Source organism: Candidatus Moraniibacteriota bacterium (genome assembly GCA_016699795.1).
Taxonomy (GTDB): domain Bacteria; phylum Patescibacteriota; class Minisyncoccia; order Moranbacterales.
Window position 1 is genome coordinate 748,513 of the sequence record CP065011.1, and the last position, 57,671, is coordinate 806,183.

A 57,671-nucleotide genomic window follows, 5' to 3' on the forward strand; every position below is an offset into this window, starting at 1 on the left:
GCGAGGAGGAGTCTTCGAGTGAAGTGGCAATCCAGAAATTCGGATGGACCGCCACGTCGAGGACTCCTCGCGGAATCGGAGATCCAGCATTTCACAAAAAACACAAAATATTCTATACTAAAAAAAGAAAAGAGAGATTTCCATCAAAGGCGAGATGAAACAATCCATTGATCCGTCTTTGCGAGTGTAGCGAAGCAATCCAGGAATTTCGGATGGACCGCCACGGCTGAGTACAGCCTCGCGGAATCGAAGATCCAGTATTTCACAAAAAACACAAAACATCCTATACTAAAAAAAGAAAAAAGATTATTTCACAAACAAAAAAAAGAACATTTATTATACAATAAAATAGTATGATGTTTACGAAAAAAAATACTCCCCCCAAACTACAAAGAACTCTTGATGGAATACGAAAAGAAAAAAACAATACTTATTCTATAAAAGAAAAAAAAGAAATCTCTCTTTCTTCTTTTTTTTCTTTCCTCTCCAAAAAAAGAAAACTCACTTCTACTTTCCTCTTAACCATTCTTATCTTAGGAGGAGTCTCTTTTTTCTTTTCAAAAAATATAAAAGGAGCAACGTATGGATGGATTCAAAGTAGTTGGATAGGAGGAGTAACAGTAAATACTGCTACACATACCAATAATCAAGAAAACTGGACGGAGTATGCTTCCAAAGATTCTAATATTCAAGCAGATGCAAGTGGTGTAACGATTACGGGGACGAATAATAGTTGGGTAGAGACGAGTGATGCGGACTTTAACGATGGATCATTTGCCCAAACCTATACAACGGGAAATGCTATTTATACCCAAAAACCTTTTGGTGCTACTTGCACTACGAATGCACAATGCTCTAATGGAGGGGATGAGGGAACTACTGGGGGACTCTGCTCAGGAGGAATATGTACCGATCCCTGGCAGACAGGACCATGTGCTGGTATCTATGTTCATGCCTACAATGCATCGGGAACGTATATGTGGAAAACAACACAAACTAACTGTGATACTCCTCAGTGCGGACTCAATGGAGGACAAAATGATGATAATCTCGTCGCCGATAATTCCGTAGATTTCTCACTGTACCCTGCGCGAAATGCATGTAAGAATATGGGAGAAGGAGGAAGGCTTCCTACTCTTTTAGAGTTTCAGTGTATTTATACCAACCGAGCTGTTTATGATGACTATGGTGGACTTTCGACTTATCATTGGTTAAACACAGAAAATTCTACTACGTACGCACACTATTTTGACAGTACTGTTGCTCGTGGAGGAGTTTATCATAAGACGAACAGCTATTCCGTCAGGTGTGTTCGTGGACAATGATCCCCTCTCTTTTTTTCGACCGACAAACTTTCTTCCCTTCGTCTTTTCGACCGACGAGTCTTCGAGGAGTGGAGATTTGGTCCGCCTTTAGCGAAAAACTCTCAGGATTTTTTTCTTTTTCCCCGTGAAGACGGGGATCCAGTATTAAAGGAGTACAGAAGAGAAATTTCTCCACTCGTTCGCGCTGCTCACTCGGTCGAAAAGACGGAAATCCGAGTCATTGCGATCCCGCCGTGGCGGGAGAAGCAATCCAGGAATTCGGATGGACCGCCACGCTTTCTCGAAGACTCGAAATCTCGCGGAGACGGAAAATGCGTCATTGCGAGGAGCGAGTCCGCGAAGTGACGAAGCAATCCAGAGTTAATTTCTGGACCGCTTCGCAGAGCCTCGCGGAGACGGAGTTGAAGATATGTAAAGATGACAAAAAACTTTGGAAATATTCTTTTTTCTATGGTATGCTGTATCTTGTATGAATAGAGTAAAACAAAAGAAACAGAGAACCTTCTTTTGGATGTATGCGATCGTTTTTTCTTTCGCTTGTTTTGGTATGTTCTCGGGTGAAGTGAGGGCGTATACTATCAAAACATCGTACACTTCTTCCGTACAAGAATACCCCGCCTCCACGCGATTTGGCACACTCACCTGGACCGATACCTTTACAGGAAATAATCCTGCAACATTGGGTTCCAATACCACTATAGAAGTTCGTGGAGGTAACATCCTCGTACCTGATGGATCATGGACTGCGTGGGTAAATATTTCCAAAGGAGGAAGTCTTTCTCCTATCGATTGGAATCGTTGGGTACAGTATCGAATAAACTTTGACTATGAAGATCCCAATGCCGTCCCCGGAGTTTCCGACGTAACGATTTCTACGTATTCGGGAATGCTTACGTCTTCTATTTATGATACAAAAAATTTTACCACGAGAGTGAAATCGCTTTCTTGGGATGAGGTACTTCCCGGTGGAGGCGCAAATGCTATTTTTCAGATTCGTACTTCACCCAACAATGTGACATGGAGTCCATGGTGCGGACCAGATAATGGCACGTCAGGAACATGTAATAGTTCCGCATGGTTTGGAGATTCTTCGGGTGCGGAGAATGTAGAAACATTGTTTAGTGGAGTGGATGTATCGGGAATTCAACGAAATCGATATATTCAGTGTCGTTTGGCTCTTTTTTCCGATGGAGCGAATATCCCGAGCGTTTCTCGTATCTTGGTAGATTATGAAAATGATGAGATGCTTCCTCCTTCTTGGTTAGGAACAGAGAAACTCTATAGGGGATCTGTCAAAGACACCGGAGGACCTTCTCGTTTTTCCTCTCTTTCTTTTACGGCGATTCCTTCAGGAAATGCTACGATAAAAATGTTTCTTCGAGCAGGAAACGTACCAACTCCTGATAATTCATGGAGTGAATTTGTAGAAGTCTCTAATGGAGGATCAGCAGATTCTATCTCGGGCAATCGCTATGTTCAATACGAAGCGAGAATGACAACAACCACTCCTGAAGAAGTTCCCGGAATCTCTGACGTTACTCTCGCTTACTCCCAATACCCCGTAGGCTCCTATCTTCTCACCTCTTCCCCCTACAACTCCACCGATACTGCGAACCTCCTCTCTAAAATAGAATGGAATGAAACCATTCCTCCTCAAACAAATATACGTTTCCAACTCCGAACCGCACCAGATCTAACAGGATCTCCTGATTGGAACAATGGTTCCAAATGGTGTGGACCTACAGATTGCGCCCTCACAACAAATAGCAATGACTTTGCTTCGAGTTTTTACGAAACAACACCACAAGGAGAATCTACCAATCCCATACATCTAGAAGGAAACAATGATCAATGGTTACAGTATGCTACCTGGCTTTCTAATGAAAACACCGGAGCCACTCCAACACTTTCTCAAGTAACGCTTACCTATCTGGTAAACGCTTCTCCTATGATTCAAAATGTAACTGCTACTCCCAATACAGATAAAACAGTAGATATCACCTACGAAGTCAAAGATCCTGATACAACTACAGGAACCAATACTCCAGGATTTATTACTCCGAGCTTTTCCTATTGGGATGGAGATTCATGGGAAAGCATTGCTTCTAATACTCTAGCTCCCGAAGATGTACAAAACAAAGCAGTGAATCAAGATTCGTACACAACACACACAGCTACCTGGACTCCTTCACTTTCTCACTCAAATCTCTATCTTTCTGGATCAGCCAAGATTCGTGTCACTATAGGGGACAATGAAGGAGCAAATAATACAGCAAATGCAGAATCCAATACCTTTACATTGGATACAAAGATTCCAGAGAACCCTTCTCTTTCTATAGACGCATCCACTCAAGATCTTCTTGATACCAACACCACATCACTCCTTACTCTTTCTGTATCTGAAGACTCTCAACGATTCATGAAAGTTTCTCTTTTTCCTGATCTCTCTGATACTGATTGGGAACCCCATACTCTTAACAAAACTATCAAACTCCAAAGTGATCCTGATACCGTCTACGCACAATTCAAAGATCAATACGGAAATGAAACACAAATCATTGCTACTGAGAGTATAGAGACTCCTTCTCATATCATGACACAAGATACTTCTAATCTTTATCTTACTCCTCCTGAATATCGAGTCTTTCTTAGTTTCAAACCATCAGAAATCTCTTCTCAAGAATTCTCTCGTTATGAACTCTTCAGAAAAGAAGAAGGGGGTTCTTATGGTACTGACCCTCATGATATACGAACAGTTCCTCAAGAAAACTTTCTTACTGATTCAGGAGGAGGTGTTGATCCTAATACTCTCTATACGTATAAAGTACGAACCAAAGATACACTCGGAAATATTTCTTTCTTTTCTCAAGAAGTAACTGCCAAAGCAAATGGCATCCAAGATGCAGGAGAGGGTGGTGGTGGAGTTGATGATAGTTCTCCTTCTATTGCCAACGTAACCGTAGAATCTAAAGACACCACAACCGTAACTATCACATGGGAAACAGATGAACTCTCTGACTCTCGTGTAGAATATGCAACCACTCCCAACACCTATACCAAACAAACAGGAGTCTCTACCTATGCTGACACCCAAGCACAATCAGGACTTCATAGAGTCACTCTTACCAACCTCACACCAAACACTCCCTACTTCTTTAGAGTTGCCTCTACTGATCCTCAAGGCAATACCGGAGTCAATGACAATAATGGCAATGGATATGAAGTCACAACGAATCCTGGACCTTCTATCAGTGGTGTAGCGGTATCAAGTGCTTCTAACACACAAGCAACCATATTCTGGAATACGAATGTCCCTGCAGACTCTGTACTCCATTACAGTGAAAACAAGAATGGATCTCTTATCGATCCTATCACTCTCTCCGGATCAAGTGTTCTTACAAAAAATCATCAAGTAACCTTAGATGCTCTTACTCAAGGAACCACCTACTATTTCTACGTTACCTCCACCGACTCACAAGGAAACATTGCCAATGACAATAATGGAGGAAACTATTTTCAATTCTCTACAACACTCGACGAAACACCTCCTACCATAACGAATCTTCAAACATCTCTTATCTCAAATGACAAAGCAGTTATTACAGCAAACACAGATGAAGAAGCATCCTTCCTCCTTCAGTACAGAAAAAAAGGAAGCCTTACCTTCACACAAACAGAACAAGGAACAACATACGATAGATCTCACTACAGGGTACTCGATACTCTTACTCCTGATACAGAGTATGAATATCAAGTGAGTGTTAAAGATATCAATCAAAACGAATCACAGAGTGATATACAAACAATGAAAACAACCTTAGATCCAGAATACAATCATGCACCTCTTTCAAAGATTCATACTATCAGTGATCCTCCTAAAGTACTCACTGATCAAAAAGCAGTCATAACCTTCCAGACGGATCAAGCAGCAAACTGCATCCTTGAATATGGAACCCAATCAAGAAACTACCAAGAAGTTCCTCAAACAGAAGCGACAGGAATCTATGACACACTCCATTCCCTGCATCTTGGAGGACTCATCTTTAACACAACCTACTTCTACAAACTTCTTTGTGAAGATAATCTTGGAACCCTCATAGAGAGTGAAGAAAAAAGCTTCACAACAAAACTCAAACAAGTAGACAGTGGAAGTGAACAAGCAGAATCTACTCCTCCCTCTATCTCAGGAGTCAAAGTCAAAGACATTACAGGAGAGAGTGCAGTCGTCAGTTGGGAGACGGATGAAGTGGGGAATAGTTTGGTTCAGTTTGGGAGTACGAAGGAGATGGAGAGTTTAGCAGGAGATAGTGCTAGCAGTAAAAATCTCCAAAACTACACCACCTCCCACTCCGTAACTCTGCGAGGTCTCATCCCATCTACCAAATACTACTACTCCGCCCTCTCTCTCGACACCGCCGGAAACATAGGCACCTCCTCCCAACAAACCTTCCAAACGCAATCTCCTTCTTCCATCTCTTCCATTAAAGCTTCTTCCAAACAAATAGGGGAAACAACTATCACATGGAAAACTTCCACTCCCACTACCTCTATTGTTGAATATGGAAACACAGAAAACTATGGACAAACAAGAAAAAGTGAAGAACTCAAAAAAGATCATGAAATTATCATAAACAATCTTTTAGAAAACTCTACCTACCACTTCCGAGTAAAAGGAGAAGATGAATCAAAAAATCTCTTCTCTTCTTCCGACTCTACCTTTGAACCAAAGTCTCCACCACAAATCAAAGAAATCAAGATAGAAGTTCTTTCAGACAGAGAAGCAAAAGTAAACTTCCTTACTGATACTCTTACCGACTCTCTTGTAACCTACAAAAACAAAAACAAAGAAGAAGATCAAAAGAGTGAAGGAAATCCCTCCCTCCTCCAAACTCACTCCCTCACCCTCAAAGAACTCACTCCTGGAGAAAACTACGTTCTTACTGTACGAGTCAGAGATGATATGGGAAATGAAACTCTCTCTGATGAGATAGAATTCACTATGCAAAAAGATGAAACTTCTCCTACAGTAGAAAGAGTCTCTACCGACTCCGCTCTTTCACAAAACGGAAAAGTACAAATGATTATTAACTGGCAAACAGATGAAGATGCTTCTTCCTCCCTCATCTACAAAGAAGGAAGAGCAGGAGAAGAAAAAACAGTGAATGTAAGTTCTTCCCCAACAAAGAATCACATCATTGTACTCACCTCTTGGAAACCAGGAACTCTCTACTCTTACAAAGTCATAGTAAAAGATCTGAGTGGGAATGAAACCATAACCAAAGACTACATCACCCTTACACCACAAACAAAAGAATCTGTTGTAGAACTCATCATAAAGAACTTCAAAGAAATCTTTGCTTGGACGGGAGGGTAGGAGGGGGAGACTTGGTCCGCCTTTGGCGGAAAACTTTCTGAACTCATATTCATAAAAAAGAGGGATCGTTAAAACAATCGTGACTGGTTTTCTCTCACATTAAAACTATTAAGATGTATTTCTCGAGGTGACGGAGGGGAAAGTTTCTTCTCAAAAAACAAATAATATCCTATACTGAAGAATACTAGCCATGTAAAAAACAAATAAAAAAACATGCTACAAGATAAAGTAATAAAAAATATGAAAAAATTTAATAAACAAATTCCTGTTTTTTTAATAACAAGTATTATTCTTCTTGGAACAGTATTGTTTATTCGAAATAATTTAAATATTTTTCACACTTCTTGGGAAATTTCTGCAGAACCTTCTTCTGTAGATGCAAAAATAGAATCAACAACTGCAGGATCAAGTCCTATTTTATTAAATGCTGGGATGGAGCAACAACAATCAACTCAAAATAAACCACTTTACTGGGAAGGAGGATCTCAAATAGGTTTAAGAAATATACAGTTTCACTCGATGAAGGGTGGGAAGGATAGTCATAGTGGCGACTATTATGCTCGATTGGAAATGCCTGCAAATCAAAGTGGCTCTGTTTGGATTTATCAATCAGGAAGGAATATAGACGTTTCTGGTTTTAGTCAAATAACCTATTCCACATATGTTCGTTATAGTCGTCTTAAAAAAGTTTCTTTAGAAATAAAAGAATTTAATTCTTCGAATTTAGAAATTGCAAGACAAACAAGTGTACCATTGGGAAATAATGAATGGAAATGGAACAAAGGAAAACAAACATTTACTCTTAACTCTGCAACTAAAAGAGTTACATTTGCTGTTGTGGCAGAACTCATGAATATACCGGGATCTAATATGGCTTATTTGGATGTGGACGATGCTTTTATAGAAACTTCTAGGACACCACGTAATGGGCCAAGTATGGGAGTTCATTCTGCTATAGAATATCCCACATCTTCCGCAATTATTTCAGAGATGGCGAATATGGATACTTTATTAGGGGCTGATATGGATCGATTCGGTTTAAACTGGTCACTTGTAGAAAAAACAAAAGGCTCTTATTCTTGGGATCGATATGATACCATCATTAACACACTTTATAATAAAGAAATAAAACCACTTGTTATTATTACCACTTCTCCAATGTGGATAAATAAATGTCCTAGTGACTTTTCTTCTCAAAATAGATGCTTAAATTATGTTCCTCAGAATGAAGGAGATTTTGAAAAGTGGGTTTCTGAATATGAAAAATTTGTACGAATGGCGGTTTCTCGCTATAAAAATAAAGTAAAGCATTGGGAAATAGGAAATGAAGTTAATATCCAACAATTTTGGGAACCTGCTCCGAATATAAAACAATTTGCTAAGTTTTCCTATAGAATACATAAAGCCATCCTTGCAATAGATCCGAATGCTTCAGTTGCTATAGGGGGTCTTACTATTCTTAATCATGCCTATGCATCTCCTCAAATAGCGGGAAAAGATTTTATAGCGGGGCTTTATAGAGAATGGAAACTGATCGATCCTACGTTTAAGCCTTCTATTTTTAGTATTCATCCCTATCCATTTGGCGGTGAAGCATTAACACCTCAGGCAGGAACTTCTAATAAAAATTCATTTCTTGATGTAGAAACTATTCATAACACACTCAATACACATGGAACAGGAAATGAACGTATTTGGATAACAGAATTTGGTTGGAGATCTTGTAAAGATATTTCTGGATCAACTAAATGTAATGAGCCATATACATTACAACAACAAAGCACGTATTTACAACAAGGAATGGATTATCTTTTGCGCAATTGGTCTTATGTTGATATCGTCACGTGGTTTTGGCTTTATGATAGACCAGATTCAAAAAATCTTTATGGATTTGGACTTATAAACAAAGATAAACAAATAACAAGTACGGGTAATGTATATAAACAGTATTCTCAATAATACCTTTTACATTTTATGAGTAATAATGTTAATAATAAAGTTTTAGATCATCATATTGATTGATATTTATGTAAAATTGAATCAGAAGTTTTATTCGATATTTTTATTTGCATCCTCTTCCTCGTTTCGTGTATAATAAGATGGATAATTTATAATAAAAAGAAAATTATGTTAGTAGAAAATAAAGTAGCTCTTATCACAGGAGCGGGGCAGGGTATTGGTCGGGGTATTGCATTGACTCTTGCAAAAGAAGGTGCGCATATTATCGTGTCCGATATCAATTTTGAAAATGCCCAAAAAGTAGCTGAGGAAGCGAGAGGCTTCGGTTCAGAAGTTGAAGTTGTGGGATGTGATGTTTCCAACAAAGAAAGTGTTTCGGAAATGTTTCGAAAAGTCGATGAAAAATTTGGACGACTTGATATTCTCGTAAATAATGCTGGTATTTTCCCTTTTTCTCCTTTAATAGATATGGAAGAATCACAATGGGATAAAGTAATGGAAGTGAATGTAAAGAGTTTGTATTATTGTACACGAGAAGCTTTGAAAAGACTTCCTGAAGGAGGACGAATTATAACTGTATCTTCCATAGCTTCCATAATTGGATTTGAAGGACTTACTCATTATTGTGCTTCTAAGGGTGCTGTAAACGGATTTACACATGCATTGTCATTAGAATTAGCACCTAAAGGAATTACGGTTAACGCTGTTGCTCCAGGAGCTATCAGTACCCCAGGTGCAGATTCTGGCGTTGATGAAGAAACAACAAATCAATTCTTGAAAACAATTCCTATGGGAAGAAAAGGACAGCCTGAAGACATTGCGAATGCAGTAACATTTCTTGCTTCTGATCGCGCATCCTATATTACAGGACAAGTTATTGTTGTTGATGGTGGTTGGACAATTCGATAGAAATTTTTTCTTAAAAAATAAAAAAAGAGTTGTTTTCGAACAGCTCTTTTTTATAAGAAAGAAATTTCAGGAAAAGAACATTTTTTTGTAAGATTTATTGATATGAAAATAGCTATAGGAACACTTCGAAAACCGAAAATTGATGGAGTAAAAAAAGCCGTAGAAACATGTCCTTATTTTGATTCTTTTAGAGATTCTATACAGTATGTTTCAATGGAAACACCCTCTGATATTTCTCACATGCCTATCTCAATAGAACAGATTATGTTGGGAGCAAATAATCGAGCTAGGAATCTTTTGCAGTCCGTTCCAGGCGCTGATTATTTTGTGGGTATTGAAGGTGGAACGGAGAGATTTGGAGAAAAATCGTATGTATTTGGATGTGTTTTTATTCTTAATAATAAAGGAGAGGGTCATTATGGTTTTTCTCCTATGGTGGAAGTACCTTCGATTATCGATGATATGATTTATAAAGAGGGAAAAGAGTTAGGACCTATTATGAAGGAGCTTTCTGGAGGAAAAGATGTTCGATCAGAAAATGGGAGTATGGGAATGTGGACAGATAATATGCTTGTGAGACGTGATGAATTCGTGCTCGCTTTTTATTCTGCAATTGCACCTTTTTTTAATGAATATTATTTAAAAAAATGAAAATTTTTGTAAAGGTTAAAGCAGGTGCAAGAACGGATTTTGTAGAAAGAAAAGATGAAACACATTTTTTTGTTTTGGTTAAAGCGCAGCCAGAACATGGAAAGGCAAATGTTCGTGTAGAGAAACTACTAGCAAAGTTTTTAGATATTTCCCGATCTCGCATTTCTCTTCGTTCGGGAATAGCGAGTAAGCAAAAGGTGTTTGATATTGATATGAAATAAGACGCAAGAATTTTCTTGCGTCTTTAGGGGAGGGTTACTTTTGAGGGTAACTATTTTTGATTTGCGTATACCACAAAATCCCTTGAGTATTCGAGATATTTTTTCAGAAAACGGTTTTGGGTATTTATTTCTGTATAATAAGATTTATTTTTATAGGGTTGTTAGTATGTCTAATTATTTTTTATTCAATTTGAGGAAGATGTGTTTAAATTTTCTTTAAAAAAGAACCTATGTTATTATAGGGAAATAATAAAATATTTTTTATGGCATACGGAAAAATAATACCCGGACTTATTTTAGAAGGAGAGCCTGCTCCTTACGGAGTGATTAATGAGCGTGCTGTCAGAGCAGGGGCAGGACTTATGTTCGCTATTGGATTTTTTACTCTCATGACCATGTATTTTGAAAGGAACCTCCTCTTAGCTTTCTGGGTTATTTTGGTTTTTTGGATTGACTTTATTTTGAAAGTTTTTATTGGTCCAGAAATATCTCTTTTTGGAAGAATTGGAAAATTACTGGTGAAAAATCAAAGACCAGAATATGTGGGTGCAATTCAAAAACGGTTTGCATGGAGTATTGGTCTTGTAATGTCGAGTGCAGTACTGGGTTTTATCAGTTACCAATTATTTTTTGCAACTCAATGTACGCAGACTGTTGTGGGATCTGGTTCAAATTGTATTATTCCCATGATTTTATGTGGAATTTGTTTGATATTTATGTGGCTTGAATCGGCTGTTGGTTTTTGTGTGGGATGTGTTATTTATCAATGGTTGGTAAAAAGGGGTGTTATAAAACAGAAAGAATTTTCACCAGTCTGTCCTGGCGGTGTCTGTAGTGTGGAAAAATAAATTTTTATGTCTTCTTTTTAAATTAAAAAATAAAGTACGTATGAAAACAAAAAAACAAAAAAATCTTTTTTCCATAGCCATTATTTTTTCTGTGATTTCTATAGTTTTTCTTTCAGGGAAAATACTTTCGATTCAGAAAAACCCTTATCTTTCTTCTTTGAAAGAAGATTTTTTTTACGGAGTTGATGCTAAGTCAGAACAGGGAGAAGGGGTGGGGCAATTAATAAGTAATTATGGACAGGAGAAGAAAATTACAGAGACACCTTCGATAACAAGTACTACCACTCAAACTCCGAGCGCTATTCAAATGCAAGAGAATGTACCTAATCAAGAAAAAGATGAAATTAAAAACGACAAAGATGTGCCTATATGTGTTTATGTGTATTCAAGCTGGAGTGTTTGTAGCTCGGAAAATATCCAGACAAGAAAGGTTATCACTAAAGAACCTAAAAATTGTTTAGAAAAGAACAAACCCGAAGTGCTCAAGAAATGTGTTTATAAAAAAGAAGATACCCAAATAAATTCTCAGATTGAAACAATAAATCAAAATAGAGAAGAGGTTACTGTTCAAGAAAAACTTCCTCAATGTGGTTACTTATATTCGGATTGGGGTGTATGCAAGTCGGATGGGAAACGATACCGAACGGTTTTGTCTAGAACTCCAAATAAATGTAAGGAATACAAACCTCCCGTCCTTAAAGAAACTTGTGAAAAACAGAAGGACACCATTTCTTTGAATGAAGAAAAAGTAAAAAATAAAGAAGAAACGAATAAGCAAGAAGAAAATAATGTTGAAAATAGAAAAGTTTCTTTTGTTGGTCTAAAAAATAACATCGCTATATCTGGTCCTTATGAAATTAAATCTCAAATTCAAGATGCTTTGAAGGTGGAATACTACTTAGAACAATCCCCATCAGGAATGAATTACTATCTCGGAGCTGCTTATCTTTCTATAGAAGGATATTGGGTCTATGGTTTTGATTCCTCTCGCTTTCCAAATGGAAAATTTTCTTTGTATGCCAAAGTGCAAGATGTTTCAGGAGAATATAAGGGTGAGGGAATTTTGGTTTTAATTGATAATGTTTTATCTCAACCAAAAACCGTTGAACCAAAAGCTATTGAATCAAATGCAGTTATTCAAAATTCTGATAATACAATGAAAGAAAATTTTAATGGAGCTACAACGCAGGATTGGCAGTTAAGTTATTTTGGATCTTTGTATTGCTTGGAACAATCGGACTGCGCTGCGAATGCTGATCCTGATAAAGATAGCTTGAAGAATGCTGAGGAATTTCGTTATGGGACGGATCCGAATAATCCAGATACTGATAAAGATAGTTTTTTGGATGGAGATGAAATACGAAATGGATTCAATCCTTTAAAATCTTCTCCAGGAGATAAACGAGATAAAATTGCCTTTCAGAGTCCTAAGGTAGAAGGTGAAGTGCATGAAGAAGCCTATCAAGTAAATAATGTTAAGAAAACTGTTGATCAAACAGGGTCAAATGTTCTTCTTATAGAAGGAAAAGGGCTTCCAAATAGTTTTGTGACGGTGTATGTATTTAGTGAAATCCCCGTTGTTTTGACGGTAGAAACAGATAAAGATGGGAATTGGTCATATATTCTCGACAAAGATTTAGAGGATGGAGAACATCAAGTTTATGTTGCTGTAACGAATAATTTGGGAAAGATAACTGCAAAAAGCAACCCACTTGTCTTTATAAAGACAGCGCAAGCATTGGAAATTGTAAATGATAAGCAGATTTCAGAAAATGTTGAATCACCCACGAAGAGTAGATTTTTTGAAGATACTTTTTTTCTTTTCGTTGCTATTTTTACTGGTGTTGTGTTGGCTGTTTTGGGAATTGGTTTTTTTCACTTGAGAAATATTCGAAATTATAGTGGGGATTGAGTGTATTCTTATGAAAAAGATCTTCTATAAAGCATTGGAGTTTATTCGAGAAAATCCGAAGGTTCTTCCATCTTTTTTTCTTGTAGTTGCGATTCCATTGGTTATTTTCATACATTCAAGGATGATAATTTCGAGTTTTGAAAAAAACATTGACACAATCATTCAAGCAGAAGCTGTTTTGGTGGAAAATATTATTACGTATTGGATAGGGGAAAAAATTGAGAATGAAGAAGAGCTTCAATCTCTTATAAAAGATATCGTTGAAAAAAACGAAAGAGTGGCATCTCTTTCAATACTAAAATCTTCAGATGGGGGTCAGAAGTTTTATGTTTTTTCTTCTGATAAAGAAGAATTGATCGGGTCTGAGAATTCGGGTATTCAAAATTTGTTGGCATGGAATACGCCCGAAGGAATAGCTACATTGGGCTTTGATGAAAATGGTCGTTACTGGAATGTGGTAAAGAGTATTCACACCATTCATAATGAGAAAATCGGATTGATTTCGATGAATTTTTCTCTTCGAGAAAGCGATCTTTTGATCGAAAAAACTTTAAATAATTCTTTTTGGATTCTTGTTGCTACTATAGGAATCGTCTTACTTCTTATGGCAAATCAGATAAGACTTTTTCAATATGTTTTTCTGGCCCAAAAACTTCGTGAAATCGATCGAATGAAAGACATGTTTATTTCTATGGCAAGTCATGAATTGCGTTCACCTCTTACTGCGATCAAAGGAAATATTGAATTTTTAAAAGAAAAACAAGAAGAAACTTTGGCAGATAAAGAAAGTCGATATTTTTTGGAGAATATTAATATCTCTGTGAATCGATTGGATGATTTGGTGGATGACATGTTGGATGTTTCACGAATTGAAGGAAATCGCATCCCTATAAAATTAGTTTTGATGGAGCCAAAAGATATTATTGAGAGTTCTTTGAGAGAAATGCAACCTTACGCAACGAAAAAAGGACTTGATTTATCTTTAACTTCTTATGAGGCTGGAAATATTTTTGTTGATTCTGATAGGCTCAAACAAATTTTGGTAAACTTGGTCGGAAATGCTATCAAATATACAGAAACGGGTAGTGTAAAAGTTTCTACGAAAATAAAAAATAAGGAATATTTGATAATGGTTGCAGATACGGGCTTCGGAATTTCCTCCGAAGATCAAAAAAAGCTTTTTCTTAAATTTTCCCGTATTCAAAATGGGAAAACGCAGGGAATAAAAGGAACGGGGCTTGGTTTGTGGATTACACAAGAACTTGCTCAAAAAATGAATGCTCATATTTCTTTAGAAAGTATAGAAGGTGTGGGATCTCATTTCTCTATTTGTTTTCCTTTGAAAAGAGGGTAATTTTTTTGTAGATGAAAGAAAGGGTTTGTTTCTTGCGTAATAAAGATTGAGTTTCTTGAAACGAAGGTTATATTTCACAGAGGTTTACAAAAATTTTCGAAAATTTTTTGGTATGTTTGATTCTCAGCTCTGTATAGGGATAAATGATGAGGATTTAGTTTCTCGTTCTCTTTTAAATCGAGATTTTTTCGGTTGTCTTGTGAAGCGATATGAGGCCCCACTTCTTCGGTATATTCATCGTATTACGAATGTTTCTTCTGAAGAGGCTCATGATCTTTTGCAAGAAAGTTTCATTAAGGCTTATAGCAATCTTAATGGTTTTGATGTAACACTCTCTTTTTCTTCATGGATGTATCGAATTGTTTATCATCAGGTTATAAGTGCTTATAGAAAAAAATCAATTCGTCCTGAGGGGCATCTTTTGGATATTGATGATGAAATTCTTGGGAGGATAAAAACGGAAGAAAATATTCTGAAAGATATAGAAAGAAAGGATATTTCTCGACTTGTACAAGAGGCTATTGAAAGTTTGGATGAAAAATATCGAGAAGTAATAGTTCTTTATTATTTAGAAGAAAAAAATTATCAAGAAATTTCAGATATTCTTGAAAAGCCACCAGGAACTATTGCGACATTGTTGAATCGAGCGAAAAAAAAGCTTCGAGAGCTTTTATATAAGAAATATTGATCTATGAAAGAAGAATTTTCTCAAAGTGTTTTAGAAAAAATTGAACAAAGAGGCATAGCACCAAAACCGCGATGGCGTTTTATTTTTCATGATGTTTTATTGTGGTTTTTCTGGGCAATCGCGCTTTTATTTGGAAGTATAACATTTTCTGTTATCGCCTTTATTTCTATAAATAATAGTTGGATACTGGAGCGTTTTCTTAGATTTTCCCAAGTAAGTATCCTTGTAGAAATTATTCCCTTTCTTTGGATACTTGCCTTTGTTTTGTTTTTTGGAATTTCTTATTGGAATGCGATAAAAACTAAACATGGATATCGCTTTCATATGAAAATTGTTTTGGGAAATATTTTTCTTTCTTTTCTTTTTGGAATGATGCTTTATTTTTTTGGAATGGGACATTCTGTAGAAAAATTTGTAGGAAAGCATATTCCTCCTTATAGGCCGTTTGAAGAACGTCAAGAAATGATGTGGACACGACCTCATGAGGGGTTTCTTGGAGGTATTATTCTTTCTATTGAAAAAGAGAACGATTTTATTCTTCGTGATTCTTCGTCACGCATTTGGTTAATAAAAAATAATTCTGGAAATAGAGAATTTGTTTTGATTGGAAATCGTGTTCATGTCTTGGGGGAAGAAGATTTAAGAGAAGGCGAATATATTTTTATTGCCGAAAGTATATTTCCAGGGAAAGTTCGAGGAAGTCATTTTCAATTTTTTCAGTATCCTTCAGGAGCACCTAAAAGGGGATGTTGTCACGAAATACTTCCTTAAAAGATAAGTTGTTGAATTTTTCTCACAGGTTTCAAATTTTACTTCGCATTGATGAAAATTTCATCACGAAAGGTTTTTGGTAAAGGTTTTCCTAAATAAAAAATAGAGAATTGCAAAAATTAAATTCTATTCAAATGTGCTTTGAAGCTAAAGGGGACACGTTTAAATCCGGTTGACAAAAAATATTTCTTTTGGAAGTGTGTCGTTTTCTGTGCTACACTAATAACTTGCACAAAAGAAGAGAAAACTATGTCTTTTGATTTTGAGAAAAAAAAGAAGAGTAAGAAAAAGAAGTTTTTTTTCGTTGTTTTGTTTTCTTTCTCTCTTTTTGTTTCTTGGAAATTATTAATAGGATCGACAAAAAATGATAATCCTATAGAAAGTACCCATGCACGAAAAGTTTTGGGTGTAGAAGATTTTTTGGAAACTTCCCCACAAGAAAAGGAAAAATCCTATGTAGAATATATGGTTTCTGAAGGGGATATTCCAGCTGATGTTTTCTTCTCTCAAGCAAAGTGGGATGCAAATGATATCGCAAACCTTCTGGATTCTTCCAAGGATATTTATGATTTTACTAATCTTAAAATTGGGCGGAAATTACGTTTTTTCTTTCTCGATGGGGAAAAAGCGACGCGTATGGAATATGATCGCGATACGGAGAGAAGTATTATCTGCGATCGGGAAGAAAAAAAATTCTCTGTTCGTGAAGAAGTTATTTCTTATGCAATAGAAAAAGAAAAGACGGAAATTACTATCGATTCATTTTTTTATGCAGACGCACTTGAATCTGGTTTGACGGAGTCAACAATTTTAGATTTGGCGGATGTCTTTGCTTATGCTATAGATTTTTCAACTGAAATACAGCAGGGGGATTATTCTGAGATTGTGTATGAAAAAAGATATAAAGATGGAGAAAGGGGTCCTGACGGAAGGGTTCTTGTTGCAAGTTTTGAAAATAGTGGAAAAAAACATTTTGCTTATTATTTCGAACATGAAGGAAAATCTGGTTATTATGATGAGGAGGGGCGAGAAATTGTGCGACAATTTTTGAAAGCACCTTTAAATTTTCGTAGAATCACTTCTGGTTTTACGGGAGCACGATTACATCCTATAACAAGGACAGTTTCTGCTCATTATCAAATTGATTATTCTGCAAGCGTAGGAACTCCTGTGGTTTCTACTGCAAGAGGAACGCTAATAAGTGCCACTTGGGAAGGTGGATGGGGAAATATGGTTCGCATCCGGCATGATAATGGATACACGACACATTATGCTCATTTGAGCGCCTTTGCTAAAGGTGTGAAATCGGGAGGGAGTATTTCTCAAGGTCAAGTTATTGGCTATGTCGGTTCGACGGGATGGTCCACAGGTCCACATCTTGATTATGGAATGAAGCTTAATGGTGCGCCTATAAATCCTCTCAAAATAGATCAACCAAAAGGACCTCTTTTGGAAGGGGAGCTTCTTGAAAAATTTTGGGAACAAAAATCTCAATATGATCAATTATTAAATTGATATATTTATACTTTCATTCCATATCCCTTGGAAAATAGATGGGCAAGAATTTGCCAAAGAGCGGCAATAAGTCCAATCATAACAAAAGAACTAAGATAGGGATCGGTTGTGGCAATTCCAAACATAGAAAATCGAAGACCATCGATCATATAATAGAGAGGATTAAAAAGAAGAATTTTTTGCCAATAAGAAGGAAGCATCTCAATAGAATAAAAAATCCCCCCAGTAAAACTTAAAGGCATCACAATAAGAAGTGGAAAGAGGGAGAGTTGTTCGAAGTTTTTTGCCCAAATACCAACAAGAACTCCGAGAAGTGAAAAAATGAAAGCTGAAAGAAAAGAGAAAAAGAGAGCGAGAAAAGGATGTATAACAGAAATATCAACGAAGAATAATGCGGAAAAGTAAATAAGAAATCCTATAAAAAGAGCTCGAACGGTACCACCAAGAGCAAATCCTAGAATAATCTCTTTGTAGGTTATGGGGGTAGTAAGCATATCAATAATAGTTCCTGAGAATCGAGGGAAATAAATTCCACTTGATGAAGCGCTGAGAGCATTGGTTACTAATGCCATCATAATAAGTCCTGGAACGATGTACTGACCATATTCTAGGGAATTTTTCATGGAAAGACTTGTTCCTACAGTAGCTCCAAAAACAATAAAATAAAGGAAAGTGGAGAGAGTAGGGGAAATAATGGTCTGAAGAATGACCTGGCGAGTTCTTTGAACTTCTCTATAAAAAATAGCTCCGAGTGCAATAAAATTAAGATATACCATAGAGCCTTATTTCTTTTGGATGAGTTGCATAAATATTTCTTCTAAGGAGCTCGTCTTTGTATCAATGTCACGAACTCGTATATCAAGACTTTTGAGCTCATTAAGAAGAGAGAGAGGAGAATCATTTTCTTTGGTAACGAAAAATCTCAATGTTAGACCTTCATGTATCAATTCGAACTTATGATGTTCGAGTGTTTTAGGAATAGAAAGGAGTGGTGTTTGAAGATGGAGATCGATTCGTTTTTTTCCGAGTTTCTTGAGAAAAGAGGCGGTTTCTCCTACAGCTATTATTTTTCCATTGTCTATAATACCGATTCTATCAGCCATTTCTTCAGCTTCTTTGAGGTAGTGAGTGGTAAGAATTATAGTGGTTCCTTGCTCTTTAAGTTTTTGAATTTCTTGATACATTTCGTGACGAAGCTCTACATCAACTCCGGCAGTAGGTTCGTCAAGAAAAAGTATCTGAGGTTCATTCATAAGCGCTTTCGCTATAAGTACACGACGCTTCATTCCTCCTGAAAGGTTTTTAACTTTTTCTGTTCGCTTGTCCCAAAGAGAAAGTGATGTGAGTGTTTTTTGAATAAGAGGAAGATTTTTTGGCTTTCCATAAAGACCTCTTTGGAAAATAAGTGTCTCCAAAACAGTAGAAAAAATATCAAGAGTAAGTTCTTGAGGAACAACTCCTATATATTGCTTAGCTTTTTGACTTTCATGATCAATATTGTGATCAAATACAGAAATAAATCCAGAAGTTTTTTTGACATAGCCAGTAATACATCCAATAAGTGTTGTTTTGCCAGCACCATTGGGACCAAGAAGTGCAAAAAGTTCACCCTGTTTGATATCGAGAGAGATATCATTGAGGGCATACATTCCTTTGGAATAAGATTTGGTGAGATTTTTTATTGAAATAGCAATATCCATAGCCAAAAAGCTATCACGGTATGAAATATTTGTCGAGAGGGATTTACTTAAAAGAAGAAAAAATAAATCTTTTCAAGAAAGAAAGAAGGGTGTAAAGTGATAGTATAAAGTGTATTATTTATTGGGAAGAATGGAGATTAAAAAATGATAAAGAAGGACTTTAATTCTTGGAGGTTAAAAATAAAATAGATGAAGAAATTTGTGTATTTGTATTGGTAAAATGAAGTAAAAAGTAGAATATAGTAAATTAATTTACATTGTGTATGGATATTGAATGTATTAAAAAATGGTCAAAATCACATAGAATCATAGTGGCTTCCATTATTTTTGTTCTTGTTGTTGTTTTTGTTTTGATAGTAAATAAAAAGAGTAATTTAGGAACATTCTCTTCATACGAACAAGGGCTTTCAGGAAGTACCTATGAAAACGTAGCAGGACAAAGAAAAAATTCTCTTCCTATGGGAGTATCTCCAGAAAATACTTCTTTTGAAAGTTCTCTCGTTTCGGATCAATCTTCCTTGGATGTTCCGGTTTCGCAAAATGAAATCATGATGGGTGTTGAAAAAGAAACCGAACAGCAAAAAATTATCAAAGAAGGAGATCTTACTTTAAAAATAAAAAATGTAGATATTACTTTGGAGGAAATCCGAGGAGTTGTGGAATATCACAAAGGAATTATTTTTGGTACTCAAATAAATAGAGATTCTCAGGGATTGAGAAGGGGTGTGATAACGGTAAAAGTTCCAGTTGATGCTTTTGATGGAGCAATGATTGGTATAAAAGAAAAAGCCTTACTCGTGTTGTATGAGAATACTACGGGACAAGACATAACAGATCAATACGTAGATCTTCAAGCAAGACTCAAAAACAAACAAGCAGAAGAAACTGCCTTTATAAAAATAATGGCAGATGTAAAAGACTCAGATAGTATTATAAAAGTAACCAAAGAACTTTCTCGTGTTCGTGGAGAAATCGAAAGGCTTCAAGCGCAAATTCGCAATCTTGAAGCAAAAACAGATATGTCCACAATAAGAATTACTATTTCTGAAGATCAAGAAATTACATTGACAGATACGTGGCGCCCTTGGCAAGAAGTGAAGGATAGAGTAAATGAATTGTTGGATTCTTTCCGTTCCACAGTGAATTTTTTCATCGTTCTTTTTGTGTGGTTTCTCCCTCTTTTGATTGTTTGGGGAATTATTTTTGTAGGAACATTCTTTCTTGTCCGAAAAATATACAGAAAGTTTTTGCAGAAGAAATAAAAAATTTAAATTCTGAAAACTCGTTTTAAAAATAGAATTCTTTTTGTTTGTTCTTGCGAGGGATAAATGAGCTTTTCTGTGTTTTTTCTGGCTCATAAATAACCAAGAGTGTAGGTGTTTAAAATACTTTAGTTTGAGAAGAGAATGCTTTTTTAAAAAGAATACTCCTTTTTTTAAAGGCATTCTTTTCAAATTGATTTTTGCAGAGTAAAGTAGAAGGGCACTGTTACTAATTTTTGTTTTTCTTGGAATTTTCATGAAAAATTTGGAATTTTTATTATTAAAACAAGAGTGGTCATAGTCTCGAAAATATCTATCAATGCTGAATATTATATGTATGAAATATCAACCTCGAAAAATTGAGAAAAAATGGCAAAAATATTGGGAAGAAAAGAAGACATTCAAAGACTATTCGAAAAAAGAGAAATTTTACGCTTTGGATATGTTTCCCTATCCATCAGGATCAGGTCTTCACGTAGGACACCCTAAAGGATATATCGCAACAGATATTTCTGCGCGTTTTGAAATTTTACGAGGAAAGAGTGTTCTTCATCCGATGGGCTGGGATGCCTTTGGACTTCCCGCAGAAAATTATGCTATCAAAAACAAAATACATCCTAGTGTTGCGGTGAAAGAAAATATAAAAAAATTCAAAGAACAACTTCGAAAAATTGGATTTACGTATGATTGGGATCGAGAAATTAACACAACAGATCCAAAATATTATAGGTTCACGCAATGGATATTTCTTAAAATGTTTGAAAAAGGTCTTGCTTATGAATCCTATGAACCAATTAATTGGTGTCCAGGATGTAAGACAGGTTTGGCAAATGAGGATTTGGAAAATGGATTGTGTGAACGGTGTGGATCTGAAATTGAACAAAAACCAATGCGTCAGTGGGTACTAAAGATGACGGAGTATGCCGATCGACTTCTTGAAGATTTGGATATAAAAGATTTAGATTGGGAAAAATCCATTATAGATCAACAGAAAAATTGGATAGGTCGTTCAGAAGGAGTTGTTGTAAAATTCCCTCTTAGTATTGAGAAAGATGAAGCGACGAAGCAATCCAAAAAAAGTGCGTATGAAGAAGGAATTAATAGTCAAAAAAGTACCCATGATAAAAATTTTATCGAAGTCTTTACGACGCGAGTAGATACTATTTTTGGATGTACCTATATCGTCGTTGCTCCGGAGCATCCTTTGATGAAATCTCTTTCTTCTTGTTCCTCTCGCAAAGAAAAAACTTTAGAAATCTGTATTTCAAATTTGGATGAAGTAAAGCATTATATTGAACAAGCAAAGAAAAAAACGGTGATGCAAAGAACGGAGCTTGCCAAAGAAAAAACGGGAGTTGAGCTTAAAGGAGTGCGAGTAATAAATCCATTCAATGGAGAATCTGTCCCAGTGTTTGTTGCTGATTATGTATTAGGTTCTTATGGTACTGGTGCAGTTATGGCTGTTCCATCTCATGATGATCGGGATTTTGAATTTGCAAAAAAGTATAATCTTCCACTTCGTCAGTCGGTAGCTATTCTTTTTTCGGATTTAGAGGGAAAGGATGCGGTTAGAAAGGATGCTGAAACTGTCCGTCGAAGAACAGCATTTGCTTTTTTAAAGCATTGGTCTGAAGATGCGTATCTTTGTCTTGATTGGGAGAAATTTGGCTGGCATTCAGGAATTATTGGAGGTGTTGAAGATAAAGAACAATTTTTAGATACAGCAAAACGTGAAATTATCGAAGAAACAGGATATCAAAATCCAGAATTTGTTCGTTTTCTTGGAGGAGAAATACATACACATTTTTATGCGGCACATAAAGGAATAAATAGATATGCTGAAGGAAGGGGAATGGTATTTCAACTTAAAAATGATAAATGGAAATCGCCGAAAGAGGAAGAAACTTTGAATCATAAAGCTGTATGGATAACGGGCGATAAAATGAAAAGTTTTTTGAATCTCGAGAATTTTGAATATATGTGGGAGATTCTTTGTGGTAAAAAATCAGAATGTTTTACTGGAGAAGGAGTGCTGGTAGATTCAGGAGAATTCACGGGACTTTCTTCTCAAGAGGCGCGAGAAAAAATGACGAAATGGCTTGAGAAAAAAGAAAATGGAAAAAGAACGGTGAATTATAAAATGAGGGATTGGGTTTTTTCTCGTCAAAGGTATTGGGGCGAGCCCATACCTATTATTCATTGTAAGCAATGTAGGGCTGTGGGAGTTCCTGAGGAACAATTGCCAGTTATACTGCCCGATGTGAACTCTTATGAACCTACAGGAACGGGAGAATCACCTCTTTCTGGGATTGAAAGTTGGGTTAATACCGTATGCCCCAAATGTGGTGGGCCAGCGAAACGTGAGACGAATACAATGCCTCAATGGGCGGGATCATCGTGGTACTATCTTTCTTATATTGTAAAAGTTGATTCTGAATTTCAATTCTCAAATTCTAGTCTTTATAGTCAATGGCTTCCTGTAGATCTTTATGTAGGGGGAGCAGAACATGCGACGAGACATCTTCTTTATGCTAGATTTTGGCATAAATTTTTGTATGACATAGGAATAGTTCCTACGAAAGAGCCTTTCAAAAAATTAGTACATGTGGGGCTTATCAATGCTGCAGATGGTCGCAAAATGAGTAAACGCTGGAATAATGTTATTAATCCTGACGATGTAGTGGCAGAATTTGGCGCCGATTCTTTGCGATTGTATGAAATGTTTATGGGGCCTTTTACACAAAAAATTGCATGGAATACAGAAGGGGTGAGTGGTGTGAGAAGATTTCTTGAAAAAGTTTGGCGACTTGGAGAAAGAGTCTCGATAGATAATCAGCTTGTAATGAAAGATACGACTAAAAACTTGCTTCATAAAACTATTAAAAAAGTAACAGAAGATATTGAAAATTTTCGATTTAATACAGCGATAAGTTCCCTTATGATTCTTTCTCATGATATGGAAAAAGAAAAAGAACTTCCAGGTGAACTGTATAAAATTTTTCTCCTTCTTTTGTCTCCCTTTGCTCCTCATATAGCAGAAGAGCTTTGGGAAAAAATGGGACATAAAACATCTATTTTTCTTGAGTCATGGCCGGAATATAGCAAGGAAAATATACAGGATGCTTATAGCAATTTTGTTTTTCAAGTGAATGGAAAAACTCGAGATATACTTGTATTGAAGACAAATATTTCTGAAGAAGAAATTAAAAATAACGCACTTTCAAATCAGAAAGTACAAAAATTTATTGAAGGAAAAGAAATCCGAAAAATTATTTTTGTAAAAGGAAAATTGATAAATATTGTTGTGTGAAGTTGATAAAAATTTTGATTGTAGGGTAGAAAAAGTCCTTCTTATAAAACGTGTTTCCTTTTAATGCTTTCTTAGTTAGTGAGATATATAATGCAAAGAGTGCTCTGTTTTGGTTTCGTATTATTAATTAATCCTTATATATACATGGATCGAGAGAAAATCATTACTCTATTAAAAAATCAACATCGAATGCTACAGCTGATCTTACGAGAGTGCTTGAAATTTTTGATTCAGGAGAGGATGAGAGAATAGGAGATGTTATTTTACATTTGAATACATTTAAAAAAAATTTAGTAGCACATTTGAAATTGGAGGACGAAAAGTTTTATCCAGACTACTTCAATACAAAAGAAGAAAATGAAAGAGCTGTTGAGATGGGCAAACAATTAATCGAAGAAATGAATAATATTGCAAAAGACGTTTTAAATTTTCTGGATACCTATACAAGTGTTGATTCAATTAGAAATGCTAAAGAAGATTTTAGAAAAGAATTTTTAGGCATTATGAGCACACTTAATATGAGAATAGAGACAGAAGAAGAGGATTTATATGATATGTATTTACTTTCTTAAAAATTACTAAGAAACTATCTTTGATGTTTCTCATAAAAAGAGAAAAGTCTTCCGAATCATTTTTACTTTCCTCGTCCCTTTTTTAGAATTTCTTTCTCTCGCATTCAATCTTTCCCCCCGCGAAAGCGGGGGACTAGCCGATTCTTTTTATGCCAGAGTGTAAAGCTTATTAAAGATAAATACATTGTGTATAAAAAAGTATTGCTTGATTTTTGCTTTATTTTTTGATACTATTTCTCTATGAATCCACTGAAAAAAACTTCACTTTTCTGGGATGTAAATTGCCAAGAATTGGATGAAAATATCCATGGTGAATTTATTGTGTCTCGTATACTTTCCTTTGGAAATGAAGAAGATGTTTCTTGGATGATGAAAACATATACAAAAAAACAGCTCGAAGAAATTTTTCAAAAATACGAAAAAGTTCTCGATGAAAAATCGAGAAATTATTGGTTTATTTTCTTTACAGTACATGGCTTATGTATCCCGAAACTATCAATCACCAAACAAAGTGCGTTTTCGAAAAGATAAAAGATATTCCTCTTTTGGAACGTTTTTATCTTGCTGGAGGAACAGCACTTGCTATAGAAATCGGACATCGTATTTCTGTGGATTTAGACTTTTTTTCATTACAGAGATTTGAGAGAGAAAAATTAAAAAAATATCTTTCTCAAAAAGGATCTATGACTCTCGTTTCTGAAGATGAAGGAACACTTCATTGTATTCTAGATGGAGTGAAACTAAGTTTTTTGGAGTATCCTTACAAAATGCTTTTTGAATTCGTGGAATTTTCTGGGATAAAACTTGCAGATGAAAGAGATATTGCTTCGATGAAAATAGACGCTGTTTCTTCTCGAGGAAGTAAAAAAGATTTTATCGATATATATTTTCTCCTCAAAAAATATAAACTTTCCGAAATAATAGGATGCTTTGAGGAGAAATTTAGTGATATACAGTACAATACCATCCATATATACAAAAGCTTAGTTTTTTTCGAAAATGCAGACCTTGAGCCTATGCCAGTTATGATCGTTCCCCTTGATTGGGAAGGGGTGAAAAAATATATTACTCACGAAGTAATGAATATGCAGGAGAAGAGTCTTTAATTCATATATATTTTTTAATGTCTTTTTGAGTGAGTTCTTGTTTTTATTTTTATACTTTTCTTTTCTGTCTTTGTGAGGCTGTACTCAGTCGTGGCAAATCAGTCCGATCCGAGTCATTGCGAGGAGGAGTCTTCGCGTGAAGTGGCAATCCAGAGCTCATTCCTCCCCCTGAGGAAAAGGGGGATTGAGGGGGATTTTCTTTTTCGTTTTTATGAGTGTGGTGAAGCAAACCAGGAATTTCGGATGGACCGCCACGTCGAGGACTCCTCGCGGATATGGAAAGAGGGGAAAAATGGATAATAGTCTTGACTTTTGTCCATTATGCTGTACTATAGTCTATATAAAGTATTAAGCCAAAAGAGTATGTACAGAAGGCAAATAGAGCGTATCAAAAAGGATCTTGAGAAAAAAATGGTTTTTATCGTGGGTCCTCGCCAGGTTGGAAAAACATGGCTTTCCAAAGAAATCGGCAAGAGCTTTGAACATGCAGTTTATCTCAATTATGATCGATCACAAGATCGTCAAATTATACAAAAAGAAATTTGGCCTCAGAAAACCGAACTCTTGATTTTTGATGAACTTCACAAAATGAAAGGATGGAAGACCTATCTTAAAGGTGTTTTTGATACAAAACCCGAACATTTAAAAATTTTAGTCACAGGAAGTGCTCGGCTCAATACATTTCGTAAGGCTGGTGATTCGTTGGTTGGTCGGTTTTTTGTACATCAACTTCTTCCTTTTTCTCTTTCAGAGCTTAAATATGCAAAAGTTTTCTTTGATATAGATCGATTTATTGTGCGGGGTGGTTTTCCAGAACCGTTTTTGGCCGAAAGTGATCAAGATGCTGATCGATGGAGGAATCAATATGCTGATGGTTTGATAAGACAAGATATTTTAGATTTTGAAACCGTTCACAATTTTCGAGCTATACAAATGGTATTGGATTTACTTCGAGAAAAAGTCGGTTCACCTGTTTCATATCGTTCGATTGCTGAAGATGTGCAAATTTCTCCCACGACGGTTAAAAGATACATTGAAATTTTTGAGAGCCTCTCTATTGTTTTTAGAATTACCCCCTATTCAAAAAATATCGCACGCTCGATTTTGAAAGAACCAAAAATATATTTCTTTGATACGGGTATGGTTTCTGGAGATGATGGGGCAATGTTTGAAAATTTTGTAGCATTGAGTTTGTTTAAACATGTTTTGGGAAAAAGTGATGAAACGGGAAAGACATTTGATCTTCGATATCTCCGAACCAAAGAAGGAAAAGAAGTTGACTTTGCTGTGACTGAAAATGGTAAAATTATTGAGATTGTTGAAGCGAAGTTAAAAGATGATGAATTAAATACTACATTGAAATACTTTTTCAAAAAATACGCACTTAAATCAGTCCAAGTGGTCAAAGAAATCAAAAGAGAAAAAACGATTGAGAATATAGAGATAGTATCGGCACGAAACTATCTAAAAGACCTTTATTTATAAAAATAAATTCCTTCTTGTTCCAAAGGTGTTTCTGTGGTACTTTTAAGAGTGTTCTTCTCGATACTTCAAAAAGAAAAAAGATGCATGAAGCAACCATAAAAAGACAATCATTTTTTTCTTTTTCTCTCTCCCTCTTACTCGGATGTCTTGGAGCCTTTTTTTCTTTTTCTTCTCCTACTCATGCTTCCACTGTAACCTGGACAGGAACAACAAGCACTGCTTGGACTACAGTAACGAACTGGAATACAGGAACTGTTCCTACAAGCACAGATGATGTTGTTATAAATTACACAGGAACGAATCAACCTACACTCGATGTAAATGGTGGAACCATTACTATACAATCTCTTACTCTTGGAGGAGGAGCATCAACTTCTACTCTTACTATGAGTAATGGGTATAGACTCGATGATATCAATAGAAAACTTCTTGTTACGGGAAATGTTACGATTCTTGATAAAGGATATCTTACGCATACAGCAAACGGATCAGCGGAAACGCATAGACTTCTCATGAGTGTCGGAGGGAATCTCGATGTTCAAACTGGAGGACAGATTAATGTAGATGGGAAGGGGTATGCGGATGGATCAACTCCAAGCGGATCAAGAACGAGTGGTGTTGCAGGTGGAACTTATGGGGGAGTCGGGAGTAGTAGTGTTGTTGCAACATATGGTTCCATTAATCATCCTGTTAATATTGGAGGTGCTGGTTATTATAATAATGGAGGGATCGGTGGGGGATCGGTGGTTATATTCACAATTGGGAATATAATTATAAATGGAAAAGTGACATCAAAAGGAATAACTGCTGGAGGTGCTGGTGGCTCAGTAAATATCTTAGGAGATTTCTTTTCTGGTTCCGGATCTGTTGAAGTAAATGGCTCATCTCTTGCTGGATATAATGGTGGTGGCGGTCGCATTGCCGTAAAACTCACCTCCGGAAATGATTTTGGATTCGTCACGATGCAAGCGTATGGAGCCCCCGGAGCTGGCGCTGGAACCGTCTACACCGAGACTGCAAGTCAAGGATCCGGAAATGGAACGGTGATTATTGATAATAATAATGTTTCTTCTTCTGTATTTACCGCTATTCCTTCTACCCAAACTTGGACTATTAAAAATCTAATTGTAAAAAACAAAGGAAAAATCAGCGTTCCTACCGGGACCACTCTCATACTTGATAATCCCGATTCTGTAACCGGACTTTCTGGAGTCTCCGCAATAGAAAGTGGTATCGCTCTTCGAGGAGGAATTTTTGATCTTCCTCAGGGGTCTCTTACTATTGAAAACTGGGCGCTTATTGCAGATCTTCCTCATACGCTCAATGGAGATATTACGGTAAAATCCGGAGGGTATATGACGCATAGCGCTAACACGAATACGGAAGCATACAAAATGAACCTTACAATTAATGGTAATCTCGATGTTCAAACCGGAGGACAGATTAATGTAGATAGGAAAGGGTATGGAACAGGATATGGACCAGGATATTGTGGTGAAAGGGGTGCTTATGGAGGACAAAGTGAAAATGTAAGCTGTCTAACATACGGATCTATAATGAATCCTATAAATTTAGGATCTGATAGTGGAGGAGGTGCTGTTATTTTGAATATTTTTGGAGTAACTACCTTAAATGGTACTATTTCATCTAGTAGTTTTGATGCTTATAGAGGGTCTGGAGGAGGTGTAAATATTATCACTCATATTCTTAATGGATCAGGTTCAATTAAGACAACTGCAATGTCTCGTTCTGGTGGTGGACGAATTGCGGTAAAACTTACTTCCGGAAATGACTTCGGATCCGTTGTTATGCAAGCGTATGGTGCAGCTGCCGGCACCATCTACACCGAAACCGCAAGTCAGGGCACGGGAAACGGAGCAGTAACGATTGATAATAACAATCAAACTTCTTCCGTTTTCACTGCTATCCCCTCCACTCAAACATGGACCATTAAAAATCTAGTCGTAAAAAATAGAGGAAAAATCAGCGTTCCTACCGGGACCACTCTCATACTTGATAATCCCGATTCTGTAACCGGACTTTCTGGAGTCTCCGCAATAGAAAGTGGTATCGCTCTTCGAGGAGGAATTTTTGATCTTCCTCAGGGGTCTCTTACTATTGAAAACTGGGCGCTTATTGCAGATCTTCCTCATACGCTCAATGGAGATATTACGGTAAAATCCGGAGGGTATATGACGCATAGCGCTAACACGAATACGGAAGCATACAAAATGAACCTTACAATTAATGGTAATCTCGATGTTCAAATTGGAGGAAAGATTAATGTGGATGGGAGGGGATATGGGGCGGGGTATGGACCGGGAATTTGTAAATACAATAATACTTTTACTGCTTCATATGGAGGAAATAATATAGTGGATTGTGGCGGATTTGTTTACGGATCTCTTTATAATCCAGTTAATTTAGGAACTGGAGGGAATAATAATTCAGGGGGGGGGATCTATTGTTTTGAATGTTGCTGAATCAGTAATTATTTCTGGCTCAGTAACAGCAAATTCTGGATCTTCAAGTAATACAGGCACAGGAGGATCTATTAATATAATTACTGGAAGCATAAGTGGTTCAGGATCTTTAAAGGCAAATATGATTTCTAATGCTGGCGGAAGCAGTGGTGGTCGCATCGCCGTTAAACTTACTTCAGGAAATGATTTTGGGTCGATTGTAATGCAGGTATTTGGAGGACCCTCAGGATGTGGAGCTTTTCCTTGTGGAACCGCAGCAGCCGGCACTATCTACACTGAAACTGCCTCTCAAGGCCCCAACAATGGCACCCTCACCATAGACAATAACAATCAAACAGCTACCGTCCAAACCCTCATCCCCCAAGACAACTTCACCAACAACTCCCTCTCCCTTGGAAACATCATTGTAAAAAACAAAGGACTTCTTGCCATTCCTACAGGAACCACTCTTAACACTACAGGAGACATAACCATAGGAACTCTTAACTCTTCTACTGACACCTCACACATAGTAGCCAATGGAACAGGAACTCTCATTTCTACCAATCTCACTATTCATGGAGTAAGTGGTACAGGAGCATCCATAAACACCAACACGAAAGGTTACACTCCTACTCTTGGAACAGGAGCAGGAACAACAGGCTCTCTTGGATATGGATCAGGAGGAACATATGGAGGAAGAGGAGGAAATAGTAGTGATGGAGCAACTTCCCCTAACACCTATGGAAATGACTTTGTTCCCGAAGATCTTGGAAGTGGAGGAGGAAAGTCTACAGGAGGAACAGGAGGAGGAGATATACGAATCAGAACGAATAACAATCTCAACCTCTATGGAACCATATCCAGTAACGGTAGCGCTGGACTCACCAATGGTGGAGGAGGATCAGGAGGATCTATAAACATACTCTATGCAAAAAACTTCACCATAAACGGTGGAAAGCTTCAAGCCAATGGTGGGGCGGGACAAGGTGGTGGAGGAGGAGGGGGAGGAGGAAGAATCGCCTATGCCTATGAAAACAAAACATTTACCAATCAAACGATTCAAACACTCGGAGGAACAAAAGGAGCTACCGCACCTGCAACTGATGGAAGCGCAGGTTCACTTAAATCTGGATACCTTGCTGGTTCTCTTATCTCTTCAGCATTTGATTCCAGTAGTGATGCTAATGTCATGGGAACAATAGAATGGAAAGAAAATGAAATACTCCCAACAGGTTCTTCAGTAACTCTTTCTCTCAAAACTGCAGGAACGAAAGGAAATCTTTCTTCTTCCCCCTGGATACAAATAGCACAATCTACTCCCTCTTCTCTTACTACACATTGTACAAAAAACAATACAACGGTAAGTTGCACAGCCAGTGCTATCCCTCAAGATATGAAAGATATCTTTGAAGATCGCTTCTTTCAATACAAAGTAGATCTTTCTTCTCCTGACCTTCTTTCTCAACCTCAAGTCGATGATGTAAAAGTAGGCTATGTTGTGAATGCTTTCCCTATGATTCAAAATGTAACCACTACTCCCAATACTGATAAAACAGTAACTATCACGTACGAAACAAAAGATGAAGATACCAATACCGGAACCAATACTCCAGGAATAGTTACTCCGAGCTTTGAATACTACAATGGAAGTAGTTGGATCAATATCGCTTCCAATACTCTAGCTCCCGAAGATATACAAAACAAAACAGTGAATCAAGATACGTACACAACACACAGTGCTACCTGGACTCCTTCTCTCGTAAGTGAATCTTTCTATCTTACCAATGCAAAAATCCGTGTAACCGTAAGTGACAATGAAGGAGCGAATAATATCGCACGAGCTGAATCAAATACCTTTACCCTCGATACAAAAACTCCCACCAATCCCTCCCTCCTTGTTGATGCTTCCACTCAAGACCTCACCATTCCCTCCACCACATCTGTTCTTACTCTTGGAGTCAGTGATGACTCTCCAACACAGATGAAGATTTCTCTTGACGAAAACCTTACCAACTCTCCTTGGGAACCTTTTAATGCAACGGTAACAATAAAACTCGAAACTGATCCCGACATTGTCTATACTCGCTTCAAAGATCAATACGGGAATGAAACACAAACCATACACACAACTACTCCAGAAACTCCTACACGAGTCATTTCTCAAGATACGAGTAATATGCTTCTTACCCCTCCAGAATACCGAGCCTTCGTAGGATTCAAAACAATAGAAGAACCTCCAACAGGATTCGGAAACTACAAACTCTATAGAAGTGATGACGCTACTACCTATACGCTTCAAAATATCATAACCTCAAGAACAACAAACTTCCTTACTGATGCTACCCCACAACCAGACATTCTCTACACCTACAAAGCAAAGACAACAGACACACCAGGAAATGTTTCTTTCTTCTCACAAACCGTTACGATGAAAGCAAATGGTATTCAAGACTTCGGAGAAGGTGGAGGAGGATCAGATCAAACCCCTCCTGTTCTACAAAACGTAACCGTAGAATCTAAAGACACCACAACCGTAACTATCACATGGGAAACAGATGAACTCTCTGACTCTCGTGTAGAATATGCAACCACTCCCAACACCTATACCAAACAAACAGGAGTCTCTACCTATGCTGACACCCAAGCACAATCAGGACTTCATAGAGTCACTCTTACCAACCTCACACCAAACACTCCCTACTTCTTTAGAGTTGCCTCTACTGATCCTCAAGGCAATACCGGAGTCAATGACAATAATGGCAATGGATATGAAGTCACAACGAATCCTGGACCTTCTATCAGTGGTGTAGCGGTATCAAGTGCTTCTAACACACAAGCAACCATATTCTGGAATACGAATGTCCCTGCAGACTCTGTACTCCATTACAGTGAAAACAAGAATGGATCTCTTATCGATCCTATCACTCTCTCCGGATCAAGTGTTCTTACAAAAAATCATCAAGTAACCTTAGATGCTCTTACTCAAGGAACCACCTACTATTTCTACGTTACCTCCACCGACTCACAAGGAAACATTGCCAATGACAATAATGGAGGAAACTATTTTCAATTCTCTACAACACTCGACGAAACACCTCCTACCATAACGAATCTTCAAACATCTCTTATCTCAAATGACAAAGCAGTTATTACAGCAAACACAGATGAAGAAGCATCCTTCCTCCTTCAGTACAGAAAAAAAGGAAGCCTTACCTTCACACAAACAGAACAAGGAACAACATACGATAGATCTCACTACAGGGTACTCGATACTCTTACTCCTGATACAGAGTATGAATATCAAGTGAGTGTTAAAGATATCAATCAAAACGAATCACAGAGTGATATACAAACAATGAAAACAACCTTAGATCCAGAATACAATCATGCACCTCTTTCAAAGATTCATACTATCAGTGATCCTCCTAAAGTACTCACTGATCAAAAAGCAGTCATAACCTTCCAGACGGATCAAGCAGCAAACTGCATCCTTGAATATGGAACCCAATCAAGAAACTACCAAGAAGTTCCTCAAACAGAAGCGACAGGAATCTATGACACACTCCATTCCCTGCATCTTGGAGGACTCATCTTTAACACAACCTACTTCTACAAACTTCTTTGTGAAGATAATCTTGGAACCCTCATAGAGAGTGAAGAAAAAAGCTTCACAACAAAACTCAAACAAGTAGACAGTGGAAGTGAACAAGCAGAATCTACTCCTCCCTCTATCTCAGGAGTCAAAGTCAAAGACATTACAGGAGAGAGTGCAGTGGTGAGTTGGGAGACGGATGAAGTTTCTGATAGTAGAGTAAAATATGGTACGACAAAAGACCTTGAATATGCCACAATTGATAGTATTACAGGTTTCGACCCCACCAAATACACCACCTCCCACTCCGTAACTCTTCGAGGTCTCATCCCATCTACTAAATACTTCTTCTCCACAGGATCTTCCGACACCGCCGGAAACATAGGCACCTCCTCCCAACAAACCTTCCAAACGCAATCTCCTTCTTCCATCTCTTCCATTAAAGCTTCTTCCAAACAAATAGGGGAAACAACTATCACATGGAAAACTTCCACTCCCACTACCTCTATTGTTGAATATGGAAACACAGAAAACTATGGACAAACAAGAAAAAGTGAAGAACTCAAAAAAGATCATGAAATTATCATAAACAATCTTTTAGAAAACTCTACCTACCACTTCCGAGTAAAAGGAGAAGATGAATCAAAAAATCTCTTCTCTTCTTCCGACTCTACCTTTGAACCAAAGTCTCCACCACAAATCAAAGAAATCAAGATAGAAGTTCTTTCAGACAGAGAAGCAAAAGTAAACTTCCTTACTGATACTCTTACCGACTCTCTTGTAACCTACAAAAACAAAAACAAAGAAGAAGATCAAAAGAGTGAAGGAAATCCCTCCCTCCTCCAAACTCACTCCCTCACCCTCAAAGAACTCACTCCTGGAGAAAACTACGTTCTTACTGTACGAGTCAGAGATGATATGGGAAATGAAACTCTCTCTGATGAGATAGAATTCACTATGCAAAAAGATGAAACTTCTCCTACAGTAGAAAGAGTCTCTACCGACTCCGCTCTTTCACAAAACGGAAAAGTACAAATGATTATTAACTGGCAAACAGATGAAGATGCTTCTTCCTCCCTCATCTACAAAGAAGGAAGAGCAGGAGAAGAAAAAACAGTGAATGTAAGTTCTTCCCCAACAAAGAATCACATCATTGTACTCACCTCTTGGAAACCAGGAACTCTCTACTCTTACAAAGTCATAGTAAAAGATCTGAGTGGGAATGAAACCATAACCAAAGACTACATCACCCTTACACCACAAACAAAAGAATCTGTTGTAGAACTCATCATAAAGAACTTCAAAGAAATCTTTGCTTGGACGGGAGGGTAGGAGGGGAGATTTATAAGGAAGAGGGATCTTTTGACTCATACGGTCGAAAAGAGAGAGGAAAATTTATTTATCTTGATTTTTAGCAAGGTATATTTCTTAAGGGGACGAAGAGAATTTTTCTCGATTGTACACCACATACTCTTGACAAAAATAAAAAATATCAGTAAATTTTGTTTTACTTGAAGAGAAAATTTCAAGGTATTTTTCAGTTCTTTCCTAAAATAGAGAGGTTGTTCTATGAGTGTATTATCTGAGATTCGGAGAATTCTCTGCGAGAATCAAAATGTGATTCTCGTCGATGAAAAAGAGCAAGTAAATATAGGTGGAGAATACAGGCGAGGAAAGGATCATATTATAGACATGTTCATCGCTCCCAATAAAAGTGGGACATTATATGATCCAGACTCACTGCAAAAGTTGTTAAATTCTTTCGACTTTGGTTATGAAGCGTTCCAAACGAACCCTTTTTTAATTGAAGATGGAAGAATGGAACTAGGTTCTCTTTTTTTTGAGGAGAAAGTTGGGAAAGTTTCCATTACAACGCAGATAACTATCTTTGATGAAGAGTTATCAAAAAGTAGTCTATCTGGAAATGTAAAGGAGAAAACGACTTGTCGAGATATGTATAGACATATACATGTGAGGTTATTCCCCAATATAGAAATTGCTCAGATGGCAATTTTTGAGGGAGGTTTCATGTCTCGTATCACTCTTCGAGAACTTGAAAATTATAAAAAGAAAAAATAAAAGGATTCTATTTATTTTCCGTCGATACCTATGTATATCGACGGTTTTTTATTTTCAAATGTATGAATAGAAAAGAGAATAAAAGATAAAATTTTATTCAAAGAGAAAAATACTCCATGAAGAGATATTTCCAAATAAAATTTTTATAGAAATTTGACATTTATTTCGAGACTGTATACTATAAATGCAAATGATTTGCATTTATTATGAAAAAAGACACGAGCCATTTCCAACAAAAGGGAAAAAAAAGAATGACGAAGGTCAGAAAAGCTCTTTTGTCTTTGTTTGAAGTCCAGGACAAACCTTTTTCAGCAGAAGAAGTTGCTCAATATTTGAAGAGTTTAAATATAGTCTTTGATCTTACTACGGTATACCGACAATTACAGTCATTTAAAGAGGAGGGTTTTCTTGAATATTGCGATATTCCCGGTCAAACCAGATTTTATGAAGTAAAAAATCAACATCATCATCACTTTGTTTGTGAACAATGTGAAGAAAAAGAATGTTTTGAAGAAGATTTTATGAAAGAGGCTTTACAAAAAGCAATATTTTTTTTGGAGTCTTGTGGATTAAAGGTTCGATCTCATTCATTTTCGTTTTCAGGTTTATGTAAAAAATGTCAGATGTATAAAAAATAATGTATAAAAGGAAATATAGTCTTTATGAATAAGAAAAATCAATTTATTGTAGGGTTTGGTTTTTTAGGAATTTTTTTTATCCTCGGATCTCTTTTTCTTTTTCTAAAAAAAGATACTCAGGAAATAATGCCTGTTTCAGAAGAATTTGAGAAAAAAGAAAAGCTTCAAATAATTGCGAGTTTTTATCCAATAGCTTTTATGGCAGAAGAAATTGGGGGAGATCGTATAAACGTTATTAATATTGCGGAAGCTAAAGATGTGCATTCGTATCAACCAACTCCCGGAGATATTGCAAAAATGTTTGATTCAAACCTTGTTATTTTTCAGGGAAAAGGGCTTGAATTATGGACGGAAGATTTGCCTGTGCAATTGGAAGATAAGGGCGTAAAAACACTTTCTCTTTTTGACCAAATGGATTCGGTGGAAAGTATTTCTCAAGAAATTATAAAGGTCGACGATGAAGATCATTCATCACATTCAGATGAAAAAGAGGCATCTCTCGAAGAAGAACATAATCATGGGTCTTTTGATCCTCATATGTGGCTTGATCCAGTGCTTGCACAAAATATGATAGATTTCATAGAAAAGAAATTTTCAGAAATAGACAGTGAATACGCATCTTCTTATAAGAAAAACGCAGAAAATCTAAAAAATCGTTTTAAAGAAGTGGATAGAAAATATGCAGAAACTCTTGATGTATGTCAACGAAATGAGGTGATTGTTTCTCATGATGCATTTAGATACATTGCTCGTCGTTATGGGTTTACTACACATGCTATAGCTGGACTTTCGACTATGGATGAACCATCTGCTAAGATTCTTACTGAATTAAAGGAGGAAGCTCGTGAGGGAATTACCCATATTCTTGTAGAAGAGGGAGGTTTGAAACGTTTTTCCGAAACTCTCTCTTTAGAGACGGGTCTTTCCATGTTAGAAATTAATCCTCTTGGACGAGGTCCTCTTGACGAAAATAAAGATTTTTTCGATGTACTTGATTCAAATTTATATTCATTTTCTCAAGCGCTTGGATGTAATTGAAATATTGTTTGTGTAGTTTCCGGTGTTTTAAAAGTAAGAGAATGTTTCTATGAAAGAGATGTCTACAAAAGATATTGTGCATTGTGAACATATAACTGTGAAACGGGGAGATTTTTTGGCATTGGATGATGTCTCTTTCCGTATTCAATATGGTGAATATGTTGGAATTGTTGGTCCAAATGGGGCAGGGAAAACCACACTCCTTTTAGCTATTCTTGGTATTATTTCCCCAAATAAAGGTTTTATTTCATTAGCACCTGATGTGCGCATTGGATATGTTCCCCAGAAATATTTTCCCAATAATACATTTCCTGTTTCTGTCTCAGAAATAGTAGCTATGGGATTTGGACAGAAAAGTTTTCTTTTTTGGAAGAAAAAGGAGAAAGAGGAAAAAATAAAAAATGTACTGGAATCAGTAGGTCTTTCTGCTTCCTTTATGCAAAGAAATTTTAATGATCTTTCTGGTGGTCAAAAGCAAAGAGTTATTATTGCACGAGCACTTGTTCATGAACCCAACCTTCTTCTCTTCGATGAACCTACAAGTGGAGTTGATCATATAAATCGAATTCGGATGTATGAATTATTAGCAGAATTGAATAAGCAAAAAGGCATAACTATTCTTTTTGTTTCTCACGAAATAGAGCATGTAGTAAAAATGTGTAAGAGGATTCTTTGTTTGGATCGACATCTTCATGAAGGATGCACTCCTATGGAGTTTCTTGAATTAGGTTCAGAAAAAACAAAAGAAGTTGTTCTTAAAAGTATTACCCCCATTCATCACACTATTCAAACCGAAAAAAATGAGAAGCATACATTGTCCGCACATAAAGAAAATTTACTATGACATTTTTTGATATTATAATGTTAGATTTTGCACAAAGAGCCTTTTTTATTGGTATTCTAGCTGCTTTTATTTCAGGAATTCTTGGAACCTATGTGGTTGCGGGTCGGTATGCCATTTTTTCTGATATGCTGGCACATACCTCATTGGCTGGTGTAGGAATAGGAATACTTTTTGGCTTTTCTCCTTCTTTAGGTGGTCTTGGTATTGCTTTATTGAGCGCTTTCGTTTTGTGGTTTTTTATGAGAGATAAACAGTACACGTCCGATGCTGTAACTATGGTTTTACTTTCTGGTGGTTTGGCTTTAGCTCTCGTCCTTTCTCATTTTGCAAAAAATAATACCATTTCATTGGAAACATTTCTCTTTGGAAGTGTTCTTACTGTTCGTCCTGAGGAAGTCTGGTATTTTTTGGGAGCTTCAGTATGTATCGGAACCTTTTTGCTCTTTTTTGGATCAAAACTTAAAACTATTGTGCTTGATCCTTCGTATGCAAAAAGCGAATCTCGAATTTCGACTTCTCTTATTGAATTGTTTTTCTTTTTGAGCGTAGCTATTTTTGTAGGTTTTTCTCTTAAGATTATCGGAGGACTTCTTATTGGTGCTCTTTTGGTTATTGCTGTTGTTACAGCACAATCGTTTTGTAAAAGTTTTTTCTCAGTTCTTCTTTGGAGTGTTTTTTTTAATGTTCTTGCTGTGATTATAGGAATTTTCCTTTCTTTTTATTTGGATATTCCTACGGGACCCTCTATAGTTCTTTTTCTTATATTTCAATGGATTTTTGTGGGAATTCTTCGTTTGGGGATATTACGTTTTTCTTGAGTCTAGTGTTGTTTTCTCTTGCGTCTTCTTTTTATTGTGTTAGAGTTCTTATATATGGAAAGAATAAGAATATTCGGGAAAAATTTTTTTAAGAAATGCGGTGTATTTTTACGTGAATTTGCCGTTGTTTTGATTTTTGTTTTGATTTTTTCTGGAGTAGGTGTTGTGGGAGGTGTTGTATATTTATATAAATATGAAATTCCTGATTTAGAACAATTAGGATCTGACTCACTTTCTCAAACAACAATAATTTATGACCGTACAGGACAACATATTCTTTATGAACTGTATGGCGAAGAAAATCGAAAGATTATTCCTCATGAAAAAATTCCTGATGTTTTTCGTAACGCAACTTTGATTACGGAAGATGCTCAATTTTATAAACATTTTGGAATAGATATTTTTGCAGTTTTTCGAGCTTTTCGAGTAAATATGCAAAGCGGATCCATACAAGAAGGGGGTTCGACTATTACAATGCAATTAGCAAGAAATTTATACTTGAATAGGAAGCAAACACTAGAAAGAAAAATAACAGAAGCTTTTATTGCTGTGAAACTCGAACAATTATATTCGAAAGATGAGCTTCTGGATTGGTATCTAAATACAGTTCCTTATGGAAATAATGCTTATGGTATTCAGTCTGCAGCAAAGACATTTTTTAATAAAGATGCTCAGGATATAACACCAGATGAGGCAGCTCTTCTTGCTGCGCTTCCGAAGGCAACGACTTACTATTCTCCTTATGGAAATAACACTAATGAATTAATTCAACAACAAAAAAAGATTTTGGAAAAAATGTTTCTTGCAAATATGCTTTCTGAATCACAGTACCGTGAAGCTCTTGGAAGAAATACTTTACAATATCTTGTTTCTCCAAAAAAAGCCATTGTTGCGCCTCATTTTGTTTTTTATGTTATTTCAGAATTAGAAAAATTATACGGAGAAGAAGCTCTTCGAGCAGGAGGTTTTCATGTGTATACTACTTTAGATTTAGATATGCAGAAAAAAGCAGAAGAAGTTGTTTCTGCAGGAGCCTTCTCAAATATATATTCTCACGGAGCTGAAAATTCTTCACTTGTAGCAATTGATCCAAAAAATGGAAACGTTCTGGCTATGGTAGGAAGTCGAGATTATTATGATAAAACTATCGATGGCGAAGTGAATGTTGCAACAAGATTGAGACAGCCAGGATCTACTTTTAAGCCTATAGCATATGCAAAAGCCTTAGAGTTGGGCTTGGAGCCAGAATCTCTTATTTATGATGTGCCAACAAGTTTCGGTCCTGATGGAACGGGAGGAGAATATATTCCCCAAAATTACAGTGGAAAATTTTTTGGTTTAGTGACGTTCAAAGATGCTTTGGCCATGTCACTCAATATCCCTGCTGTTAAAATTCTTTATATTGCAGGTCTGGAAAATACATTAGAATTTGCAAAACGACTCGGTATAACAAGTCTTACTGATAAAAATCGATATGGATTATCTCTTGTTCTTGGAGGAGGAGAGGTTTCATTATTGGAATTAACGGGGGCTTTTAGTGTTTTTGCTCATGATGGTATAAAAGGAGATGTCTCTGGCATACTTCGTATAACGGGACCAACGGGGAATGAAATTGATCGTTTTGAAAGTCAGGGAGAGCGAGTTATGGATGCTCAAGTAGCAAGAAAAATAAACGCTATGTTAAGTGATAATTCGGCAAGAGCTCCTGTCTTTGGATCGAATAGTTCTTTGGTTATACCAAATGCTTCTGTAGCGATAAAGACGGGAACGACTCAAGAATATCGAGATGGTTGGGCTGTGGGATATACCCCAGATATTACTATAGGCGTATGGTCTGGAAATAATGATAATCGACCTATGACATCAGGATCAGCTGGAGTTTTTGTTTCAGCGCCTATCTGGAATACATATATGTCATATGCGTTGGAAAGAATTGGGAAAAAAAGCAGTTTTATTCCTCCAGAAAAAGGTATAAATAAAAATAAAGTTCCTATGGTTGGGGGGTACGCTTCGACTGAAAAAAAGAACAAAAGAAGCTTACTTTATTATATGGCCGAACAAAATTATCCCGGCGCTCCTTTGTATGATAAAGCAATGATCGCTAGATGGGATTCGGCAATAAAAAATCATTCTGACGATGACGATGATGACGATGACGATGATGATGACAAAAAAAAGAAAAAGAAGAAAAATTAGCAATTATGTGATATAGTATATTTATATTTTATGGAAAAGGATAAAAAAATAAAAGAAAAAGAAAAAAGCGAGAAGGAGGATAAAAAGAATTCTTCTGTGGAGTGGTTTCGATTTTTTGGCTCAACAAGAGAAATTCGAAGAAGTGTCGCTGCTTTGTTTACTTTTGCTTTTTTTATATTTTTTACTTTTTCTTTCTTTTCAAGTGCTGGAATTTTAGGAGAATATGCAAATTCTTTCTCTGGTATGATTTTTGGCTGGGGAAAATGGATTTTTCCTATTCTACTTCTTGCAGTAACATGGTTTCTTTTGCAAGGAGGTGCGCATCTTTATTATGTAAGTATTTTTTCTCTCGTTATTTGTTTTTTGGCACTTTTGGGAATATTTCATCTTTTTGTGGAGCCTTCTGAAATTTCTCAAGCTGTATTTGAGGGACGGGCTGGTGGATATATAGGCTATATAATAGTATCAGCGATGATTCCTCTTTTGGGTTTTTTTGTTTCTTCTATTTTTCTTTTTATTTTCTTTTTTTCGGGAATGCTTATAGCATTTGGAGTCTCTTTATTTCCTTTCATACCGAAGCTAAAAAGTAAGAAAGGGGAAGGCGAAGGGGATGTGAATGAGGGGCTTGATGGAGGAATAGAGAAGCTAAATGATTTAGAAAATAGTGAGAATACTATACACGGGGATGAATTTTCGGATAATTTTGAATATAAAGAAAAGGACTCATTGATAGAGATATCGCATCCTCAAGTTACGAATGTCCAATTTGAAAAAGATCATTTTATAACAGATATTGAATTTCAGAATAAAAATAATAGAGAACAAAAAAACATCGAGGAAGATAAAGAATATGAGAGTGGGAAAATTGGAAAATTCTTCTTCGAGGAAGAAATAGAGAAAAAGAAAAAATCTAAGAAAAAGAAATTTATTAAATGGACCCTTCCTCCATTGAGTCTTCTTTCCAAATCAAGTGAAACTGCAGATTCTGGAGATGCAAAAAAGAAAAAGAAAATTGTTGTCGAAACTTTAGCTCATTTTGGGATAGCAGTGGTTCCTGTGGAAGAGCGTGTTGGGCCAACGGTTACACAATATCGATTTCGTCCTGCTGCAGGAGTTAAATTAGAAAAAATTCTTGGTTTAACGAATAATCTCACACTTGCTCTTAAGGCACATTCAATTCGATTAGAAGCTCCTATTCCGGGAGAGGATCTTATTGGTATAGAAGTTCCTAATGAACGAATTGCCAAAGTTTCTCTTTTTGAAGTTTTGAAAAGTCCACAATTTCAAGAACTTATTGAAAAAAAGAAACTTCCTGTAGCTCTTGGAAAAGATGTTTCCGGAAAAGTCGTATTCGGAACTTTGACATCTATGCCACATTTATTGATTGCAGGAACTACTGGATCAGGAAAAAGTGTTTGCATAAATTCTCTCATTCTTTCTCTTTTATTTGCTTATGGGCCTAAAGAGCTCCGTCTTATTTTAGTGGATCCTAAACAAGTTGAACTTTCTCAATATAGTAACCTTCCTTTATTAAAGGGTTGTGTCATTATTGATATGAAAAAGGCTGTAGGAGCTCTTAGCTGGGCAATAATTGAAATGGAAGATCGATACTCTTTATTAACAAAACAGGGAGTAAGAGACATTCTTTCTTATAATGAGAAAATTCGAACACATCAATATGAAGAAGGGGAAGAAGAATTGAAACCACTCCCTTTCATTGTTATTGTTCTGGAAGAATTTTCTGATCTTATGATGACGAACAAAAAGGACGTCGAGGCTGTTGTTGCTCGTTTAGCTCAAAAATCAAGAGCTGTGGGCATACATCTTATTCTTTGTATGCAACGTCCAAGTGTTGAAACGGTTACAGGTCTTATAAAAACGAATATTTCAACAAGAATTTCTTTTAAAGTAGCTTCACAAATTGATTCTCGAACTATTCTTGATCAAGCAGGAGCAGAAAAACTTCTGGGAAATGGTGATATGCTTTTCAAAATATCAGAAGATCCTAAACCTCGACGTATTCAGGGTGTTTATGTATCGACCGAAGAAGTACAAGCTGTCGTTGAATTTATTATTCAAAATAATAAAAAGTATCAAGAGAATGAAATAAGTGAGTCTATTGAAGAATTTGAAAATCAAAATGAAAATGAAAATACTAAACTCATAGAAAAAAAGGTAGGAACTCAAAATGAAGATGATATGGACTTTGAACGATACGGCAAAGAGCGTGAAAGAGATAGCCTTTTTGAAGAAGCGAAAAATCTTGTTATTTCTGGAGGAGAAGCCTCCGCATCACTTTTACAACGACAATTAAGTGTTGGCTATAACCGTGCGGCAAAACTTCTTGATGCTTTGGAAGAAGAGGGTATAATTGGGCCAAAGAATGGCGCAAAAGGACGCGTTGTCCTTGTTGATTCGAAAATTTCTGAAGTTGTTTTGGATGAAGAAAATAAGCGAGATATTGTCGATTAAGTTTTTTCTGTGCTAGTATTCGTTACATGGTACCGAAAGTTGGTTTTATACGAAAGAAAGTCCGCTCTCTGACTCTGGGAGAGAGAATTATAAAAACTCGAAATGAGCGAGGTTTGAGTTTGGTAGAAATTTCAAAACACACAGGAATACGAACAAAGTATTTGGAGGCTATTGAAAAAGGAGATATGAATGCTTTACCCGCCCCTGTGTATGTACATGGTTTTTTGCGTTCTTATGCGCGATATCTTGGCGAAGATGAAGAGAGATTTATCGTTTTGTTTGATAGAGAAAGAGGAATAGCAAAAAATCTTTCTTTAAAAGATAATGATGAGGAGCAATCAAGAAATCTTTGGAGCTCTCCAAAACCTTTAGTATCTCATGCTATTACGCCGAGTTTTTTAATTTCTTTTCTTTTTCTCTTTCTTTTTCTTGGGGGGCTTTGGTATATTTACTCTGGACTTTCTAAATTCGTTTCTGAACCTCAGATTTTCATAGCATCTCCAGAAGGGGGCTCTATAATAAAAGGATCCTCGGTTTTACTAGAAGGAAAAACAGATGTTAATGCTGAACTTTATGTAAATGATCGAAAAGTATTAGTCGATGAATCGGGGAATTTTTCTGAACGTATAGAAATTCGAAAGGGAACAAACACATTAGTCCTTCGATCAAAAAATGCATTTGAAAAAGAAATAGAAAAAACAGTGACAGTTATAGGTGAATGGGAGGATGTTGTTGAAAAAATTTCTGAAAACGAAAAACAATTATTACCTTTTTTTCTTGAAAATCGATCAAATATCTCAGTGAAGATTCAAATATCTATTGACTCTGGAACTATTCAGGAATTCACTCTTCAGAAAAAAGAAAAGAAAGAATTTTTTGGGAATGAAAAAGCTGTAATTTCATCTGATATTGGAAAAGATGTATATATTCAGTTTGGGGATGAAACAGCGAGTAGTTTGGATTCCTCTCCAGGTAAGATTTCTGAAAAAGAAATAATTTTTTCAAAGATGAAGGAAGAATAGCAAAAGTGTGTTAGTATTGCGTATACTATGTATAATAGATATGATTCATAAGAAATTAATTTCTATAAAGTCTAAGAAAAGAACAGTATGGTTAAGAAAAAGGAAAAATCAGCAGAAGATCAAAAAAATACTCTCGGAGCAGTTGTAAATGAAATTCGAGAACGATTCGGGGAGGGTATTATTATGAAATTGGGCGATGTAAAAAAGGTTGATGTAGAGGCAATACCAACAGGATCTGTATCTTTGGATATGGCATTGGGAATAGGAGGTATTCCTCGAGGAAGAGTGATTGAAATTTATGGGCCAGAATCTTCTGGAAAAACAACATTAGCGCTTCATATTATTGCTAACTCTCAGAAAAAAGGAGGAACCGCTGCTTTTGTGGATGCTGAACATGCACTTGATCCTGAATATGCTAAAAAGATAGGTGTCGATGTTGATAATATTCTTATTTCTCAACCTGATGCAGGGGAACAAGCTCTTGATATTGTGGAAACATTAGTGCGAAGTGGTGTTGTCGACGTTATCGTTATCGATTCCGTGGCGGCACTTGTTCCTCGAGCTGAAATTGAGGGGGAGATGGGTGATCAACATGTTGGACGTCAGGCTCGTCTTATGTCTCAAGCTCTTCGCAAACTTACACCTATCGTTTCTCGGGCAAATACAACTGTTATATTCATCAATCAAATCCGTATGAAGATCGGAGTGATGTTTGGTAACCCCGAAACAACAACAGGAGGACAGGCATTAAAATTTTATTCTTCTGTTCGATTGGAAGTTCGAAAAGCAGCTCAGATAAAGAAAAATGATGAAGTGGTAGGAAATCGTGTTAAAGTAAAAGTGGTAAAAAATAAAGTAGCACCACCATTTCGAACGGCTGAATTTGATATTATGTATAATGAAGGAATTTCTCTTTCAGGAGATCTTATAGATACTGGATCTGAACGTGGAGTTGTAAAGAAATCTGGAAATTCTTATTCGTATGGAGAGATAAAATTAGGAACTGGAAGAGAGAAGGCAAAACAATTTCTTCGAGAAAATCTTGATATTTTAGAAGAAATAAAGACTAAAATTATGGAAACAACGAGTAGTAATGTATAATATTTAGAATAAAAATCATTTTATCTTAATTCGATATCTTGACAAAGGAAGATATTCCCTTTATAGTTTGGACTATTCAAGAATTTGGACTGATTTTCTTCCTTTTTTCGGGCTCGCAGAAATTTAAGAAAAATGTGTCAAGGGTGATGGCATTTTTTCGTTTTACAAGAAAGAAATAATTATTGAAGAACCTCTATTTTCTCTCCATCTAGTTTTATCGGGAGGGACGAATATGGGTGTGTTTTTATGCATACGGAGTACAAAGAATTAAAAGTTAAAAAAGTCGTTGGAGAAAAGTCTTCTCTTTCTCGAAGAAAGTCCTTTCAAAAACGCATAACCGTATCCTTGCCAAATCTTATAGAGGCACAAACAAATTCTTATCGTTGGTTTTTGGACAAAGGCATCGAAGAGCTTTTTAAAGAGGTAAATCCTATTACTGATTTTACCGGAAAAGATTTGGAATTAAGTATCACTGATTATTATCTTGATCGTGCAAAATTTGATGAACGAACTACGAAAGCAAAAAATCTTTCTTACGAAGCTCCTCTACGAGCAAAAGCGAAATTAATTATAAAAAAAACAGGAGAAGTCCAAGAGCAAGAAATTTATCTTGGGGACTTTCCTATTATGACTGACCGGGGAAGTTTTATTGTAAATGGAGTAGAAAGAGTAGTTGTAAGTCAATTAATTCGAAGCCCCGGAGTTTTTTTCACCATGAACTACCAAAAAGGAAAAAAACTTTTTGGAGCTAAGGTTATACCAAATCGAGGAGCTTGGCTTGAAATTGAGACGGATGCTGATGGTGCATTGTGGGTAAAAATTGATCGAAAACGAAAAGCTCCTATTACAGCTTTACTTCGAGCTTTCGGATATTCTTCAAATGAAGAAATCGTAAAACTTTTTTCTCAAGATGCATTTAAAGATACTGATTTTATAACACAAACACTCAGTAAAGATATTTCTACCAATAGTGGAGAAGGATATATCGAAATCTATAAAAGACTTCGTCCTGGAGATTATGCTACCGAAGAAAACGCGAAACAAATGATTGATTCGATGTTTTTTAGCTTTGAACGTTATGACTTTGGATCAGTAGGACGATATCGTCTTAACCAACGATTAGGTATTGAGAGAGAGAATAATGAAGAAAATAGAGTTCTTCTTTTGGAAGATTTGGTTGAAATTATTCGTGAAATAATGCGACTTAATAATGATCCTGAATCACTTCCTGATGATATCGATCATTTGGGAAATCGTCGTGTGCGTGGTGTGGGAGAACTTGTTCAAAATAAACTTCGTGTGGGAATTTATCGAATGGTTCGAAATATCAAAGATAGAATGAGTACCTGTGACATTACGACAGTTATGCCTGGACAGCTTATTAATCCAAGACCTGTCGCAGCTTCGATAAAAGAGTTTTTTTCAAGCTCTCAGTTGTCACAATTCATGGATCAAATTAACCCTTTAGCTGAGCTTGAACATAAACGTCGTCTATCCGCTATGGGACCTGGAGGTTTAACTCGTGAGCGAGCAGGTTTTGAAGTCCGTGACGTTCACCATTCTCATTATGGAAGAATTTGTCCAGTACAGACTCCAGAAGGTCCAAATATTGGACTTGTAGGACATATGGCAACATATGCTCGTATTAATGAGTATGGATTTTTGGAAACCCCTTATCTTGTGGTAAATCATTCAGCAATAGGAAAAGATGAATTAAAGGGACGAATTCTTTCTGAAAATATCAAAGGAATTGCTCAATCGGGAGAAAAAATTACAGAAGAGCTTGCTAAAAAAATTGCTAAAAAAATGGGAGATAAAGGAGTAATGGTTGTTCCTTATGTAAGTGAAAAAATTGAATATCTTAACGCTATTGTTGAAGATAAACACAGCATTGCTCATGCTGGCGTTACTATGGACGATGATTTTAACATTATCGATCCTATGGTAGATGCAAGAGATCATGGGCATCCAGGAAGTGTTCCTCATGAAAAAATTGATTATATTGACGTTAGTGCCAAGCAATGTATTTCTGTTGCAACATCACTTATTCCTTTCTTAGAGCATGATGATGCCAACCGTGCATTGATGGGTTCTAATATGCAACGACAGGCAGTTTCTTGTGTTTTACCAGACTCACCTATCGTGGGTACAGGAATTGAAGATAAAGCTGCTGCTGATTCTGGACAGGTAGTTTTGGCCCAGAAAGAAGGAGAGATTATCTCAGTTGACGCACGAAGGGTTATTGTTCGAGAAACTCCCAAAGATACTAAGAAAAAATATTTTGATAGAGAATATCCTTTGTTGTCATTTGCTAAATCCAATGCCTTTTCTAGTATAAATCAGACACCAAGAGTGTCTCGTGGAGATAAAGTAAAGAAAGGTGATCTTTTGGCTGACGGAGCTTCAACTGATAATGGAGAACTTGCTCTCGGACAAAATATTCTTGTAGCATTTGTTCCTTGGGAAGGATATAACTTTGAAGACGCTATTATTATTTCTGAGCGTTTACTTCAACAAGATCGTTACACCTCAATTCATATTGAAGATTTTGTTTTGGATGTGCGTGATACCAAGCTTGGGCCAGAAGTTGTAACGAGAGATATTCCTAATATTGGAGAAGATCGCCTTCGAAATTTGGATGAGACAGGAATTATTCGTATCGGTGCTGAAATTTCTTCGGGTGATATTCTTATTGGAAAGATTACTCCAAAAGGAGAGGGTGATTTGACTGCTGAAGAACGATTGCTCCGAGCTATTTTTGGAGAGAAGTCAAAAGATGTAAAAGACTCCTCTTTATATCTTCCTCATGGAGAGCATGGAAAAATTGTTGATATCAAGATTTTTTCTCGAGAACAAGGAGATAAATTGTCGAGTGGTGTTATAGAACAAATTCAAGTTTCTGTTGCACAGCTTCGTAAAATATCTGTTGGAGATAAACTTGCGGGACGTCATGGAAATAAGGGTGTTATCTCTCGAATTGCTCCTGTTGAAGATATGCCATTTTTACCAGATGGAACTCCTGTGGATATGGTGCTTAATCCTCTTGGAGTAGCGAGTCGTATGAACATTGGACAGATACTCGAAACTCACCTTGGTTGGGCAGCAAAAGAATTGGGTTATAAAGTAGCCACTCCTGCATTGGACGGAATTTCTGAAGATCGTATTAAAGAAGAATTAAGAAAAGCTGGACTTCCAGAAGATGGAAAAGCTCAACTTTGTGATGGTAAATCCGGTCGTCTTTTGGATAATAAGTCTACCGTTGGTGTTATGTATGTGATGAAACTTAATCACCTCGTGGAAGACAAATTGCACATGAGATCTATCGGTCCGTACTCACTTATTACACAGCAACCTTTAGGAGGAAAAGCTCAATTTGGAGGACAGCGGTTTGGAGAAATGGAAGTGTGGGCATTGGAAGGATATGGAAGTGCTCATACTCTTCAAGAAATGCTTACAATCAAATCAGACGATGTTTTGGGACGATCGAAGGCTTACGAATCAATTATTAAAGGAGAGCCTATTAAGAGTCCTAATATACCAGCATCTTTCCATGTGCTTATTAATGAATTGAAAGGATTATGTTTGGACGTTGAACTTATTGGAAGTCGTGAAGAAGAAATTGTTGAAGAGTATTCTAAAACGGACGAACAGAAAGAAGATCAAAAAAATAATTTGAAGGAAGAAATCGTAGATACTATTCAAGAAGAAACTTCTTCCAAATCATCAAAGTAAAGTATAAAAAAACGTTTCAATCACTATAACCTTTCTAGAAGAATACTATGGATATAATAACGAAATTGAGTGACTTTGAGGGAGTTCGACTCAAGCTGGCCAGTCCGGAAAATATTACCGATTGGTCGAGTGGAGAAGTTACTAAGCCAGAGACGATTAACTATCGTACTCAGCGTTACGAGATGGAGGGATTGTTTTGTGAGCGAATTTTCGGACCTGCAAAAGATTGGGAATGTTATTGCGGAAAGTATAAGAGGATTCGATATAAGGGCGTTGTTTGTGACAAATGTGGAGTAGAAGTTACGCGGTCTATTATTCGTCGTGAGCGAATGGGTCATATCAAATTGGCGACTCCAGTTTCTCACATTTGGTTTTTACGTGGAGTTCCTTCACGTATTGGATTGGCTTTGGGAATTTCCTCTTCTGACGTAGAGCGTATTATTTATTTTGCTTCCTATATTGTTATGAGTGTCAATGAAGACGCTCGAGAGCAAGCTCTTTCTCAATTAGAAAGTGAATATCGTTCGCGTCGTAAAGAAATGCAGGCTAAGTTCGATGGTGATGAACGACAAGAACAAAACGAAGAACTTCAAGATCTTTACAAGAGAACAAAAGAAGATCTTTCTGATCTTAAGCCAATGAAAATCTTAAGTGAAGTTCAATATTTCAATCTTTCTACAAAATTTGGACAAGTTTTTTCAGCTGGTATTGGAGCAGAGGCCGTTCGAAGTATTTTTGAAAAGATGGATTTGAAAGCTGAAATTAAGAAATTGGAAGAACAGATTGAAGAAGGTGTAGATTCTATTGATAGAAAAAAGACTTTTCAAAGACTTAAATTCTTTCGTGGAGCCTATAGAGCTGATATTAAATTAGAATGGATGCTCCCAACATTTATACCTGTTATTCCTCCAGATTTGCGACCAATGGTAGCACTCGATGGAGGTCGATTTGCAACATCTGATTTGAATGATCTTTATCGAAGAATAATCAATAGAAACAATAGACTTCGAAAACTTAAAGAGCTTGGAGCTCCTGAGGTTATTACAAGAAATGAAAAACGAATGCTCCAAGAAGCTGTAGACGCTCTCTTTGATAACAGTGTTCGTAGAGGACAAGCTTCAGTTGCTGCTTCTACTGGACAAAGAAGAGCATTGCGTTCTTTGGCAGATGTACTCAAAGGAAAACAAGGACGATTCCGACAAAACCTTTTGGGAAAACGAGTCGATTATTCAGGACGAAGTGTTATTGTGGTAGGACCAAAATTGAAACTTCATCAAGCTGGACTTCCGAAAAAAATGGCACTTGAGCTTTTCAAGCCGTTTATTATTAATAAACTTATTGAAAAAGAATTTGCTCATAATGTTCGAACCGCAGGAAGAATGGTAGATGCTGAAACAGAAGAAGCTTATGAGATCTTGGACGATATCATTTCCCATCACTATGTTCTTCTTAACCGAGCACCAACCTTGCACAGACTTTCTATTCAGGCTTTTCAACCTGTTCTTATAGAAGGAAAAGCTATTCAAGTGCATCCTATGGTTTGTGCAGCTTTCAATGCTGACTTTGATGGAGATCAGATGGCTGTTCATGTTCCTCTTACTGATCAGGCAAGAAAAGAAAGTGCAGAACTCATGCTTGCATCTAAGAATCTCTTGAAACCAGCAAGTGGTGAACCGATTGCTATTCCTACTCTCGATATGGTTTTGGGTATTTACTACCTCACCCATATCTATTTAGGAGCGAAGGGTGAAGGGCGTGTTTTCTCGGGAATTGAAGAAGCTATAATGGCTTATGAATACGATTTTCTTGCTATAAATGCAAAGATTAAAGTTGATATCGACGGTGAAATCAAAGAAACTTCTGTTGGACGACTTTTGTTTAATGAAGTTTTGCCAAAAGAATTAGGCTTCGTGAATGAGGAAATGACGAAAAAAGAATTGAAAAAAATTACAGCGAAAATTCTTGAATTAATGGGACAACAAGCAACGGCTGATTTCATAGATCGTATTAAAGATCTCGGATTTCGTTCGGTGAGCACCTCAGGTATCAGTTGGGGAATGAATGATTTACATGTTCCAACAAAGAAAAAAGCTCTTATTGAAGAGGCGGAAGAAAAGATTATAACATTAGGAGGGCAATACGCCATGGGACTTCTTACAAAAGAAGAACAGAAGGTAAAAACGATTGAAATCTGGAATGAAACGAAAAATAAGATAACTGATGCTGTTCGTGAATCATTAGATAAGGAAGGTCCTGTATATTCAATGGTGTATTCGAAAGCAAGAGGTTCTGAATCAGTTGTTGTTCAGATGATGGGTATGAAAGGCTTGGTAGCCGGACCTACTGGAGAAACTATTGAACTTCCTGTAAAAAGTTCGTTCAAAGAAGGTTTTAACGTTTTGGAATATTTCATATCTACTCACGGAGCAAGAAAAGGAACGGCAGATACGGCTCTTCGTACAGCTACCGCAGGATATCTTACTCGTCGTTTAGTAGATGTATCTCAGGATGTTATTGTTCGTGAAGAGGATTGTGGAGATACTGAAGGAGCTTATATACATCGAGAAGATAGTGATGGTATCGGCCAGGATTTTGCTAGTCGAGTTGAGGGACGTGTTTTAGTGGAGGATATTAAAAAGCCTGGAACTAAAAAAGTGATTGCAAAATGTGGAGAGCTTATAAACAAAGAACAAGCTCGAACCATTGCTGATGAAGGAATTGAAAAAGTTAAACTTCGAACAGCGATTACATGTTGTTCTCATTATGGCGTATGTCAGAAATGTTATGGCATTGATCTTGGTCGGGGAGAATTAGTTAAATTGGGGCAAGCGGTAGGGACTGTGGCTGCTCAGGCTATTGGAGAGCCAGGAACACAGCTTACTATGCGTACGTTCCATATCGGAGGTGTTGTAGGAGGTGCTGACATTACACAAGGACTTCCTCGTGTTGAAGAAATTTTTGAAGCAAGAACTCCAAAGGGAGAAGCTGTTATCGTAGAAGAGGAAGGTGTTGTTCGAGAAATAATTGATGATGGAGGAAAAGCTGTAAAAATTATTTTAGAAACTTCTTCACCCAAATCAATCGAAATAAAGGAATATGTAGTCCCTAAAGGGGTGGATATTCAAGTTTCTAAGGGAGATCTTGTTAAAAAAGGAACACCTCTTACTGAAGGACATATTGATCTTAAGAAGCTCTATAAGATATTGGGACAAGATTCGCTTCATCGTTACATTGTTCGTGAAATTCAACAGATATATGCTTCTCAAGGTGAAGGTGTAAATGATAAGCATATTGAACTTATGATTCGTCAAATGCTTTCGAGAATTCTTATTGTGGATTCCGGAGATACAGATTTCGTAACGGATGATGTAGTAGAAAGAGATCTTTTCTTAGAGGCCAATGAAGAGGTGAAAGCCCAGGGAGGAAAACCCGCTCAAGGAGACAGACTTCTTATGGGTATAACTAAAGTGGCACTTTCCACAGAATCATTCCTGAGTGCAGCATCTTTTCAAGAAACAGCGCGTGTGCTTATTAACGCAGCTGTAACTGGAAAAGTAGATAAACTTCGAGGATTGAAAGAAAATGTTATTATCGGTCGACTTATTCCAGCTGGAACTGGATTTCGACAGAAGAAATAACTTTCTATAGGGACGTGCTTGAAAGTATAGAAAAAGAAAAAAGGAACATTACTTTGAAATGTTCCTTTTTTTGATTTGTCCTCCTTATGTTTAAGGGAGATCGGGGGTGGCGGGTTAACGCCAATGTCTCCTGTCGTCATCACGATAATGGCGAGGAGGTTTGTTGTGCCTCCTATCATCATCACGATGATGGCGGGGTGGAGGCGGCGGCCTTCTGTCATACCTGTCATCATGGTGGTAATGACGAGGTGGAGGAGGTGGGGGCCGTCTATGATGACGATGATCATCATAATAGACAATGTGACGAGGAGGCGAAACCCTCCTATACCTACTGTCGATTACTGCCTGTCCCAATGCGGTGCCGATGGCGGATCCAATGAGGGCTCCGCCAAAAGATGCCTCTCCTTCGGGTGTTGATACACACCCACCAAGAAGGATAAGGGATAAGAATACAACAAGCACGATCTTCATGGTAATCTCTCTCCGTTGTTGTAAGAAAAGAACTAAACGTAATATATCTATACACCATTTTATCATTTTTGTCAATAGTTTAAAATTCAAAGTGATGGAATGTTCGGTACTATTTTGTTGAAAAGGAAGAAGGGGGTATAATGGGATTTGTTACTAATTTTCATTTTCTTCTGCAATTTTCGAATTTTCACTGCAAATTGGATGAAAATTTCATTTACGAAAAGGGATGAGTAATGGTCCTATAATAGAAAGAAGAAAAAATAGGTATACAATAAATATGGAAGAAAAAAAAGACTTTTCTCAGAAGAAAAAAAGAATAAAAAAAATTGCCAAAATAGTGGGTATTATTATTTGCATATATATACTCTTTCGTTTTTTTATGGGTATTCTTTTTCAGCCATCACATGATCGTGATTGGGAATTAGGACAAGAAAAGCTCCCAAAATTTACTTTTCTTGAAAACGGTCGCGTTCAAATAGAAAATTTTAGAAATTTTAATTGGAAAGAAGAAGGCGTCGCAGATATTCAATATGAAACAAGAGAATTTGATTTGAAAAAAATTGAAACCGTAGATGTGTTTATTTCCCACTTTGATGACTTTGAGGGATTGGCGCATATTTTTGTTAGCTTTGGTTTTCGAAACGGAAGACATGCGGTGATTTCTTTGGAAACAAGAAGAGAGAAGGATGAAGAATTTTCTCCATTATTAGGTATTTTTCGCCAATTTGAAATTATCTATGTGGTAGGTTCTGAAGAAGATATTGTAGGACTTCGCACAGATGTACGAAAAGAACGTGTCTATCTTTATCCTACGAAAGCAACTCCAGAACATGCGAGAAGTTTATTTCTTGCGCTTGCCCAAGATATTAATGATGTTTATGATGAGCCGAGAATATATAATACTCTTACAAAAAACTGTACAAATGAAATAACTCGTCGAGTAGAAGGTATATCTAGTATAGAGTTTCCTTTAACATGGAAAACTATTCTTCCTGGATACTTCGATGAAGTTCTTTATGAAGCGGGTGTTTTGAATGCTGAGGGGAATTTTTCTGACGTAAAATCTGGACATCTTATTCCCAATGATCGGGTGGATCGTTACGATGTTTCCTATAGCAAAAATATTCGTGATTATCTTCCTTATCGAAAAAATTTGCCCCCAGAGAAGGACGAGAATACTATAGAAAAATAATAAGTAATTATATATGTATGAAAAAAGGATATAGCGTTAACCTCGAACAGGATACCCTTGAAAATGAAAATTTTCGAAAAGTGCTTTTCACGGCCAATCATATGCAGTTGGTTCTTATGACTGTTCCTAGCGGTCAGGATATAGGTTTGGAAACTCATCAGGATCATGATCAGTTTATTCGGATTGAAGCAGGGGAAGGAAAGGCTATAATTTCAGGAGAGGAATTTCTTCTTCAAGATGGAAGTGCTGTAATTATTCCATCCGGAAACGAACATAATATTATAAACACAGGAAAAGATCCTCTTCGTCTTTATACCGTATATTCCCCAGCCGAACATTCAGATGGTACGATTCATGTTACTAAAGCTGAGGCTGAAGAATACGAAAAAAAGCATCACGAATAAGAATAAAATATTTCTGGATATGGGGAGTCAACGAGATGAAATAGCACCTTTAGCCGAAAGGATGAGGCCCCGGACATTTGACGAGTTTTCAGGACAATCTGATATTGTGGGCGAATCTTCATTTTTGAGAAACGCTGTTTTAAAAGATCAAGTTCCCTCTCTTATTTTTTGGGGTCCTCCAGGAACAGGAAAAACAACATTAGCTCGAATAGTAGCTTCTGAAACAAAAGGCTTTTTTGTTCATATTTCTGCAACATCATCGGGAAAAAAGGTTCTCCAAAGTATAGTAGAAAAGGCTCGTAAAGATCTTGAAAATAGACAAAAAACATTTGTTTTTATTGATGAAATTCATCGTTGGAATAAGGCTCAGCAAGATGCTCTTCTTCCTAGTGTGGAAGATGGAACAGTTATTCTTATAGGAGCAACAACGGAAAATCCTAGTTTTGAGGTAAATTCAGCTCTTCTTTCGCGGTGTCGAGTTATTATTCTTCGTCGTCTCGAAGATGAAGCTCTTTTTGCTATTGTATCTCAAGCTCTTCAAGATAATGAGAGAGGTTTGGGCACACTAAAACTAGAGTTCGAAGAAGGTATACTTGAGCTTCTTGTGGGTTTTTCTCATGGAGATGCTCGTTATGCGCTTAATGCCTTGGAGGCTTGTTCAAAATTTGGAAAAAAAATTACCAAAAAAATACTTCAAAATATTTTACAAACATCACATCTTCTCTATGACAAAAAAGGAGAAGAACATTTTAATATTATATCAGCTCTTCATAAATCTATGCGTGGAGGAGATGCTAATGCTTCTGTTTATTGGATGACAAGAATGCTTGAAGGGGGAGAAGATCCTTTGTATGTAGCGAGGCGTCTTGTTCGATTTGCGTCGGAAGATATAGGCCTTGCCAACAATACAGCATTACTTTTGGCAAACGCGGTTTTTGATGCGTGTCATAAACTTGGTATGCCTGAATGTGGAGTCCACCTTGCACAATGCGTTATCTATCTTGCAAATTCTCCCAAATCGGTAGTGGCTTATGATGCATATACATATGCAAGAAAAGATGTGCTTCAATATGGGAATCTTCCTGTCCCGCTTCATTTAAGAAATGCTCCAACGAAGTTTATGAAGGATATTGGTTATGGCGTTGGATATAAATATACCCCCAAAGAAAAAAGTGAAAATCAACGTTATCTCCCAGATGAACTAACGGGAAGAAATTATACACAGGGGAGTTTATAAATTTCAGCGTGATTTCTTGAGATATTCTTTTATTTGTTTTTTATAATCTTCCCATTGTTTTTCTGACCAATCCTTTGGTTTCTCGGTAAGATCTACGTCTTCCGGTTTAGGATAATTTTTTGGATCATCATAGACGCTAAAAAATTCTTTATCAATAATAATATTACCATTTGCATCAGAAACCGTTTGTTTAAAAACAGTTTTAAGTGTGCCATTTTCTTCATTTTTTTCTAGCGTTCTCGGTTCCTCAACTGTTACTTTTCGTCCGTCATTTGTTCCGTATATGCGAAAAATTAATTCTTTCCCTTTTATTTCTCCCTGAATAAGAATGTGTCCAGGGGTGTTATTGACAAATCGCATATCAGGCATAGGCACATAAACACTCGCATCAAAACCGATAGGTTCATAATATTTTACAGGGTAGGAGTGAGCTTGTCGCATAGTAATTTTTAATCCAGAAAATATAGCCGCACGAAAAAGAGTTGTGGATACCTGGCAAATACCTCCGCCATATTCTGGTTCAGTTCTGTTGTTACGGATAACGAGCTCTGGTCGCCAGCCGTTCTTTTCATCTACCTCTCCTAAAATTTCCACAAAAGAAAATTCTTCCCCAGGTTTTATGAGTGCTCCATGATATTTTTCATAACCAAAGCGAATATTAAAAAGACGATCTTGAGAAGATCCAGAGAAATTACTTCGACCTTCACCAATAAGAGAAGTTATCCCAAAATTTTCTGCATTCGAGGATGTTATTTTTGCAGGAATAATTTCTGTGGGAAGTGTGATGGTAATATCTTCTTTTTGTTGAGATGAAAATATCTTTTCTAAAGCATCTATGATGCTATCTGAGCTTTCTTGAATTTTTATTTGATAACCATCTGATCCTGGGTGAAAAACATCTACTCTATTTTCTTCAGTAAGTTCAAATTTTGCATTCACTGGAGCTACTTTTGATTTTTCAAAGAGTTTTTCTGTATATGTATAAACAGCTTGTTTATCAATGATTACTTCTCTCAGAAGTGTTCGTTGGTGAGCGCTTCTTGTGGATGTTTCAAGGCTACACAAAGGGTGAGGATTAAGACAAATATCCGTTTTTACAAAAGAGGAAGGTTCTGAAGTAGTTTTTATAAAAAAATCAAATGATCCCCATGAATTATAGGTTTTCCAAGAAAGGGTTTCAGAGAACTTTTCTCCAACAGAGAGAAATATCGCAGGGTTTGTAATCTTAATCTCCGCATGAACATCTGACGAAGAAATAAATAGTAAAGGAAAGACAAAAAAAACCATGAGTAAATCTTTATAAGAATGGTTTTTGGATGAAAACGTGAGTGAGATAGTGTTTACTCCTTTTTTCCTCATAAGAAGAGCATAGCGTATTTTTTGGTATTCGAAAAGGGTTTTTGTTTTTGATAGAACAGAAAGAGTACAATAAGAGATCTTCTAAACAGAAAGTTCATTCTTGAAGTTAAAAGAAAAAAATCTCTTGTAAATAAAAAGAAGAAGAATTTTGCAGGATTCTTCTTCTTTCTTTTTTTAATAGAATGGTTTAGAAACCGCGAACTTGAATTTTCTTCACTCTATTAATATCGGCTTTTGGAAGGCGTATAGTAAGAATTCCATTTTTAAGAGAAGCTTCAGATTTATCAGGGATAACATCGACAGGAAGAACGACAGAGCGAGAGAAAGATCCCCAATAACACTCTTGATAATAAAAATTATCACTACTAATTTCTTCTTCATTCGAACGCTCTCCTCGAATAGTGATCATGT

Annotated in this window: 38 protein-coding genes (1 of these 38 running past the window's edge); 34 read left to right on the top strand and 4 right to left on the bottom strand. The window is 36.6% G+C overall.

The genetic code is table 11. The features are described 5' to 3' along the window. Positions 1–353 precede the first annotated feature (353 nt). From IPN70_03575 to IPN70_03630, 12 genes are all read left to right on the top strand, one after another. Positions 354–1,325, top strand: a complete 972-nt coding sequence (locus IPN70_03575; protein ID QQS60943.1) for a hypothetical protein — start codon at positions 354–356, stop codon at positions 1,323–1,325. A 469-nt stretch (positions 1,326–1,794) separates the two neighbouring features. After that, the gene (locus IPN70_03580) at positions 1,795–6,699 is read left to right on the top strand and encodes a fibronectin type III domain-containing protein (GenBank protein QQS60944.1); all 4,905 of its coding nucleotides are present in this window, start codon (positions 1,795–1,797) and stop codon (positions 6,697–6,699) included. Positions 6,700–6,939: 240 nt separating this feature from the next. Then, a complete protein-coding gene (locus IPN70_03585) occupies positions 6,940–8,658 on the top strand; it encodes a hypothetical protein (protein ID QQS60945.1) in 1,719 nt (572 codons plus the stop codon). 168 nt (positions 8,659–8,826) lie between these two features. After that, positions 8,827–9,567 (top strand): SDR family oxidoreductase, encoded by a 741-nt coding sequence (locus tag IPN70_03590; protein QQS60946.1) that lies wholly within the window; start codon positions 8,827–8,829, stop codon positions 9,565–9,567. Between the two features lie 102 nt (positions 9,568–9,669). Then, positions 9,670–10,218 carry a DUF84 family protein gene (locus IPN70_03595; protein QQS60947.1) on the top strand — a complete coding sequence of 183 codons (549 nt, stop codon included), beginning with the start codon at positions 9,670–9,672 and terminating at the stop codon, positions 10,216–10,218. Further along, on the top strand, positions 10,215–10,439 hold the full coding sequence (locus IPN70_03600; protein QQS60948.1) for a DUF167 domain-containing protein: 225 nt from the start codon (positions 10,215–10,217) through the stop codon (positions 10,437–10,439). Before IPN70_03595 ends, IPN70_03600 begins: the two co-directional genes overlap by 4 nt. A 263-nt stretch (positions 10,440–10,702) precedes the next feature. Next, positions 10,703–11,287 carry a DUF4395 domain-containing protein gene (locus tag IPN70_03605; GenBank protein ID QQS60949.1) on the top strand — a complete coding sequence of 195 codons (585 nt, stop codon included), beginning with the start codon at positions 10,703–10,705 and terminating at the stop codon, positions 11,285–11,287. A 40-nt stretch (positions 11,288–11,327) separates the two neighbouring features. Next, entirely contained in the window at positions 11,328–13,199 is a 1,872-nt protein-coding gene (locus tag IPN70_03610) for a hypothetical protein (protein ID QQS60950.1), read from the top strand. Positions 13,200–13,209: 10 nt separating this feature from the next. Continuing rightward, positions 13,210–14,553: a HAMP domain-containing histidine kinase gene (locus IPN70_03615; GenBank protein ID QQS60951.1), complete on the top strand. Its 1,344-nt coding sequence runs from the start codon at positions 13,210–13,212 to the stop codon at positions 14,551–14,553. Positions 14,554–14,665: 112 nt separating this feature from the next. Further along, the gene (locus IPN70_03620) at positions 14,666–15,241 is read left to right on the top strand and encodes a sigma-70 family RNA polymerase sigma factor (GenBank protein QQS60952.1); all 576 of its coding nucleotides are present in this window, start codon (positions 14,666–14,668) and stop codon (positions 15,239–15,241) included. Between the two features lie 3 nt (positions 15,242–15,244). After that, complete coding sequence (locus IPN70_03625) at positions 15,245–16,012, top strand: hypothetical protein (protein QQS60953.1); 768 nt, start codon at positions 15,245–15,247, stop codon at positions 16,010–16,012. Positions 16,013–16,261: 249 nt separating this feature from the next. Then, positions 16,262–17,527 (top strand): peptidoglycan DD-metalloendopeptidase family protein, encoded by a 1,266-nt coding sequence (locus IPN70_03630; GenBank protein ID QQS60954.1) that lies wholly within the window; start codon positions 16,262–16,264, stop codon positions 17,525–17,527. A gap of 5 nt (positions 17,528–17,532) precedes the next feature. On the opposite strand, the gene IPN70_03635 is transcribed toward IPN70_03630, so the two are convergent. After that, positions 17,533–18,303 carry an ABC transporter permease gene (locus IPN70_03635; protein QQS60955.1) on the bottom strand — a complete coding sequence of 257 codons (771 nt, stop codon included), beginning with the start codon at positions 18,301–18,303 and terminating at the stop codon, positions 17,533–17,535. A gap of 6 nt (positions 18,304–18,309) precedes the next feature. Next, a complete protein-coding gene (locus IPN70_03640; protein QQS60956.1) occupies positions 18,310–19,227 on the bottom strand; it encodes an ABC transporter ATP-binding protein in 918 nt (305 codons plus the stop codon). 263 nt (positions 19,228–19,490) lie between these two features. On the opposite strand from IPN70_03640, the gene IPN70_03645 reads away from it, so the two are divergent. From IPN70_03645 to IPN70_03750, 22 genes are all read left to right on the top strand, one after another. Then, complete coding sequence (locus tag IPN70_03645; GenBank protein ID QQS60957.1) at positions 19,491–20,489, top strand: DUF4349 domain-containing protein; 999 nt, start codon at positions 19,491–19,493, stop codon at positions 20,487–20,489. 337 nt (positions 20,490–20,826) lie between these two features. Continuing rightward, entirely contained in the window at positions 20,827–23,799 is a 2,973-nt protein-coding gene (locus IPN70_03650; protein QQS60958.1) for a class I tRNA ligase family protein, read from the top strand. 212 nt (positions 23,800–24,011) lie between these two features. Continuing rightward, complete coding sequence (locus tag IPN70_03655; GenBank protein QQS60959.1) at positions 24,012–24,371, top strand: hypothetical protein; 360 nt, start codon at positions 24,012–24,014, stop codon at positions 24,369–24,371. A gap of 240 nt (positions 24,372–24,611) precedes the next feature. Beyond that, on the top strand, positions 24,612–24,902 hold the full coding sequence (locus IPN70_03660; GenBank protein ID QQS60960.1) for a hypothetical protein: 291 nt from the start codon (positions 24,612–24,614) through the stop codon (positions 24,900–24,902). Further along, on the top strand, positions 24,851–25,477 hold the full coding sequence (locus tag IPN70_03665; protein QQS60961.1) for a nucleotidyl transferase AbiEii/AbiGii toxin family protein: 627 nt from the start codon (positions 24,851–24,853) through the stop codon (positions 25,475–25,477). Before IPN70_03660 ends, IPN70_03665 begins: the two co-directional genes overlap by 52 nt. 363 nt (positions 25,478–25,840) lie before the next feature. Beyond that, positions 25,841–26,962: an ATP-binding protein gene (locus IPN70_03670; GenBank protein ID QQS60962.1), complete on the top strand. Its 1,122-nt coding sequence runs from the start codon at positions 25,841–25,843 to the stop codon at positions 26,960–26,962. A gap of 80 nt (positions 26,963–27,042) precedes the next feature. Further along, a complete protein-coding gene (locus tag IPN70_03675) occupies positions 27,043–29,445 on the top strand; it encodes a hypothetical protein (GenBank protein ID QQS60963.1) in 2,403 nt (800 codons plus the stop codon). Further along, positions 29,432–34,351: a fibronectin type III domain-containing protein gene (locus IPN70_03680; protein ID QQS60964.1), complete on the top strand. Its 4,920-nt coding sequence runs from the start codon at positions 29,432–29,434 to the stop codon at positions 34,349–34,351. Before IPN70_03675 ends, IPN70_03680 begins: the two co-directional genes overlap by 14 nt. A 237-nt stretch (positions 34,352–34,588) precedes the next feature. Continuing rightward, a complete protein-coding gene (locus tag IPN70_03685) occupies positions 34,589–35,098 on the top strand; it encodes a hypothetical protein (protein ID QQS60965.1) in 510 nt (169 codons plus the stop codon). Between the two features lie 251 nt (positions 35,099–35,349). Beyond that, complete coding sequence (locus tag IPN70_03690; GenBank protein QQS60966.1) at positions 35,350–35,736, top strand: transcriptional repressor; 387 nt, start codon at positions 35,350–35,352, stop codon at positions 35,734–35,736. A 24-nt stretch (positions 35,737–35,760) separates the two neighbouring features. Beyond that, positions 35,761–36,774: a zinc ABC transporter substrate-binding protein gene (locus IPN70_03695; GenBank protein QQS60967.1), complete on the top strand. Its 1,014-nt coding sequence runs from the start codon at positions 35,761–35,763 to the stop codon at positions 36,772–36,774. Positions 36,775–36,823: 49 nt separating this feature from the next. Continuing rightward, positions 36,824–37,618, top strand: a complete 795-nt coding sequence (locus IPN70_03700) for an ABC transporter ATP-binding protein (GenBank protein ID QQS60968.1) — start codon at positions 36,824–36,826, stop codon at positions 37,616–37,618. Then, positions 37,615–38,436: a metal ABC transporter permease gene (locus tag IPN70_03705; GenBank protein QQS60969.1), complete on the top strand. Its 822-nt coding sequence runs from the start codon at positions 37,615–37,617 to the stop codon at positions 38,434–38,436. Before IPN70_03700 ends, IPN70_03705 begins: the two co-directional genes overlap by 4 nt. Positions 38,437–38,490: 54 nt before the next feature. Next, on the top strand, positions 38,491–40,632 hold the full coding sequence (locus IPN70_03710; GenBank protein QQS60970.1) for a PBP1A family penicillin-binding protein: 2,142 nt from the start codon (positions 38,491–38,493) through the stop codon (positions 40,630–40,632). A gap of 30 nt (positions 40,633–40,662) precedes the next feature. Further along, positions 40,663–43,104, top strand: coding sequence for a DNA translocase FtsK 4TM domain-containing protein (locus tag IPN70_03715; protein ID QQS60971.1), 2,442 nt, complete (start codon positions 40,663–40,665; stop codon positions 43,102–43,104). A gap of 26 nt (positions 43,105–43,130) precedes the next feature. Beyond that, positions 43,131–44,126, top strand: a complete 996-nt coding sequence (locus IPN70_03720) for a helix-turn-helix domain-containing protein (GenBank protein QQS60972.1) — start codon at positions 43,131–43,133, stop codon at positions 44,124–44,126. Positions 44,127–44,213: 87 nt separating this feature from the next. Then, positions 44,214–45,227, top strand: a complete 1,014-nt coding sequence (gene recA / locus IPN70_03725) for a recombinase RecA (protein QQS60973.1) — start codon at positions 44,214–44,216, stop codon at positions 45,225–45,227. Positions 45,228–45,473: 246 nt separating this feature from the next. Continuing rightward, positions 45,474–48,959 (top strand): DNA-directed RNA polymerase subunit beta, encoded by a 3,486-nt coding sequence (locus IPN70_03730; protein QQS60974.1) that lies wholly within the window; start codon positions 45,474–45,476, stop codon positions 48,957–48,959. Positions 48,960–49,015: 56 nt separating this feature from the next. Next, a complete protein-coding gene (rpoC, locus tag IPN70_03735; GenBank protein QQS61854.1) occupies positions 49,016–52,597 on the top strand; it encodes a DNA-directed RNA polymerase subunit beta' in 3,582 nt (1,193 codons plus the stop codon). Between the two features lie 748 nt (positions 52,598–53,345). After that, positions 53,346–54,260, top strand: a complete 915-nt coding sequence (locus IPN70_03740) for a DUF4105 domain-containing protein (GenBank protein ID QQS60975.1) — start codon at positions 53,346–53,348, stop codon at positions 54,258–54,260. 17 nt (positions 54,261–54,277) lie between these two features. Continuing rightward, the gene (locus IPN70_03745) at positions 54,278–54,664 is read left to right on the top strand and encodes a cupin domain-containing protein (GenBank protein QQS60976.1); all 387 of its coding nucleotides are present in this window, start codon (positions 54,278–54,280) and stop codon (positions 54,662–54,664) included. A gap of 19 nt (positions 54,665–54,683) precedes the next feature. Next, a complete protein-coding gene (locus IPN70_03750; GenBank protein ID QQS60977.1) occupies positions 54,684–55,901 on the top strand; it encodes a replication-associated recombination protein A in 1,218 nt (405 codons plus the stop codon). A gap of 3 nt (positions 55,902–55,904) precedes the next feature. Here the strand turns inward: IPN70_03750 and IPN70_03755 are convergent, their stop codons facing one another. Then, positions 55,905–57,188: a VanW family protein gene (locus IPN70_03755; protein QQS60978.1), complete on the bottom strand. Its 1,284-nt coding sequence runs from the start codon at positions 57,186–57,188 to the stop codon at positions 55,905–55,907. Between the two features lie 259 nt (positions 57,189–57,447). Then, positions 57,448–57,671, bottom strand: the 3' portion of a protein-coding gene (locus IPN70_03760) for an Hsp20/alpha crystallin family protein (protein ID QQS60979.1). Its footprint extends 352 nt past the window's final position; only the last 224 of its 576 coding nucleotides appear in the window; the start codon falls outside the window, past its right edge — the gene reads right to left on this strand; it ends in the stop codon at positions 57,448–57,450.

What these genes read in the sequence shown, in the direction of transcription:
- IPN70_03600 (QQS60948.1), top strand. Translation starts at nt 10,215, where the DNA reads ATGAAAATTTTTGTAAAGGTTAAAGCAGGTGCAAGAACGGATTTTGTA.
- IPN70_03660 (QQS60960.1), top strand. Translation starts at nt 24,612, where the DNA reads ATGAATCCACTGAAAAAAACTTCACTTTTCTGGGATGTAAATTGCCAA.
- IPN70_03690 (QQS60966.1), top strand. Translation starts at nt 35,350, where the DNA reads ATGACGAAGGTCAGAAAAGCTCTTTTGTCTTTGTTTGAAGTCCAGGAC.
- IPN70_03640 (QQS60956.1), bottom strand. Translation starts at nt 19,227, where the DNA reads ATGGATATTGCTATTTCAATAAAAAATCTCACCAAATCTTATTCCAAA.
- IPN70_03715 (QQS60971.1), top strand. Translation starts at nt 40,663, where the DNA reads ATGGAAAAGGATAAAAAAATAAAAGAAAAAGAAAAAAGCGAGAAGGAG.
- IPN70_03720 (QQS60972.1), top strand. Translation starts at nt 43,131, where the DNA reads ATGGTACCGAAAGTTGGTTTTATACGAAAGAAAGTCCGCTCTCTGACT.
- IPN70_03580 (QQS60944.1), top strand. Translation starts at nt 1,795, where the DNA reads ATGAATAGAGTAAAACAAAAGAAACAGAGAACCTTCTTTTGGATGTAT.
- IPN70_03675 (QQS60963.1), top strand. Translation starts at nt 27,043, where the DNA reads ATGCATGAAGCAACCATAAAAAGACAATCATTTTTTTCTTTTTCTCTC.
- IPN70_03625 (QQS60953.1), top strand. Translation starts at nt 15,245, where the DNA reads ATGAAAGAAGAATTTTCTCAAAGTGTTTTAGAAAAAATTGAACAAAGA.
- IPN70_03635 (QQS60955.1), bottom strand. Translation starts at nt 18,303, where the DNA reads ATGGTATATCTTAATTTTATTGCACTCGGAGCTATTTTTTATAGAGAA.
- IPN70_03705 (QQS60969.1), top strand. Translation starts at nt 37,615, where the DNA reads ATGACATTTTTTGATATTATAATGTTAGATTTTGCACAAAGAGCCTTT.
- IPN70_03645 (QQS60957.1), top strand. Translation starts at nt 19,491, where the DNA reads ATGGATATTGAATGTATTAAAAAATGGTCAAAATCACATAGAATCATA.
- IPN70_03695 (QQS60967.1), top strand. Translation starts at nt 35,761, where the DNA reads ATGAATAAGAAAAATCAATTTATTGTAGGGTTTGGTTTTTTAGGAATT.
- IPN70_03590 (QQS60946.1), top strand. Translation starts at nt 8,827, where the DNA reads ATGTTAGTAGAAAATAAAGTAGCTCTTATCACAGGAGCGGGGCAGGGT.
- IPN70_03740 (QQS60975.1), top strand. Translation starts at nt 53,346, where the DNA reads ATGGAAGAAAAAAAAGACTTTTCTCAGAAGAAAAAAAGAATAAAAAAA.
- IPN70_03605 (QQS60949.1), top strand. Translation starts at nt 10,703, where the DNA reads ATGGCATACGGAAAAATAATACCCGGACTTATTTTAGAAGGAGAGCCT.
- IPN70_03665 (QQS60961.1), top strand. Translation starts at nt 24,851, where the DNA reads ATGTATCCCGAAACTATCAATCACCAAACAAAGTGCGTTTTCGAAAAG.
- IPN70_03710 (QQS60970.1), top strand. Translation starts at nt 38,491, where the DNA reads ATGGAAAGAATAAGAATATTCGGGAAAAATTTTTTTAAGAAATGCGGT.
- IPN70_03610 (QQS60950.1), top strand. Translation starts at nt 11,328, where the DNA reads ATGAAAACAAAAAAACAAAAAAATCTTTTTTCCATAGCCATTATTTTT.
- IPN70_03650 (QQS60958.1), top strand. Translation starts at nt 20,827, where the DNA reads ATGAAATATCAACCTCGAAAAATTGAGAAAAAATGGCAAAAATATTGG.
- IPN70_03630 (QQS60954.1), top strand. Translation starts at nt 16,262, where the DNA reads ATGTCTTTTGATTTTGAGAAAAAAAAGAAGAGTAAGAAAAAGAAGTTT.
- IPN70_03750 (QQS60977.1), top strand. Translation starts at nt 54,684, where the DNA reads ATGGGGAGTCAACGAGATGAAATAGCACCTTTAGCCGAAAGGATGAGG.
- IPN70_03755 (QQS60978.1), bottom strand. Translation starts at nt 57,188, where the DNA reads ATGGTTTTTTTTGTCTTTCCTTTACTATTTATTTCTTCGTCAGATGTT.
- IPN70_03670 (QQS60962.1), top strand. Translation starts at nt 25,841, where the DNA reads ATGTACAGAAGGCAAATAGAGCGTATCAAAAAGGATCTTGAGAAAAAA.
- IPN70_03615 (QQS60951.1), top strand. Translation starts at nt 13,210, where the DNA reads ATGAAAAAGATCTTCTATAAAGCATTGGAGTTTATTCGAGAAAATCCG.
- recA (QQS60973.1), top strand. Translation starts at nt 44,214, where the DNA reads ATGGTTAAGAAAAAGGAAAAATCAGCAGAAGATCAAAAAAATACTCTC.
- IPN70_03685 (QQS60965.1), top strand. Translation starts at nt 34,589, where the DNA reads ATGAGTGTATTATCTGAGATTCGGAGAATTCTCTGCGAGAATCAAAAT.
- IPN70_03620 (QQS60952.1), top strand. Translation starts at nt 14,666, where the DNA reads ATGTTTGATTCTCAGCTCTGTATAGGGATAAATGATGAGGATTTAGTT.
- IPN70_03585 (QQS60945.1), top strand. Translation starts at nt 6,940, where the DNA reads ATGAAAAAATTTAATAAACAAATTCCTGTTTTTTTAATAACAAGTATT.
- IPN70_03745 (QQS60976.1), top strand. Translation starts at nt 54,278, where the DNA reads ATGAAAAAAGGATATAGCGTTAACCTCGAACAGGATACCCTTGAAAAT.
- IPN70_03730 (QQS60974.1), top strand. Translation starts at nt 45,474, where the DNA reads ATGCATACGGAGTACAAAGAATTAAAAGTTAAAAAAGTCGTTGGAGAA.
- IPN70_03700 (QQS60968.1), top strand. Translation starts at nt 36,824, where the DNA reads ATGAAAGAGATGTCTACAAAAGATATTGTGCATTGTGAACATATAACT.
- IPN70_03595 (QQS60947.1), top strand. Translation starts at nt 9,670, where the DNA reads ATGAAAATAGCTATAGGAACACTTCGAAAACCGAAAATTGATGGAGTA.
- IPN70_03575 (QQS60943.1), top strand. Translation starts at nt 354, where the DNA reads ATGATGTTTACGAAAAAAAATACTCCCCCCAAACTACAAAGAACTCTT.